55 protein-coding genes and 7 tRNA genes (1 of these 62 only partly in view) are annotated in these 56,748 nt (G+C 54.2%); 41 read left to right on the top strand and 21 right to left on the bottom strand.

From position 1 onward, the window contains the following. Window positions 1-230 precede the first annotated feature (230 nt). A complete protein-coding gene (locus FCN45_RS05830) occupies window positions 231-1,514 on the top strand; it encodes a citrate synthase (RefSeq protein ID WP_008107361.1) in 1,284 nt (427 codons plus the stop codon). A 36-nt stretch (window positions 1,515-1,550) separates the two neighbouring features. On the opposite strand, the gene nei is transcribed toward FCN45_RS05830, so the two are convergent. The 11 genes from nei to FCN45_RS05775 form a co-directional block, all read right to left on the bottom strand. Then, window positions 1,551-2,339 (bottom strand): endonuclease VIII, encoded by a 789-nt coding sequence (gene nei, locus FCN45_RS05825; RefSeq protein WP_137385381.1) that lies wholly within the window; start codon window positions 2,337-2,339, stop codon window positions 1,551-1,553. A gap of 11 nt (window positions 2,340-2,350) precedes the next feature. Beyond that, the gene (gene pcp, locus FCN45_RS05820) at window positions 2,351-2,998 is read right to left on the bottom strand and encodes a pyroglutamyl-peptidase I (RefSeq protein WP_101763220.1); all 648 of its coding nucleotides are present in this window, start codon (window positions 2,996-2,998) and stop codon (window positions 2,351-2,353) included. Window positions 2,999-3,005: 7 nt separating this feature from the next. After that, window positions 3,006-4,022 (bottom strand): DUF979 domain-containing protein, encoded by a 1,017-nt coding sequence (locus tag FCN45_RS05815; RefSeq protein WP_101763221.1) that lies wholly within the window; start codon window positions 4,020-4,022, stop codon window positions 3,006-3,008. After that, entirely contained in the window at window positions 4,022-4,750 is a 729-nt protein-coding gene (locus FCN45_RS05810) for a DUF969 domain-containing protein (RefSeq protein WP_137385379.1), read from the bottom strand. The genes FCN45_RS05815 and FCN45_RS05810 overlap by 1 nt, the downstream gene beginning before the upstream one ends. Window positions 4,751-4,809: 59 nt before the next feature. Next, window positions 4,810-5,547: a 5-oxoprolinase subunit PxpA gene (pxpA, locus tag FCN45_RS05805; RefSeq protein WP_110865737.1), complete on the bottom strand. Its 738-nt coding sequence runs from the start codon at window positions 5,545-5,547 to the stop codon at window positions 4,810-4,812. Beyond that, entirely contained in the window at window positions 5,537-6,469 is a 933-nt protein-coding gene (gene pxpC, locus FCN45_RS05800; protein WP_101763224.1) for a 5-oxoprolinase subunit PxpC, read from the bottom strand. The genes pxpA and pxpC overlap by 11 nt, the downstream gene beginning before the upstream one ends. Next, window positions 6,463-7,119, bottom strand: coding sequence for a 5-oxoprolinase subunit PxpB (gene pxpB, locus FCN45_RS05795; RefSeq protein ID WP_137385378.1), 657 nt, complete (start codon window positions 7,117-7,119; stop codon window positions 6,463-6,465). The genes pxpC and pxpB overlap by 7 nt, the downstream gene beginning before the upstream one ends. Window positions 7,120-7,293: 174 nt before the next feature. Further along, the gene (locus FCN45_RS05790) at window positions 7,294-8,037 is read right to left on the bottom strand and encodes a type 2 GTP cyclohydrolase I (RefSeq protein ID WP_137385377.1); all 744 of its coding nucleotides are present in this window, start codon (window positions 8,035-8,037) and stop codon (window positions 7,294-7,296) included. A gap of 18 nt (window positions 8,038-8,055) precedes the next feature. Next, the gene (gene phrB, locus FCN45_RS05785) at window positions 8,056-9,483 is read right to left on the bottom strand and encodes a deoxyribodipyrimidine photo-lyase (RefSeq protein ID WP_137385376.1); all 1,428 of its coding nucleotides are present in this window, start codon (window positions 9,481-9,483) and stop codon (window positions 8,056-8,058) included. A gap of 12 nt (window positions 9,484-9,495) precedes the next feature. Then, window positions 9,496-10,452, bottom strand: coding sequence for a 2-thiouracil desulfurase family protein (locus FCN45_RS05780; RefSeq protein WP_101763228.1), 957 nt, complete (start codon window positions 10,450-10,452; stop codon window positions 9,496-9,498). 151 nt (window positions 10,453-10,603) lie between these two features. Continuing rightward, entirely contained in the window at window positions 10,604-10,804 is a 201-nt protein-coding gene (locus FCN45_RS05775) for a YbfA family protein (RefSeq protein WP_008107019.1), read from the bottom strand. Window positions 10,805-11,050: 246 nt separating this feature from the next. Here FCN45_RS05775 and kdpE point away from each other — a divergent pair, with 246 nt between their 5' ends. Next, window positions 11,051-11,725 carry a two-component system response regulator KdpE gene (gene kdpE, locus FCN45_RS05770; RefSeq protein WP_137385375.1) on the top strand — a complete coding sequence of 225 codons (675 nt, stop codon included), beginning with the start codon at window positions 11,051-11,053 and terminating at the stop codon, window positions 11,723-11,725. Between the two features lie 39 nt (window positions 11,726-11,764). Here kdpE and pgm read toward each other — a convergent pair whose 3' ends face one another. Both pgm and seqA read right to left on the bottom strand, forming a co-directional pair. After that, the gene (pgm, locus tag FCN45_RS05765; protein WP_137385374.1) at window positions 11,765-13,405 is read right to left on the bottom strand and encodes a phosphoglucomutase (alpha-D-glucose-1,6-bisphosphate-dependent); all 1,641 of its coding nucleotides are present in this window, start codon (window positions 13,403-13,405) and stop codon (window positions 11,765-11,767) included. Between the two features lie 24 nt (window positions 13,406-13,429). Then, window positions 13,430-13,969: a replication initiation negative regulator SeqA gene (seqA, locus tag FCN45_RS05760; RefSeq protein WP_137385373.1), complete on the bottom strand. Its 540-nt coding sequence runs from the start codon at window positions 13,967-13,969 to the stop codon at window positions 13,430-13,432. A 248-nt stretch (window positions 13,970-14,217) separates the two neighbouring features. Between seqA and ybfF the strand changes: the two genes are divergently transcribed. The 4 genes from ybfF (at window position 14,218) to fur (ending at window position 16,897) form a co-directional block, all read left to right on the top strand. Beyond that, window positions 14,218-14,982, top strand: coding sequence for an esterase (gene ybfF / locus FCN45_RS05755; protein WP_110865728.1), 765 nt, complete (start codon window positions 14,218-14,220; stop codon window positions 14,980-14,982). A gap of 167 nt (window positions 14,983-15,149) precedes the next feature. Further along, a complete protein-coding gene (gene ybfE, locus FCN45_RS05750; RefSeq protein WP_007890670.1) occupies window positions 15,150-15,425 on the top strand; it encodes a LexA regulated protein in 276 nt (91 codons plus the stop codon). Between the two features lie 137 nt (window positions 15,426-15,562). Further along, complete coding sequence (fldA, locus tag FCN45_RS05745) at window positions 15,563-16,093, top strand: flavodoxin FldA (protein ID WP_110865727.1); 531 nt, start codon at window positions 15,563-15,565, stop codon at window positions 16,091-16,093. A gap of 354 nt (window positions 16,094-16,447) precedes the next feature. Beyond that, the gene (gene fur, locus FCN45_RS05740) at window positions 16,448-16,897 is read left to right on the top strand and encodes a ferric iron uptake transcriptional regulator (protein ID WP_007890672.1); all 450 of its coding nucleotides are present in this window, start codon (window positions 16,448-16,450) and stop codon (window positions 16,895-16,897) included. 60 nt (window positions 16,898-16,957) lie between these two features. Here fur and FCN45_RS05735 read toward each other — a convergent pair whose 3' ends face one another. From FCN45_RS05735 to nagE, 3 genes are all read right to left on the bottom strand, one after another. Beyond that, the gene (locus FCN45_RS05735) at window positions 16,958-17,353 is read right to left on the bottom strand and encodes a hypothetical protein (RefSeq protein ID WP_101763235.1); all 396 of its coding nucleotides are present in this window, start codon (window positions 17,351-17,353) and stop codon (window positions 16,958-16,960) included. A 236-nt stretch (window positions 17,354-17,589) separates the two neighbouring features. Continuing rightward, a complete protein-coding gene (gene glnS, locus FCN45_RS05730; RefSeq protein ID WP_137385372.1) occupies window positions 17,590-19,257 on the bottom strand; it encodes a glutamine--tRNA ligase in 1,668 nt (555 codons plus the stop codon). A 152-nt stretch (window positions 19,258-19,409) separates the two neighbouring features. Further along, window positions 19,410-21,437, bottom strand: coding sequence for an N-acetylglucosamine-specific PTS transporter subunit IIBC (gene nagE, locus FCN45_RS05725; protein ID WP_137386855.1), 2,028 nt, complete (start codon window positions 21,435-21,437; stop codon window positions 19,410-19,412). Between the two features lie 341 nt (window positions 21,438-21,778). On the opposite strand from nagE, the gene nagB reads away from it, so the two are divergent. The 12 genes from nagB (at window position 21,779) to FCN45_RS05665 (ending at window position 28,672) form a co-directional block, all read left to right on the top strand. Beyond that, window positions 21,779-22,579 carry a glucosamine-6-phosphate deaminase gene (gene nagB, locus FCN45_RS05720; protein WP_110865725.1) on the top strand — a complete coding sequence of 267 codons (801 nt, stop codon included), beginning with the start codon at window positions 21,779-21,781 and terminating at the stop codon, window positions 22,577-22,579. Window positions 22,580-22,640: 61 nt separating this feature from the next. Further along, a complete protein-coding gene (gene nagA / locus FCN45_RS05715; RefSeq protein ID WP_137385371.1) occupies window positions 22,641-23,789 on the top strand; it encodes an N-acetylglucosamine-6-phosphate deacetylase in 1,149 nt (382 codons plus the stop codon). A 7-nt stretch (window positions 23,790-23,796) separates the two neighbouring features. Further along, window positions 23,797-25,017 (top strand): N-acetylglucosamine repressor, encoded by a 1,221-nt coding sequence (locus FCN45_RS05710; protein ID WP_137385370.1) that lies wholly within the window; start codon window positions 23,797-23,799, stop codon window positions 25,015-25,017. 41 nt (window positions 25,018-25,058) lie between these two features. Next, complete coding sequence (locus tag FCN45_RS05705; protein WP_036649098.1) at window positions 25,059-25,811, top strand: HAD-IIA family hydrolase; 753 nt, start codon at window positions 25,059-25,061, stop codon at window positions 25,809-25,811. Between the two features lie 317 nt (window positions 25,812-26,128). Continuing rightward, complete coding sequence (asnB, locus tag FCN45_RS05700; protein ID WP_008107047.1) at window positions 26,129-27,796, top strand: asparagine synthase B; 1,668 nt, start codon at window positions 26,129-26,131, stop codon at window positions 27,794-27,796. Window positions 27,797-28,011: 215 nt separating this feature from the next. Then, window positions 28,012-28,088: transfer RNA gene (locus FCN45_RS05695), tRNA-Met, on the top strand. Window positions 28,089-28,095: 7 nt separating this feature from the next. Further along, window positions 28,096-28,180: transfer RNA gene (locus tag FCN45_RS05690), tRNA-Leu, on the top strand. A 21-nt stretch (window positions 28,181-28,201) separates the two neighbouring features. Continuing rightward, a tRNA-Gln gene (locus tag FCN45_RS05685) sits at window positions 28,202-28,276 on the top strand. 34 nt (window positions 28,277-28,310) lie between these two features. Next, window positions 28,311-28,385, top strand: a tRNA-Gln gene (locus FCN45_RS05680). A 26-nt stretch (window positions 28,386-28,411) separates the two neighbouring features. After that, window positions 28,412-28,488, top strand: a tRNA-Met gene (locus tag FCN45_RS05675). A 6-nt stretch (window positions 28,489-28,494) separates the two neighbouring features. Further along, window positions 28,495-28,569 (top strand) — tRNA-Gln (locus FCN45_RS05670). A gap of 28 nt (window positions 28,570-28,597) precedes the next feature. Next, window positions 28,598-28,672 (top strand) — tRNA-Gln (locus FCN45_RS05665). Between the two features lie 105 nt (window positions 28,673-28,777). Here FCN45_RS05665 and ubiF read toward each other — a convergent pair. Further along, window positions 28,778-29,950: a 3-demethoxyubiquinol 3-hydroxylase gene (gene ubiF, locus FCN45_RS05660; protein WP_137385369.1), complete on the bottom strand. Its 1,173-nt coding sequence runs from the start codon at window positions 29,948-29,950 to the stop codon at window positions 28,778-28,780. A 169-nt stretch (window positions 29,951-30,119) separates the two neighbouring features. Between ubiF and miaB the strand changes: the two genes are divergently transcribed. The 9 genes from miaB to FCN45_RS05615 all read left to right on the top strand — a co-directional run bounded on the left by miaB (window position 30,120) and on the right by FCN45_RS05615 (window position 39,426). Next, entirely contained in the window at window positions 30,120-31,544 is a 1,425-nt protein-coding gene (gene miaB / locus FCN45_RS05655; RefSeq protein WP_101763242.1) for a tRNA (N6-isopentenyl adenosine(37)-C2)-methylthiotransferase MiaB, read from the top strand. Between the two features lie 207 nt (window positions 31,545-31,751). Next, a complete protein-coding gene (locus FCN45_RS05650) occupies window positions 31,752-32,825 on the top strand; it encodes a PhoH family protein (protein ID WP_137385368.1) in 1,074 nt (357 codons plus the stop codon). Further along, the gene (ybeY, locus tag FCN45_RS05645; protein ID WP_137385367.1) at window positions 32,822-33,295 is read left to right on the top strand and encodes an rRNA maturation RNase YbeY; all 474 of its coding nucleotides are present in this window, start codon (window positions 32,822-32,824) and stop codon (window positions 33,293-33,295) included. The genes FCN45_RS05650 and ybeY overlap by 4 nt, the downstream gene beginning before the upstream one ends. A gap of 82 nt (window positions 33,296-33,377) precedes the next feature. Further along, complete coding sequence (gene corC, locus FCN45_RS05640) at window positions 33,378-34,259, top strand: CNNM family magnesium/cobalt transport protein CorC (protein WP_137385366.1); 882 nt, start codon at window positions 33,378-33,380, stop codon at window positions 34,257-34,259. Between the two features lie 4 nt (window positions 34,260-34,263). Next, on the top strand, window positions 34,264-35,790 hold the full coding sequence (lnt, locus tag FCN45_RS05635; protein ID WP_137385365.1) for an apolipoprotein N-acyltransferase: 1,527 nt from the start codon (window positions 34,264-34,266) through the stop codon (window positions 35,788-35,790). A 437-nt stretch (window positions 35,791-36,227) separates the two neighbouring features. After that, entirely contained in the window at window positions 36,228-37,121 is an 894-nt protein-coding gene (locus FCN45_RS05630) for a glutamate/aspartate ABC transporter substrate-binding protein (protein WP_101763246.1), read from the top strand. Between the two features lie 161 nt (window positions 37,122-37,282). Next, a complete protein-coding gene (locus tag FCN45_RS05625; protein WP_137385364.1) occupies window positions 37,283-38,023 on the top strand; it encodes an amino acid ABC transporter permease in 741 nt (246 codons plus the stop codon). Continuing rightward, a complete protein-coding gene (gene gltK, locus FCN45_RS05620; protein WP_101763247.1) occupies window positions 38,023-38,700 on the top strand; it encodes a glutamate/aspartate ABC transporter permease GltK in 678 nt (225 codons plus the stop codon). The genes FCN45_RS05625 and gltK overlap by 1 nt, the downstream gene beginning before the upstream one ends. Beyond that, window positions 38,701-39,426 carry an amino acid ABC transporter ATP-binding protein gene (locus FCN45_RS05615; protein WP_008103661.1) on the top strand — a complete coding sequence of 242 codons (726 nt, stop codon included), beginning with the start codon at window positions 38,701-38,703 and terminating at the stop codon, window positions 39,424-39,426. It abuts the gene before it with no gap. An 84-nt stretch (window positions 39,427-39,510) separates the two neighbouring features. Here FCN45_RS05615 and FCN45_RS05610 read toward each other — a convergent pair whose 3' ends face one another. Then, the gene (locus FCN45_RS05610; protein ID WP_007890691.1) at window positions 39,511-39,993 is read right to left on the bottom strand and encodes a zinc ribbon-containing protein; all 483 of its coding nucleotides are present in this window, start codon (window positions 39,991-39,993) and stop codon (window positions 39,511-39,513) included. Between the two features lie 222 nt (window positions 39,994-40,215). On the opposite strand from FCN45_RS05610, the gene leuS reads away from it, so the two are divergent. The 14 genes from leuS (at window position 40,216) to FCN45_RS05540 (ending at window position 54,850) form a co-directional block, all read left to right on the top strand. Then, window positions 40,216-42,798 carry a leucine--tRNA ligase gene (gene leuS / locus FCN45_RS05605; RefSeq protein ID WP_137385363.1) on the top strand — a complete coding sequence of 861 codons (2,583 nt, stop codon included), beginning with the start codon at window positions 40,216-40,218 and terminating at the stop codon, window positions 42,796-42,798. Between the two features lie 14 nt (window positions 42,799-42,812). Further along, window positions 42,813-43,412, top strand: coding sequence for an LPS assembly lipoprotein LptE (gene lptE, locus FCN45_RS05600; protein WP_110865718.1), 600 nt, complete (start codon window positions 42,813-42,815; stop codon window positions 43,410-43,412). Beyond that, window positions 43,409-44,440, top strand: coding sequence for a DNA polymerase III subunit delta (holA, locus tag FCN45_RS05595; protein WP_137385362.1), 1,032 nt, complete (start codon window positions 43,409-43,411; stop codon window positions 44,438-44,440). Before lptE ends, holA begins: the two co-directional genes overlap by 4 nt. After that, the gene (nadD, locus tag FCN45_RS05590) at window positions 44,433-45,077 is read left to right on the top strand and encodes a nicotinate-nucleotide adenylyltransferase (RefSeq protein WP_137385361.1); all 645 of its coding nucleotides are present in this window, start codon (window positions 44,433-44,435) and stop codon (window positions 45,075-45,077) included. Before holA ends, nadD begins: the two co-directional genes overlap by 8 nt. A 91-nt stretch (window positions 45,078-45,168) precedes the next feature. After that, window positions 45,169-45,486: a ribosome silencing factor gene (gene rsfS / locus FCN45_RS05585; protein WP_008103673.1), complete on the top strand. Its 318-nt coding sequence runs from the start codon at window positions 45,169-45,171 to the stop codon at window positions 45,484-45,486. 3 nt (window positions 45,487-45,489) lie between these two features. Further along, window positions 45,490-45,960, top strand: a complete 471-nt coding sequence (gene rlmH / locus FCN45_RS05580; RefSeq protein WP_008103678.1) for a 23S rRNA (pseudouridine(1915)-N(3))-methyltransferase RlmH — start codon at window positions 45,490-45,492, stop codon at window positions 45,958-45,960. Between the two features lie 33 nt (window positions 45,961-45,993). Further along, entirely contained in the window at window positions 45,994-47,898 is a 1,905-nt protein-coding gene (gene mrdA / locus FCN45_RS05575; RefSeq protein WP_101763251.1) for a peptidoglycan DD-transpeptidase MrdA, read from the top strand. Window positions 47,899-47,906: 8 nt separating this feature from the next. Next, complete coding sequence (mrdB, locus tag FCN45_RS05570; RefSeq protein WP_101763316.1) at window positions 47,907-49,019, top strand: peptidoglycan glycosyltransferase MrdB; 1,113 nt, start codon at window positions 47,907-47,909, stop codon at window positions 49,017-49,019. Between the two features lie 10 nt (window positions 49,020-49,029). Next, the gene (gene rlpA / locus FCN45_RS05565) at window positions 49,030-50,124 is read left to right on the top strand and encodes an endolytic peptidoglycan transglycosylase RlpA (protein WP_137385360.1); all 1,095 of its coding nucleotides are present in this window, start codon (window positions 49,030-49,032) and stop codon (window positions 50,122-50,124) included. Window positions 50,125-50,241: 117 nt separating this feature from the next. Next, complete coding sequence (gene dacA, locus FCN45_RS05560) at window positions 50,242-51,453, top strand: D-alanyl-D-alanine carboxypeptidase DacA (RefSeq protein ID WP_101763253.1); 1,212 nt, start codon at window positions 50,242-50,244, stop codon at window positions 51,451-51,453. A 96-nt stretch (window positions 51,454-51,549) separates the two neighbouring features. Then, complete coding sequence (gene ybeD / locus FCN45_RS05555; RefSeq protein WP_008103691.1) at window positions 51,550-51,813, top strand: DUF493 family protein YbeD; 264 nt, start codon at window positions 51,550-51,552, stop codon at window positions 51,811-51,813. 69 nt (window positions 51,814-51,882) lie between these two features. After that, window positions 51,883-52,533, top strand: a complete 651-nt coding sequence (gene lipB, locus FCN45_RS05550) for a lipoyl(octanoyl) transferase LipB (protein ID WP_101763254.1) — start codon at window positions 51,883-51,885, stop codon at window positions 52,531-52,533. 176 nt (window positions 52,534-52,709) lie between these two features. Further along, window positions 52,710-53,675, top strand: a complete 966-nt coding sequence (lipA, locus tag FCN45_RS05545; protein ID WP_101763255.1) for a lipoyl synthase — start codon at window positions 52,710-52,712, stop codon at window positions 53,673-53,675. Between the two features lie 146 nt (window positions 53,676-53,821). Beyond that, complete coding sequence (locus FCN45_RS05540) at window positions 53,822-54,850, top strand: hypothetical protein (RefSeq protein ID WP_137385359.1); 1,029 nt, start codon at window positions 53,822-53,824, stop codon at window positions 54,848-54,850. An 88-nt stretch (window positions 54,851-54,938) separates the two neighbouring features. Here FCN45_RS05540 and tatE read toward each other — a convergent pair whose 3' ends face one another. From tatE to FCN45_RS05525, 3 genes are all read right to left on the bottom strand, one after another. Then, window positions 54,939-55,142: a twin-arginine translocase subunit TatE gene (gene tatE, locus FCN45_RS05535; RefSeq protein WP_064740541.1), complete on the bottom strand. Its 204-nt coding sequence runs from the start codon at window positions 55,140-55,142 to the stop codon at window positions 54,939-54,941. A 98-nt stretch (window positions 55,143-55,240) separates the two neighbouring features. Further along, window positions 55,241-56,011 (bottom strand): amino acid ABC transporter ATP-binding protein, encoded by a 771-nt coding sequence (locus FCN45_RS05530; RefSeq protein WP_137385358.1) that lies wholly within the window; start codon window positions 56,009-56,011, stop codon window positions 55,241-55,243. Continuing rightward, a protein-coding gene (locus tag FCN45_RS05525; protein WP_101763258.1) for an amino acid ABC transporter permease crosses the window boundary here: on the bottom strand, window positions 56,008-56,748 show its 3' portion. 219 nt of this gene lie beyond the right edge of the window; the window shows 741 of its 960 coding nt (coding positions 220-960); its start codon lies off the right edge, out of view; the stop codon is at window positions 56,008-56,010. The genes FCN45_RS05530 and FCN45_RS05525 overlap by 4 nt, the downstream gene beginning before the upstream one ends.

Raw genomic sequence — 56,748 nt, 5'->3', positions numbered from 1 at the left:
TCAGGTTATTGGTTACCAAGAAGTTATGTCGTGACAGGTACTTTAACATCCTCGATGTGCAGCATGTCATGCCCCGATGCCACCGAATGGCCCAGCTCAGCATTCACTCTGTAACCCTGCACGACCAACGTTACCGCAGAGTGATGCTGTGAAGATTGTGGTTTTACGTAACAACATGGCTATTCTGGTGTCTAAGATCCTTACCTTAAAGGCGCTATGGAGACGAAATAATGACAGATAAAAAAGTGACGCTAACCCTACAAGATAATACTTCTGTTGAACTGGACGTGATGCAAGGCACGCTGGGACAAGATGTTGTTGATGTCCGCGCCCTTGGCTCACAAGGCCTGTTCACCTTCGATCCCGGCTTCACCTCTACGGCGTCCTGCGAATCTAAAATCACCTTTATCGATGGTGACGAAGGTATTCTGTTACACCGCGGTTTCCCGATTGATCAGCTGGCAACCCACTCTAACTATCTTGAAGTGTGTTACATCCTGTTAAATGGCGAAGCCCCGACCCAAGCCCAGTTTGAAGAGTTCCGCACCACCGTTACCCGCCACACCATGATTCACGAGCAAATCACCCGACTGTTCCACGGCTTCCGCCGCGATTCGCATCCAATGGCAGTAATGTGTGGTGTGACCGGTGCGCTGGCAGCGTTTTATCACGACTCTTTAGACGTCAACATTGAGCGTCACCGTGAAATCGCTGCGTTCCGCCTGCTGTCGAAAATGCCGACCATGGCAGCGATGTGCTACAAGTACTCGATTGGCCAGCCGTTTGTCTATCCGCGCAACGACCTCTCTTATGCCGGTAACTTCCTGCACATGATGTTCGCCACGCCATGCGAAGAGTACAAAGTGAATCCAGTGCTGGAACGCGCGATGGACCGTATTCTGATTCTGCACGCCGACCATGAGCAGAACGCTTCTACCTCTACCGTGCGTACCGCAGGCTCTTCAGGCGCGAACCCGTTTGCCTGTATCGCCGCCGGTATCGCTTCTCTGTGGGGACCGGCGCACGGCGGTGCCAACGAAGCGACACTGCGCATGCTGGAAGAGATCAGCACCGTTGATCACATCCCTGAGTTTGTTAAACGTGCGAAAGATAAGAACGATTCGTTCCGTCTGATGGGCTTCGGCCACCGCGTGTACAAAAACTACGATCCACGTGCCACCGTGATGCGCGATACCTGTCACGAAGTGCTGAACGAACTGGGCATGAAAGATGATCTGCTGGAAGTGGCGATGGAGCTGGAACACATCGCGCTGAACGACCCGTACTTCATCGAGCGTAAACTCTATCCAAACGTCGATTTCTATTCCGGCATCATTCTGAAAGCGATGGGCATTCCGTCTTCCATGTTTACCGTTATCTTCGCCATGGCGCGCACCGTGGGCTGGATTGCACACTGGAAAGAGATGCACGACGAAGGCATGAAAATCGCCCGTCCGCGTCAGCTTTATACCGGTTACACCGAGCGTCCATTCACCTCGGCGCTGGATAAATAAGAGAAAGGCGGCCATCTGGCCGCCTTTTTTATAGCGCTACAACTGGCAACCCGGGCACCAGTAAAACGGCCGCGATGACAGCACGCCCTTCTCAACCACCGCGCCGCACCGCCGACACTTTTTACCCTGCCGATGAAACACCTCGAAGCGAAACGCTGCTTCTTCATGATACTTCTTCATGCTGCCACGCATCTCGTATGACAAACGCGGCACCGCCAGCATCGCCTCACTTAACGCCGTCAGCTGCTGTTCGCTGAGGTCCTGCGCCCGATGCGACGCCAGCAATCCGGCATGCCACAAAATCTCCACGCGCAGATAATTGCCGAGGCCGGCTAAAAAGGCCTGATCAAGCAGCAAGCCGCTGAACTGGCGACGACGAAAGCGCGGCGACAGCAAACGCTCGCGCACCTGTTCCACCGTTAAGCTGGCATCCAGCACATCCGGGCCCACGCGCTGCAAAAACGGATGCGCGGCTAAGGTATCAGCGTTGAGCAGCTCAATATCCGAGGCACTATACAGCAAAATGGTTTTATCCGCCGTTGCGAGCCGAACGCGCAGCTGGCGCGTGGTATTCGGCTGCGTACCGGTTGGCACTACGCGCCACACGCCGTACAGCTGATTGTGGCTGTAGAGCGTCAAACCGTTGGAGAAGTGGGTGAGCAGCGCTTTACCGCGCGTTTCGAAGGCGTTGATGGTGGCATCCATCAGCGCCGGTTCGTAGGTTTTCAGCTGTGGAAAGGCAAACCACACATCGGTGAGGGGTTTGCCGACCATTGCCTCTGCCAGCTGATCCGCCGCGCGGCGGATCTCCGGTCCCTCAGGCATAACGACTCCTTTTAATGCGTAGCGCCACCGACGACGCGGATATCATTTTCGGTACTCAGGATCACCTGCAGCGAGGTTTCCAGCGCCTGAATCACGCTTGCAGTCGCCATGCTGGCCACGCCGGGATGGTGCACCGCTTGTTCCGGCATATACGGGATATGAACAAAACCGCCGCGCGCCTTGCTGTTGGTGGTGTGGATCCAGTGCAGCAGGCTGTACATCACGTGGTTACAGGTGAAGGTGCCGGCGGTTTGCGATACCGAGGCCGGCACACCCACTTCACGCAGCGCGGCAACCATCGCTTTGATCGGCAGCGTGGAGAAATAAGCCGCCGGGCCATCCGCCTCGATGGGCTGATCGATCGGTTGCTGTTGGTTGTTATCCGGTATGCGCGCGTCATCCACGTTGATCGCAACGCGTTCAACGGTAATATCGGCGCGGCCGCCGGCTTGCCCGACGCACAACACGCGGTCGGGTTGAATCTCCTCCAGCGCGCGCGTCAGCACTTCACCGCAAGTGGCAAATACCACCGGCAGCTGGCGTACCACAATGCGTGCACCGGCGATCTCTTTGCCGTCGAAGGTGCGCACCGCTTCCCACGAAGGGTTGATGTTTTCGCCACCAAAAGGCTCAAACGCCGTCATTAACACCGTTTTCATTGCAACCTCACAAGAACATCAGGAAGTAGAGCAGGAAAATATTCACTACCAACAGTAGCACACCGGTTGGCACCTGAGCCTTGATCACCGCGTTGCGGTCCGGCAGCTCCAGCAGGCGCGCCGGCACGATGTTGAAGTTGGCCGCCATTGGCGTCATCAACGTGCCGCAATAGCCGGAGAACATCCCAATCGCCGCCATTACCGCCGGATTGCCGCCGTGCTGCAGCACCAGAATCGGAATACCGATGCCGGCGGTGACAATCGGGAAGGCAGCAAACGCATTGCCCATCACCATGGTCAGCAATGCCATGCCACCCGCATATACCGCGACGGCAATCAGGCGATTATCTACCGCCAGATACTGTTCGGTGAGATGCGAAATTGCCGTGCCGACACCGGCGCTGGTGAACAGCAGGCCAAGCGTGGCCAGAATCTGCGGCAGAATAAACGCCCAACCGACCGCATCCAGCAGGCGACGGGTTTCCTGCATCGACTGCAGCGGCTTTTCATGGGTGATTTTCAATGCAATCAGCCAGCCCAGCAGGCAGCCAATCATCATGGAGAACAGCGTCACCAGCGTGGCGTGATTGCCGGGACCAAACACCGTGTCCTGCAAACCGGGAATATGGTTAAACGCCAGCACGCCAATCACCGTCACCAGTGGAATCGCCAGCGCTGGCAGGAACAGTTTGTTGTGCAGACGTTTAGCACTTTCCTGTTTCTGCTCATCGCTGCGCTGATGATAACGCCCCAGACGCACGCCGCCGAAACCGGCAATCAGTGCCATCAACACCACGGCCACACCCACGCCGATATGCAACCCGCGGCGGCCCAGCTCCGCATCGCCCGCCCATTGTCCCATCAGCTGATAAGCACCGTCGCCAATCAGAAAAATCAGGCCATACAGTGCCCAGAACAGACCGGTGGTAAAACGGCGCGGGTTAGCGCTGTCACGCCATGAAAGCACGGCAACCACCAGCAGGATTACCCCTGCCAGCCACATCAAATATTGTTGCTGGAACATCACTTCGCTCCTTTGGCGTTCAGCGCCTGCTGGTTTAACGCGCCCAATTCACGCGACAGCTGGCGATCGAGACGCACCAGACGAGCTGAATGAATGAGGAAAGCACAGAGCGCGGTAGGAATGCCCCACAGCGCGATATGCAGCGGTTCGGTGCTGATACCGGCAGATTCCTGCATAAAGTTATGCATGAAGATAATCGCGCCAAAGGCAACGAAGATATCCTCGCCAAAGAACAGACCGACGTTATCGGTCGCTGCAGACATGGCGCGCAGACGATGGCGCACCTCTGGCGGGACATCACCGTAGCGGTTTTCTGTGGCACCTTCGGCCATCGGCGCCAGCAGCGGACGCACCATCTGCGGATGGCCGCCCAGGCTGGTTAAGCCCAGCGCGGCGGTGGCTTCACGCACAAACAGGTAGACGATCAGCAAGCGGCCGGCGGTGGCGGTTTTGATCTGCGCGATCCAGCTTTGCGCCCGCTCTTTCAGGCCATGACGCTCCAGCAAACCGATAACAGCCAGCGGCAGCAGCAGAATCAGCGGCAGATTACGCGTATTGAGGAAGCCAGAGCCGAGCTTTTCCAGAATGTCTGCCAGCGGCAGATGCGCTGCCAGCCCGGTGACGAAGCCCGCCACAATCACCACCAGCACCGGGTTAAAGCGCAGCACAAAACCCAGAATGATGGCGGCAATGCCCAGCAGCGGCCAGAGGTTTACCACGTTATCCATGTTGTTCCCTTATGTGAAAAGACAAAGCCCGGCGTGATACCGGGCAATGAGTAAAAACGTTATGCGCTGGTGACCGCAATCTGACTGGTCGCAAATGCCGCGCGCAGCGTGCGGGCGAACTGCAGCGCATGTGCGCCATCACCGTGTAAACAGACGGTTTCGGCGTTAACCTTGACCCATTCTCCGCTGATGCTCTGCACCTGACGCTGCTGCACCATCGCCAGCGTTTGCGCCAGCGCCTGATCGGCATCTTCAATCATCGCTTGCGGCTGGCTGCGTGGCACTAACGCCCCGCTCGCCAGATAGCCGCGATCCGCAAACACCTCTTCGCGGGTGCGCAGACCATGATGCGCCGCCGCCGCAATCGACGCGCTGCCCGCCAATCCGACCAGAATCAATCCGCTATCCACGGCTTTTACCGCGCGCGCGATGGCATCCGCCAGTTGCGGATCGCCCGCCGCCTGGTTGTACAGCATGCCGTGCGGCTTGACGTGTACCAGCCGTTCGCCTTCGCTCTCGGCAATGCTCTTCAGCGCACCAATCTGGTAGATCATCTGCGCATACACCGTTTCCGGCGGCAGCTGCATGGCGGTGCGGCCAAAGTTTTCCCGATCGGGGAAACTCGGATGTGCGCCAATCGCCACGCCCGACGCTTTCGCCCAGCGCACCGATTGCAGCATGGTTTGCGCGTCACCGGCGTGGAAGCCGCAGGCGATATTGGCTGAACTCACCAGCGTCAGCAGCTCCCGATCGCTGGTGCTGCCTTCGCCGAGATCGGCGTTAAGATCAATCTTCATGGGCCAATCCCCAGGCTATTTGGTCGAAGGAACGCTGTTGATGCTGTTTGGCGTGTATCGCGTCTTCCAGCGTGCAGTGGATAAAGTGAATCGGTTCGCCGAGACGAATTTGCGCCAGATGATAGAGATCGGCTTCGATGATGCAGGCAATGCGCGGATAGCCGCCGGTAGTTTGTGCATCCGCCATCAACACAATCGGTTGACCATTGGGCGGCACCTGTACCACGCCAGGCACTAAACCGTGCGACAGCAAATCGCGCGTCGCATCGCGATGCAGTTGACGTCCCTGCAGGCGATAACCCATGCGGTTACTTTGCGGACTGAGCTTCCACGGGCTGCGCCAGAAACCCTGCTGCGCCTCACGCGAGAACTCGTTATATTCCGGGCCCGCTAAGGCGCGGATGCGGTTGCCCCACAGCAGTTGACGCACGCCAGCTTTATCTTTGAAGTCGCGCGTCGGTTTACCCAACGGCAGCTCGTCGCCATCCTGCAGTTTACGTCCCTGCCAGCCGCCAAACGCTGCCTTGAGATCGGTACTGACCGAACCGAGCATGTCCGGCACGGCAAAACCACCGTTGACCGCCAGATAACTGCGCATGCCGCGCGTTGGCGTTGCCAGCGTCAGCACCTGCCCTTTTTTCACCGGCAGACGCCAGCCGGTCCAGACCGGTTTGCCATCCAGATCGGCATTGCAGCCCGCGCCCGTCAATGCAAACCAGCCATCACGGGTAAACTGCGTTTTAAATTGTCCCAGCACGATTTCCAGCACCGCGCTCTGCTCGGGGTTACCCACCAGCATATTGGCGGTGCGCATTGCCGGTTGATCGAGCGCGCCGCCCACGCTGATGCCATATTGGCGGAAGCCGGTGCGGCCGTGGTCTTGCAGCGAGGTCATCATGCCCGCGCGGAGAATTTTCAACATACGCCCTCCTGCTGCGGCACAAAACGCACGCGATCACCGGGGCGTAACAGTGTCGGTGGATGCTGAAGCGGGTCGAACAGGCTGAGCGGCGTATGGCCAATCAGTTGCCAGCCGCCGGGCGCGGCTAAGGGATAGATGCCGGTTTGGCTGCCGCCGATGCCCACCGAGCCGCTCGGCACCAGCACGCGCGGTTCAGCGCGGCGCGGCGTGTGTAAACGCTCATCCAGGCCACCGAGATAAGGGAAACCAGGCTGGAAGCCGATGAAATAGACCACGTAATCGATGCTGCTGTGCAGTTCTACCGCTTGCCTGGGCGTCATGTTGGCGCGATCCGCCACCTCCTGCAGATCCGGCCCGCCTGCGCCGCCGTACACAACTGGAATCTCGACGCGGCGCGATTCCGGCAGCTGCGCTTCGCTCTCTTCCCACCAACGCTGCAAACGCTCAATCGCGTCCAATGCATTGCGTTGCGGATCGCGCAGCAGCAACGTCAGGTTGTTCATGCCAGGAATCACTTCCTCAACCTGCTCGTTTTGCTGCAGTCGCTGACACAATCCCCAGATGCGCTGCTGGCTGGTCAACGAAACCGGTGGCTCCAGTTCCAGCACCACCGCGCGCTCACCTAGCAGATAACAACGTGCTCGTTGCAAAAACAACCTCCTGGTAAAAGTCTTACATGTCGCAGAACGAAAGTTGCAGGATCGCCATTCATAGCGACCGAACTTCTCGTTTATGCGTAAAAGCCATAAGTTATGCGAAAGTGACAGAGATGTGTCAACAGATTTGCGCCCTTAACGCAGGTTAAGGGCGTGAGAGGGAAGAAATCAGGCCGGATTGTCGATGTCGATAAAGGTCACATCAAGGCCATGATGGGCAGCTAACCATTCGCCCAGCGCCTTGATGCCGCCGCGTTCGGTCGCGTGGTGTCCGGCGGCAAAGAAGTGCAAACCTTGTTCGCGCGCGCTGTGGATGGTTTGCTCGGAGACTTCGCCGGTAATAAAGGCATCGACGCCAAAGGCTGCCGCGCTATCGATAAAGCCCTGACCGCCGCCGCTGCACCAGGCAACGCGCTTGATCAATGCCGGCGCGTTATCACCACAGTGCAGCGGTGTGCGACCTAAACGTTGGGCAATTTTTTCCGCCAGCGCCGCGCCACTCAGTGGTTGTGCCAGCTCGCCCCACGGCACCAGTGGCTGAATCTCGCCTTTCACTGCAATATCAAACAGACGCGCCAGCTGCGCGTTATTACCCAACTCGGGATGCGCATCCAGCGGCAGATGCCAGCCATACAAATTGATATCATTGGCCAGCAGCGTGCGCAGACGCTGGCGCTTCATGCCTTTAATCACCGGCGCTTCGCTTTTCCAGAAGTAACCGTGATGCACCAGCACCGCGTCGACGTTGCGCTTCACCGCCTCGTCCAGCAGCGCCTGACACGCGGTTACGCCAGTGATGATGGTTTTCACCTCGGCGCGCCCTTCCACCTGCAAACCGTTCGGCGCGTAATCGCTGAAGGCGCTGTTATTCAGCTGCTGGTTAACGATCTGTTCTAACTCGACATTATTCATTACGGCTCCCTGACCGCCTTAAGCCGCGCTGCGAGCGCGCTCAAAGGCGTCTAGTGTCTTTTTACGTGCGTCCTTATGTTCCACGATTGGCGCGGGATAATCGAGTTTGTTGTTATTTTTCTGCGCCCACACTTGCGGCTGATGGATATCGCTGTCGGGCACGTCGCTGAGTTCCGGCAGCCACTGACGAATAAACTCGCCCTGTTTATCGAAGCGCTCGCCCTGCGTGGTGGGATTGAAGATACGAAAATAGGGCGCGGCATCGGTGCCAGTTGACGCGGCCCACTGCCAGCCGCCATTGTTGGCGGCCAGATCGCCATCGATCAGCTGCTGCATGAAATAACGCTCGCCTTCACGCCAGTCAATCAACAGATCCTTTACCAGGAAACTGGCGGTAATCATGCGCAAGCGATTATGCATCCAGCCGAGCGTGTTGAGCTGGCGCATCGCCGCATCAACAATCGGATAGCCGGTTTTGCCCTGTTGCCAGGCTGTGAGATGTGCGTCGTTTCGCTGCCAATCCACGTTGCGCGTCCAGTCAACAAACGGCTGATGCTTACACAGCGCCGGAAACGCCACCATCAGATGACGATAGAATTCGCGCCAGATCAGTTCGTTCAGCCAGGTAAAGGCCCTGCCCTCGTTGAGCGCATCGGGATGCTCTTTGAGCACGCGATGAAGACATTGGCGCGGCGACAGCACGCCAGTGGTTAGATAAACCGATAAGCGGCTGGTGCCGTCAATGGCCGGTAAATCACGTTGATCCGGATAATGCTGCACCGCCTGTTTAGCGAAGTGGCGTAGCTGTTTTAACGCCGCCTCTTCTCCCGCCGGGAACAGACTTTCATCAAAGGCTTCACAAGGATAATCAAAAGCGGGAATCTTCTTCTCGATACTGATGGGCGCACCATCACGCGCTTTCGGTGCCTGATGGCACTCCGGTAAGCCCTGATGTAAACGACGAACAAAGGCTTTGCTGAACGGCGTGAACACTTTGAACATGGTGTTGCTGCCGGTTTGCACGCTGCCCGGCGGCAACAGCAAGCTGTCATCGAATCCCTGACATACTACGCCCTGCGCATCCAGACGTTTCTCCGCCTGCGCATCGCGTTCACGCTCGTTGATTTCGTACTGGTAGTTGTAGAACAGCGCATCAACCCGTTGCTGCTGGCAAAATTTCGCCAGATATTCAATCGAAGCGGCAAAGTCATCACACTGATGGAAATGCAGAGGAATGCCGCGTTCGGCCAATGACTTCTGCAACAAACTGAGACTTTGCTGGATGAACGCCGCCTGCTTTGGCGCCATATGGTGTTGCTGCCACTGCTGCGGTGTGGCGATAAACAGCGCAATCACTTTGGCCTGGCTATCGCGGCAGGCAGCGGCCAGCGCCATGTTGTCATTGATGCGCAAATCGTTGCGCAGCCAAACTAAATGGGTGGTCATAAAGCCCCGAAATTATTGGCCGTAGCGCAAACGCAGCGCTTCCGGATAAGGATCAAAATAGCGCTGCTGTGCCAGCCACGGATGCGGGTATTCCGCCATGTAATGTTTCAGCATGGTGATCGGTGCTAACAGCGGCTGTACGCCCTGACGATAACGATCAATCAGTTGCGCCAGCTCCTGACGCTGCGGCGAACTCAACTGCGGACGGAAGTAGCCTTGTACATGCATCAGCACGTTAGTGTGATTGCGTCGTGATGCCTGATGTGACATCAGGTGCATCAGACGACTGCGGTACTCAAAGGCGTAATCCTCCAGCGAATCCCACTGGTCCATCGCCGCGACAAAGCGGCCCATCTCGCGATATTCGTCCTGCGCATGAGATAGCAGCAATAATTTGTAGCGACTATGGAAGGCCATCAGCTTGTGGCGCGATAATCCGCTGCGCCACATTTCGTTGAATTCGTGCAGCGCATAGACGCGTCCGATAAAGTTTTCGCGGATAGCGTCGTCATGCAGACGACCATCCTCTTCCAGCGGCAGCCATGGCATCTCTTTCTGTAAAAATGCGGTAAACATGCCGGTGCCCGCTTTACGATTGTTGTTGGTTTCAGGCTCGTAAACGCGGACACGTTCCAGCCCACAGCTAGGGGATTTGGCACAGAGGATGTAGCCGCACAGATGATGTAGCGACTTCACGCGCTCGGCGGACCAGCGCTGCATCTTTTCCGTCACCTCTTCGCCGCCATCTTTGCTGAAACAGAGATGGATGTTTTCATCGCTCTCTTTTACCAGGCGCAAAGCCGGACGCGGCGTCGGTAAGCCAATCGCCATTTCGGGACATACAGGTTCAAAGCGCACAAATGGCACGAGTTCGTCCGTGGCGAAAGCAAAACGTTTATGGCCACCATCAAATCGGACGTTATCCCCGAGCAGGCAAGCGCTGATACCAACAGGAATTTTCTCGCTCATACTTGTACAACCTCATAAATCTTGTAGAGGTTTTAAGTGTAGCTGAAATGCGCGGAGATAACAGCGGGAACGCGCGGTGGGCGTGAAAATTATCAATAAAAAACCCGGCGCTTCACGTGAAGTCGCCGGGTTAATACTGCGCTAAAATCGCTTACCAGTGAATGCCGGCAGCCGCTTCAGACTGCGCCAGCCAGACGGGTTTCGTACTGGTTTTGCACCACATACGATGCAGGTAACTGTACAAACGTGCGCGATCTGAGCGGAATAACATCACTGGCAACGCCAGCAAACCGATTGCTACCACCAGCACGCGGCGCAGTACGATTTTATACAGTGGATATGCGCGATCCATCTTTAGCCCCCTTGTGGTAAACATTGCGTTGAAATGTGATCTGGTTCAGATATTACCCGTTGTTGTGTAATTTTACTACTCATCCGACCACTATATTTGCGCTTTTTTTCAGCAATTTGTGTGGTGATGAAAGTTAGTTACAAGATTGTGAATTAAACGATAGTTTCAAGTTAAAAACTTCGTGACGGACGCCGGGCCGCTTTATTGCTAAAGTGATGCGTTAACTTTTTTGCCGCTGGAGGCAGCGTGACGACCATCTTGATAGTGGAAGATGAAAAAGAGATTCGCCGTTTCGTGCGCCTTGCGCTGGAGAGCGAAGGCCTGAAGATTGTGGAAGCGGAGCAACTGCAGCGCGGCCTGATTGAAGCGGCGACGCGTAAGCCGGATCTGGTGATCCTCGATCTCGGCTTGCCGGATGGTGATGGCAATGACTTTATCCGTGAAGTACGTCAATGGAGCAGCATGCCGGTGATTGTGCTGTCGGCACGGAGCGATGAGCAGGATAAGATTGATGCGCTGGACGCGGGTGCGGATGATTATCTCACTAAGCCGTTTGGCATTGGTGAACTGCTGGCGCGCGTGCGCGTGGCGCTGCGTCGCCATCAAAGCAACCAGCCAGAACCGGTGGTGAAATTTGGTGAAGTGAGCGTCGATTTGGCGGCGCGCCGTGTACTGCGCAACCAACAGGAAGTGCATCTGACACCGACTGAATTCCGTCTGCTGAGTTTGCTGGTGAACAACGCCGGAAAAGTGCTGACCCAGCGTCAATTACTGAATCAGGTTTGGGGGCCCAATGCGGTGGAACACAGCCATTATTTGCGCATCTATATGGGGCACTTGCGGCAGAAGCTGGAAGCGAATCCCACGCAGCCCAGCCATTTGCTGACCGAAACCGGTATCGGCTATCGATTTATGCCATAAAAAAAGGCCGCTAAGCGGCCTTTTTTCTTCACTGCCCAATCAGGCGTTTTTCAGTACTTCGCTAACAATCTCAACCGCTTCTTTCTCGATTTGCTGACGATGTTCAGCACCCAGGAAGCTTTCGCAGTAGATTTTGTACGCGTCTTCTGTACCTGATGGACGCGCGGCGAACCAGCCGTTTTCCGTCATTACTTTCAGACCGCCGATTGACGCACCGTTACCCGGCGCGGCAGTCAGGCGTGCGGTGATCGGATCACCCGCCAGCGTATCTGCGCTCACCATTTCGGGTGACAGCTTAGACAGCGCGGCTTTCTGTGCAGAAGTCGCCGGAGCCTGCAGACGGTTATAGCTTGGCGCACCAAAGCGTTCGGCCAGCTCGTCATAGTGCTGCTGCGGGTTCTTGCCAGTTACCGCCGTGATTTCAGCAGCCAGCAGGCACAGAATGATGCCGTCTTTATCGGTTGACCAGGCTGAGCCATCGAAACGCAGGAAGGATGCGCCCGCGCTCTCTTCACCGCCGAAACCGAAGCTGCCATCGAACAGACCATCAACGAACCATTTGAAACCAACCGGCACCTCCACCAGCTTACGTCCAATGTCGTTGACCACACGGTCGATCATCGCGCTGGAAACCAGGGTTTTCCCTACAGCAACGTCTTTGCCCCACTGCGGGCGATGCTGGAACAGGTAGTTGATCGCCACCGCCAGATAGTGATTCGGATTCATCAGACCCGCAGGCGTGACGATGCCGTGACGGTCGTAATCAGGATCGTTACCAAAGGCCAGATCGAATTTGTCTTTGTACGCCAGCAAACCGGCCATCGCGCACTCGGATGAGCAGTCCATACGCACCACGCCATCTTTATCCAGATGCATGAAGCGGAAAGTCTGATCGATCGCATCGTTCACGATGGTCAGATCCAGTTTGTAGTGCTCAGCAATGCGCTGCCAGTAAGCAATACCGGAACCGCCTAACGGATCGACGCCAATTTTCAGGCCGGCTTTCTGGATGGCGGCGAAGTCAATCACCTGCGCCAGACCTTCAACGTATGGCTGGATCAGATCCTGCTCAACGATGTGACCGCTCGCCCATGCCTGATCCAGCGGCAGACGTTTCACGTCTTTCAGCTCGCCTTTGATCAGCTGGTTAGCGCGATCTTCCACCACTTTGGTAACGTTGGTATCAGCCGGACCACCGTTTGGCGGATTGTATTTGATACCGCCATCTTCCGGTGGGTTATGCGAAGGCGTGATAACGATGCCGTCCGCCTGCGCGCCGCCGCGTTTGTTGTGCTCAAGAATAGCGTTCGAGATTGCAGGCGTTGGCGTGTAGCCATTGTCCTGCTGAACAATCACGTCCACGCCGTTAGCGGCCAGCACTTCCAGCACCGACAGAATCGCTGGCTCAGACAGCGCATGCGTGTCTTTACCGACGTAGCACGGACCGGTGATGCCATTCTTTTTACGCTCTTCAGCAATCGCCTGCGCGATCGCCAAAATGTGCTGTTCATTGAAGCTTTGGCGTCCCGCGCTGCCGCGGTGGCCTGAAGTGCCAAATTTCACCGCATGATCCGGATTCGCCACATCGGGCTTCAGGACGTAATACTGCGAGGTTAATTGTGCAACGTTAATCAAATCGCTCTGCTGGGCAGGCTGCCCGGCACGGGGGTGATTGGCCATTGGCGCTTCTCCCTGACGCTTCAGTTAAATGGTGCCGCGAACTTTATCTGTCAGTTCCTGTGGGAACTGCATAGCCAGCATGATGTGTTCCACCATGCTGCATTTGCGACCTGTATTGGTATTCGTAATCACCCAGTACGGCGTGCCGGGAACGTGCTTCGGCTTGGTATGGGTGCCATTTTGCAGCAGCGTGTGCTCGTCGCCCGCAAAGTAGACGCGGGTACGGCCCTGCAGCGAGGCAGTAGCTTCAGCAAACGCAGCCGGATCAAGACGATAGAGCGTTGACAGTACCAACATGAAGCGGTTAACCGCCTTATTCTGCTCGGCATATTCATCGGAAAGTAGCAGCTCACGTACCGCACGGACGCGATCCTGAGGACGCGCTTCACGGCTGGCAGGTTGCGCTTCTTTCATTGATGCACCAGCGGCGGGCGCAGCGGGTGCGCTCTGTCCGGCGGTGAACTTCAACATGCGGCGCAAAATATCTGAGGCGCTTTCACCAATGTGCTGCGTGTGGCTGGCAATATAACGGTAGAGTTCTTCGTCAACTTCAATCGTTTTCATCTTTTTCCGTACGATTCTGGCAAATGACAGAACCACGCATTCTTGCAACGTCCTTAGCAAAATCCAGTCGTGCAAAACGTGAGCGGGTTCTAACATAAGGATTATAAAGTTAAATCCGTGGCAGCCGATAGCGTTGGCAACGTTTACGGGCAAAAGTCGGAATATGCCCTAATGCCCACCGGCCTGACTGCTGGACAGGTGAATCCATGATAACCTAAGCCAAGGTCACAACCGTAAGAACTTTAGCCATGATTTTGAACGCCCGTCTGCAAACTGAACAATCTGCCCCCAATGCCACGCCGATTCTATTGATCCATGGTCTTTTTGGCAGCCTTGATAACCTTGGCGTGCTGGCGCGTGGGGTGCGTGATGCACGTCCGACGCTGCAAGTTGACGTGCGCAATCACGGCTTGTCGGCGCGTAGCGATGAGATGAATTATCACGTGATGGCGCAGGACATTGTCGAAACGCTGGATGCGCACCATATCGATCGCGCGGGTGTAATCGGACACTCGATGGGCGGCAAAATCGCCATGGCACTCAGTGCCATCGCGCCGGAGCGTATTGATAAAATGGTAATGATCGATATCGCGCCCGTTGATTACCAAACGCGCCGCCATGACGAAATTTTTGCCGCTATCCGGGCCGTGAGCGCCGCGGGCGTCACGCGCCGCAGCGAAGCCGCTGAAGTAATGCGTCAGCATATTGATGAAGAAGGCGTGATCCAGTTCATCCTCAAATCTTTCGCAGAGGGCGAATGGCGCTTTAATGTGCCGGTGCTGTGGGATAACTACAGCACCATTTCCGGCTGGGAAGAGATTCCTGCGTGGCCGCATCCGGCGCTGTTTATCCGCGGCGGCGACTCGCCTTATCTGGATAATCAGCATCGCGATGCGCTGCTGCGTCAGTTCCCGCAGGCACATGCACATGTGATCAGCGGTGCTGGACACTGGGTGCACGCCGAGAAACCCGATGCGGTGTTACGCGCCGTTCGGCGTTTTTTTAACCTGTAAAAGCAAAAGCTTGCCGCTTGCGCTTTAGGGTTGGCGTCAGGGAAGGCGCTGGAGTATGATGTCGCGCTAAAAATTTGCCACGGATATTTTTTCGCCGTGGTCGGGCCGATAATGTTTTAATCGCGCAGCGCCTTTCCGCCGTTCGCGCCCACTCAGTTTTACAAACCATGGCAAAAGAACAGACAGACCGCACTACGCTTGATCTCTTCGCAGACGAGCGGCGTCCTGGTCGCCCGAAAACCAGCCCGCTGACGCGTGATGAACAGTTACGCATCAACAAACGCAATCAGCTCAAGCGCGATAAAGTGCGTGGGCTGCGTCGTGTTGAGCTGAAGATGTCGAGCGAGGCGGTTGACGCCCTCAGCACGCTGGCCGATCAGCAAAACATCAGTCGCAGCGAATTGATTGAACAAATGCTGCTGGCACAGCTCAAACTGTCGTAACGCGCGAAGACCGCACGCTGGAACACAAAGTCACGGCTTTATACGTTCCGCACTTTTTACCGGTCTGCTATTATTCGCATAACTGTGCAGTCAACTGACTTACTTTCACAATCAGGATTTAAGAGGTTACCTAACCCATGGCAATCGTAGGCATTTTCTTCGGCAGCGATACCGGCAACACTGAAAACATTGCAAAGATGATCCAGAAACAACTGGGTAAAGATGTCGCCGAAGTGCATGACATTGCTAAGAGCACCAAAGAAGATCTCGAAGCGTTCGACATCCTGCTGCTGGGTATCCCAACCTGGTATTACGGCGAAGCGCAGTGTGACTGGGATGATTTCTTCCCGACGCTGGAAGAGATTGATTTCAATGGCAAGCTGGTAGCGCTGTTTGGTTGTGGCGATCAGGAAGATTACGCCGAGTACTTCTGTGATGCGATGGGCACTATTCGTGACATCATTGAGCCGAATGGTGCGGTGATCGTCGGTCACTGGCCAACCGAAGGCTATCACTTCGAAGCCTCTAAAGGCCTGGCCGATGACAAAAACTTCCTTGGTTTGGCCATTGACGAAGACCGTCAGCCGGAATTGACCAACGAACGCGTTGAGAAGTGGGTGAAGCAGATCTTTGATGAGCTGCAGCTGAAAGAGATTATTGAAGCTTAATTCCCTGCTCAGCCCGATGTGCGCACTGCCTCACATCGGGTAACGGAATTTCCTATAAAAATAATAGCTACGGTTTTTTAACTTTTCCCCGCAAATCTGTAGAATACCCGCAATGGTCATCCGCTTATTCCTCTGGCAGTAGAATGAGGCTGAGTGAAATGGAATCCAAAACCCAAGCGTCTTGAAGACGTTAGTGACGATATCCTTACAACCTTTGGTGATTAAGGACGTTGCCTTGGTTTTCATTTCACTGCTTGAGTTCTATAATGAGACGCAAATGAGAATGCGCGTTGACCTAAACATTCAAGGCCCCTGCGCCGCAAGTGATTAGCAAAGTAACAGGACAATATCCGCATGACTGACAACAACTCCGCATTGAAGAAGGCTGGCCTGAAAGTCACGCTACCCAGACTGAAAATTCTGGAAGTGCTTCAGGGACCCGGCCCAGAGTCCCATCACGTCAGTGCGGAAGATTTGTATAAGCGCCTGATTGATATGGGCGAAGAGATTGGTCTGGCAACGGTGTATCGCGTTCTTAACCAGTTTGACGACGCGGGCATCGTAACCCGTCACAACTTCGAAGGCGGTAAATCTGTCTTCGAACTGACTCAGCAGCATCACCACGATCACTTGATCTGCCTGGATTGTGGCAAAGTTATCGAATTCAGCGATGAATCAATCGAAACGCGTCAGCGTGAAATTGCCACTCGCCACGGCATTAAGCTCAGCAACCACAGCCTGTACCTGTACGGTCATTGTGCTCTGGGAGACTGCCGCGAAGACGATACGCTCCACGATAAGTAATTGAGTGTGCTATGCAGTATAAAAAAACCGGCGCTTGAGCCGGTTTTTTTATGCCTGTAATCAGGCGACAAGCGTTTCCTGCAGGTAGCGCCAGCGCGGAATGGCGGTGCTGCAATCCAATACCGCCAGTGAAATGCGGCTCTGATTGATGCCGTTCATCATCTGTAATTCACGATACTGAATCGTCACTTCCTCGCTTTGCTGCGAGATGATGGCGTGCTCACTGGTGGCAATGCGCATGCCTTCACGCTGCCCCTGTAACTGGCGAAACAGCACTTCCATTTCATTGAGGTCCAATCGTTTGCCTTGCGGCGTGACCATTTTGAACTCGGGATGAAAGTGCGATAAAAACAGATCAATGCTGTCGTCACTGCCTTCCGCCTGATTGAAAATACGTTCAATAAGCTGATGTAAAACCACCACGCTATGCCTGGCTTCCTGGGCGAGAGTTGTCATTTTTTTTCCTTAGATAAGCCGCAGAGCACCGTCTGAGAGCGCATAGCCTACCTGAAAAAAAGTTTTTCACACTGCCAAATGGGTTAATTTTTCTAAAGTCAGAATAGTCGCAAATAGGGAATTAATGGCTCGTTGAGGGCGTGCAGCATAAAAGGTCGTATCTGGCCAAATAGAGATAATAAAAAAGGGCGATTGCTCGCCCTTTCATGATCTTATCGTGCTCGCGACTAAAAATATTAATCGCCGATTTTTGCCCAGGTGTCACGCAAACCCACGGTGCGGTTAAACACCAGCCTGGAGGGCTGTGAATAGACGCTATCAGCACAGAAATAGCCTTCGCGTTCGAACTGGTACGGTGCCATCGGATCGGCTGCACGTAAGCCAGGCTCAACGAAGCCCTGTTTGATTTCCAGTGAGTTTGGGTTGATGGTGGTGAGGAAATCCTCAGCCGCGCCCGGATTTGGCACACTGAACAGACGATCGTACAGGCGGAATTCCGCTGGCAGCGCGTGGATTGCAGAAACCCAATGGATAACGCCTTTCACTTTACGGCCATCGGCCGGATCTTTGCTCAGCGTATCAACGTCACAAGTGCAATAAATGCAGGTGATATTGCCTTCATCATCCTTCGCCACACGTTCGGCACGGATCACGTAAGCATTACGCAGACGCACTTCTTTACCCAGCACCAAACGCTTGTACTGCTTGTTGGCTTCTTCACGGAAGTCAGCGCGATCGATCCACACTTCACGGCTGAATGGCACTTCACGCGTGCCCATCTCCGGTTTGTTCGGATGATTCGGCATAGTGATGATCTCATCGTGACCTGCAGGCAGGTTCTCGATCACCACTTTCAACGGATCCATTACCGCCATCGCACGCGGTGCGTTTTCATTGAGATCGTCACGAATGCACGATTCCAGTGAAGCCATCTCCACGATATTGTCCTGTTTGGTCACACCAATACGGCGGCAGAACTCACGGATAGAAGCGGCGCTATAGCCACGACGACGCAGACCCGAAACGGTTAGCATGCGCGGATCGTCCCAGCCTTCTACCACCTTCTCGCTCACCAGCTGAGTCAGTTTACGCTTCGACATCACCGCATATTCCAGATTCAGGCGTGAGAACTCGTACTGACGCGGATGAACCGGAATGGTGATGTTATCCAGCACCCAATCATACAGACGACGGTTATCCTGGAACTCCAACGTGCAGAGAGAGTGCGTAATGCCTTCGATCGCATCCGAAATGCAATGAGTGAAGTCGTACATCGGGTAGATGCACCACTTGCTGCCGGTCTGATGGTGATCGGCAAACTTAATGCGGTACAGCACCGGATCGCGCATCACGATAAAGCTGGACGCCATGTCGATTTTGGCACGCAGACAGGCTTTGCCCTCTTCGAAACCGCCATCGCGCATCTTCTCGAACAGCGCCAGGTTTTCTTCCACGCTGCGATCGCGGTATGGGCTGTTTTTACCCGGCGCCGTCAGTGAACCGCGATACTCACGGATCTCATCCGCCGACAGTTCATCAACGTAAGCCAGACCTTTGTTGATCAGCTCAACCGCATAGTTGAACAGTTGGTCGAAGTAGTCTGAGGAGTAACGAATGTTGCCGCTCCACTCAAAGCCCAGCCATTGCACGTCACGCTTAATGGATTCGACAAACTCCAGATCTTCTTTAACTGGGTTAGTGTCGTCGAAACGCAGATTGCACTGACCTTGATAGTCTTGCGCGATACCAAAGTTCAGGCAGATAGATTTCGCATGGCCAATATGCAGATAACCATTGGGCTCAGGCGGGAAACGGGTATGCACACTGTTGTGCTTACCGCTCGCCAAATCTTCGTCGATGATCTGACGAATAAAATTCGTTGGGCGGGCTTCAGCCTCACTCATCTCAAAATCCTCAAAAACTATAACGGGTGATTTGTACCACGAAGTAACGGAGTATGATCCACAAAGCGCAGGAGGGAAACAACCGTTTGTTGGTCGTTTTAAAACAAAAAAGGCAGGAATCGCTTCCTGCCTTCTGGCTCAATCACAAGGACTTAGCCTTTAACCTCGTACAGCGGGGTTTCGCCTGCAACCACTGAACCGGTTGCCAGTAAATTCAGACCAGCGAAATCATCGCTATTGCTGACCACAACCGGACTGATCATCGAGCGGGCGTTGGCATTGAGGAAGTCCAGATCCATTTCCAGGATTGGCTGACCTGCAGTGACCGTTGCGCCCTCTTCAACCAGACGCGTGAAGCCTTTACCTTCCAGCGCTACTGTATCCAGCCCCATATGTACCACGATCTCGACGCCGTTTTCCGCCTCAAGGCAGAACGCATGGTTGGTGTTGAAGATCTTCACCACAGTTCCGGCGGTTGGCGCAACCACGGTTTTGCCGGTTGGCTTGATGGCCAGACCATCACCGACTGCCTTGCTGGCGAATGCTTCGTCAGGCACATTTTCCAGCGCAACGATGTCACCGGTTACTGGCGCCAGCAGCGTAGCGATCACGGCTTTTTCGCTGTTCAGCACCGCCTGCGGTTTTACTGCAGCAGCAGGAGCAGCCGTTGACGCCGCGGCAGATGCCGCAACCGGACCTTTGCTCAGTACGGTTTTCATCGCTGTTGCAATGCTTTCCGCCTGCGTACCGACAATAACCTGTACGCTCTGCTTGTTCAGACGAATCACACCTGAAGCACCGAGACGTTTAGCGACACCTTCATTAACCTGCGCGGAATCTTTAACGTTCAGACGTAGACGTGTGATACACGCATCGATGTTGGTCAGGTTTTCTGAGCCACCTACCGCCGCAATATAACGACGCGCCAGAGATTCAGTTTGGCTTTCACCGTTGCCGCTGTTATCGACATTGACGTCATAACCATCGGTTTCATCGCCCGCAGAGAGTTCGCGGCCCGGCGTCATCAGGTTGAATTTCTGGATGGTGAAGCGGAATACCACGTAGTAGATAACGAAGAACACCAGACCTTGTGGGATCAGCATCCACCAGTGCACCGCCAGCGGGTTACGCGTTGACAGCACCATATCCACCAGACCCGCACTGAAGCCGAAACCGGCAATCCACTGCATGCTCGCGGCGATGAATACAGAAAGACCGGTCAGTGCCGCGTGAATCACATACAGCACCGGCGCCACGAACATAAAGGAGAATTCCAGCGGTTCAGTGATACCCGTAAAGAAGGCGGCAAAGGCCGCCGCCAGCATAATGCCGCCGACTTTGGCGCGGTTTTCCGGGCGGGCGCAGTGGTAAATTGCCAGCGCTGCACCTGGAAGACCAAACATCATGATTGGGAAGAAGCCCGCCTGATAACGACCGGTGATGCCAGGGATACCTGTACCTTCAGCGATAGACTGCGCGCCGCCAAGAAATTTAGGAATATCGTTGATACCGGCAACATCGAACCAGAATACCGAGTTCAATGCGTGGTGTAAGCCAACAGGAATCAGCAGACGGTTAAAGAAGGCGTAGATGCCCGCACCGACGGAACCCAGCTTCTGAATATGCTCACCAAAACTTACCAGTCCACCGAAAATGATCGGCCAGATATACATCAGAATGAACGCAACCAGGATCATCAGGAACGATACAAGGATCGGCACCAGACGGCGACCGCTAAAGAAGGACAACGCTTTTGGCAGTTCAACATGACTAAAGCGGTTATAGACTTCAGCAGAAAGAATCCCGACAAGAATGCCAACAAACTGGTTATTAATTTTACCGAAGGCAGCGGGAACTTGCTCCACCGGCATCTTCTGAATCATTGCCACCGCTGCCGGAGAACAGAGTGTGGTCACAACAAGAAAGCCGACAAAACCGGTTAACGCTGCAGCGCCGTCTTTATCTTTTGACATACCGTATGCAACACCAATGGCAAACAGCACTGGCATATTGTCGATGATTGCCGAACCGGATTTGATCAACAGTGCTGCCAGCGCATTGCCTGCGCCCCAGCTATCTGGATCGATCCAGTATCCAACGCCCATCAAGATTGCCGCTGCCGGCAGAGTCGCTACCGGCACCATAAGCGCGCGGCCGACCTTTTGCAGATATCCTAGAATACTCACCTTATTCTCCCCCTATGAGACTGGCGTTTTGCCGTGGCGCAGGTTGATTTTATTATCCCGTCGCCCGGTACCTTGATGACACTTTTCACCACGAGGCGCAGTGTAAAGATAAATTAATTCGCCTCGCAAATTAAAACCATTATAACTGTGACTTTAATCACCAAAATGGTGGTTTGATAATGCGAAATGCTAGCCAGCACCACAAACTTATTTTATGATAAAAAATATCGAGTTGCACTTATCCCTGGTGGCTACGCTTAAACGCATTACGCTTAAGGGCAAAACTGTCAGAGAAACGGCAACTCCACATTTCCAATCTTAATTGAGGTGAAGACATGAGACTGATCCCTTTGGCCACACCGACCCAAGTGGGTAAATGGGCTGCACGCCACATTGTTAACCGCATTAATGCGTTTAAGCCTAGCGCAGAGCGTCCCTTCGTGCTGGGTCTGCCAACCGGTGGAACACCGCTGGAAGCTTACAAGCACCTGATCGATATGCACAAAGCGGGCCAGGTTAGTTTCAAGCACGTCGTCACCTTCAACATGGATGAGTACGTTGGCCTGCCAAAAGAGCATCCGGAAAGTTACCACAGTTTCATGTACCGTAACTTTTTCGATCATGTTGATATTCAACAGCAAAATATCAATCTTCTGAATGGTAATGCCGAAGATATTGACGCAGAATGTCGCCAATACGAAGAGAAGATCCGCGCTTACGGCAAAATTAACCTGTTTATGGGCGGCGTGGGTAACGATGGTCACATCGCCTTTAACGAACCGGCTTCTTCCCTCTCCTCACGTACCCGCATCAAAACCCTGACGCACGATACGCGCATTGCAAACTCACGCTTCTTTAATGGTGATGTGGATCAGGTGCCGAAATACGCCCTGACGGTTGGTGTCGGTACGCTGCTGGATGCTGAAGAAGTGATGATTCTGGTTACCGGCCACCTGAAAGCGCAAGCGCTGCAGGCTGCGGTTGAAGGTAACGTCAACCACATGTGGACCATTAGCTGCCTGCAGCTGCATGCCAAATCTGTCGTGGTATGTGACGAGCCAGCCACCATGGAACTGAAAGTGAAAACCGTGAAATATTTCCGCGAAATGGAAGCGGAAAATATGAAAGGTGTGTGAAAACACGTTGTAACAAAACCTGCTGCTTTCAGGCAGCAGGCTTAGCCGGGAGAGAGAAACGATGTACGCATTAGTGAACGGCCGGATTTTTACTGGTCATGAAATTCTGGACAATCATGCAGTTGTGATTGCAGATGGCCTGATTGAGCGCGTGTGTCCGCGTGATGCCCTGGACGCGGCAATTGCACAGCAGGATGTGGCTGGTGCGTTTATCGCTCCTGGTTTTATTGATTTGCAGCTTAACGGCTGCGGCGGCGTGCAGTTCAATGATGACATCAATGCGTTAAGCGTTGAAACGCTGGAGATCATGCAGCGCGCCAACGAGAAATCAGGCTGCACCAGCTATTTGCCAACACTGATTACCAGCACCGATGCGCTGATGAGACGCGCAGTCGAAACCATGCGCGCCTACCTGGCTAAGCATCAGAATCAGGCAATCGGCCTGCATCTGGAAGGTCCGTGGCTGAATAAAGCTAAAAAAGGTACGCACAATCCTGAATTAATTCGCCTGCCGGATGCCGAGCTGGTGGATTTCCTCTGCGCCAATGCCGACGTCATCACTAAAGTCACGCTGGCACCTGAAAATGCGGGCAGCGAGGTGATTCGTCAGCTGCGTGATGCCGGCATCATCGTGTCAGCGGGTCACTCCAACGCGACCTATGAAGAAGCAAAAATTGGCTTCAGCGCGGGCGTCAGCTTTGCTACGCATCTCTACAATGCCATGCCAACCTTCGCTGGACGTGAGCCAGGTCTGATCGGTGCGCTGTTTGATTCGCCTGATGTATACTGCGGCATCATTGCGGATGGTTTACATGTCCATTACGCTAATGTGCGCAATGCAAAACGCATTAAAGGCGACAAACTGGTGTTAGTGACGGATGCCACAGCACCGGCGGGCGCATCGATTGATCAATTTATTTTTGCAGGCAAAACAATATACTATCGCGATGGCCTGTGCGTTGACGAGAACGGTACGCTCAGCGGTTCTGCCTTGACCATGATTGAAGCGGTGCAGAACAGCGTTGAACATTGCGGTATCGCTCTTGATGAAGCGCTGCGTATGGCGACGCTCTATCCAGCGCAGGCGATGGGTGTGGAGAAGCAGTTAGGCACGGTCGAAGCAGGAAAAGTCGCCAACCTGACTGTCTTTACCCGCGATTATCAAATCACTAAGACGTTCGTCAACGGAGACAACGTCCTCAGCGAGTAAGCATTGAATGACCACTGGCGGCCAGTCTCAAATAGGAAATGTTGATCTTGTTAAACAACTCAATAGTGCAGCCGTTTATCGGCTAATCGATCAGCAGGGGCCAATTTCGCGCATTCAGATTGCCGAACACAGTCAGCTTGCGCCCGCCAGTGTCACCAAAATTACCCGCCAGCTCATTGAGCGCGGCCTCATCAAAGAGGTGGAGCAACAAGCCTCCACCGGTGGGCGTCGCGCGATCTCCATCATTACTGAAACCCGTCATTTTCATACTATCGGCGTGCGCTTAGGGCGTAATGACGCGACCTTGACGCTGTTTGATCTGAGCGGGAAATCGCTGGCGCAGGAAGATTATCCGCTGCCCGAGCGCACGCAGGAAACGCTGGAGAACGCGCTGTTCAATGCCATCAGCGCCTTTATGGCCGCGCATCAGCGTAAGATTCATGAACTGATTGCTATCTCGGTGATTCTGCCCGGATTGGTCGATCCCATTAACGGCATCATTCGCTACATGCCGCACATCGCGGTAAGTCATTGGCCGCTGGTTTCCAGCCTGAAAAAACGCTTCAACGTCACCAGCTTTGTTGGTCATGACATCCGTAGCCTGGCGCTGGCCGAGCACTACTTCGGTGCAAGTCGCGATTGCGCAGACTCCATTCTGGTGCGTTTGCATCGCGGCACCGGTGCCGGAATCATCGCCAACGGCCACATTTTCCTCGGCAGTAACGGCAACGTGGGCGAGATTGGCCATATTCAGGTTGATCCGCTGGGTGAACGCTGCCACTGCGGTAACTTTGGCTGCCTGGAAACCATTGCGGCTAATGGCGCGATTGAAAACCGCGTACGTCATCTACTGAATCAAGGGTATCCCAGTTCATTAACGTTAAATGATTGCCTGATGCCGCAGATTTGTCGCGCCGCTAATCATGGCGACGCGCTGGCGTGCGAAGTGATTGAATATGTCGGCCGCTATTTAGGCAAGGCGATTGCTATCGCCATCAACCTGTTCAATCCGCAAAAAGTGGTGTTGGCCGGTGAAATCACTGAAGCCGATAAAGTACTGTTTCCTGCCATTGAAGGGTGTATCAATACGCAGACGCTGCCTGCCTTCCGTAAAAATCTGCCGGTGGTGCGTTCCGAGCTCGATCATCGCTCGGCGATTGGCGCCTTTGCGTTGGCAAAACGCGCAATGCTGAATGGCATTTTGCTGCAACATCTGCTGGAAGAGTAATCACCAGCCTGCTGTCAAGTAGGCCCGACCGGATGCAATCTATGACGATTAAAAGCGTAATCTGTGACATCGACGGCGTGTTGATGCATGACAATACCGCCGTTCCCGGCGCGAACGAATTTCTGCAGCGCATTCTGGCGAAGGATATGCCGTTGGTGGTGTTGACCAACTATCCTTCGCAAACCGCGCTGGATCTGGCGAACCGCTTTGCCAACGCCGGCATTGACGTACCGGATTCGGTGTTTTACACCTCGGCGATGGCCACCGCCGATTTCCTGCGCCGTCAGGAAGGGAAAAAAGCCTACGTAATTGGCGAAGGTGCGCTGATTCATGAGCTGTATAAAGCTGGCTTCACCATCACCGACGTTAATCCAGATTTCGTTATCGTCGGTGAAACGCGCTCTTTCAATTGGGAAATGATGCATAAAGCCGCTTTCTTCGTGGCCAATGGCGCCCGCTTTATCGCCACTAATCCCGATACACATGCACGCGGCTTTGTTCCTGCCTGCGGAGCACTCTGCGCCGGTATCGAAACCATCTCCGGTCGTAAACCGTTTTACGTCGGCAAACCGAGTCCGTACATCATGCGCGCGGCGTTAAACAAAATGCATGCGCATTCGGAAGAGACGGTCATTGTCGGCGATAACCTGCGGACAGACATTCTGGCAGGCTTCCAGGCGGGTCTGGAAACCATTCTGGTGCTGTCTGGCGTTTCCACACTGAGTGATATTGATGCGATGCCTTTCCGCCCGGATTGGATTTACCCATCGGTCGCCGATATCGACCTGTTCTGATTCCAGCCATTACCTCTTCTTATGGCCCTGCTTATGCAGGGCTTTTGTTTTTTCTGTGGTTATGCCTTTCTTTACCGCTCGCCTTATGCCTACAAAACGAACGATAATGCAGTTTTATTAGATGATATCTAAAATAAGCGCTTATTAATTGAATAATATTCAATATTATTTGCCCATCAACATTCTTTTTATCAAAGAATCGCAATTTTGCTTGCACTAACACCGCCATTTAGCGCATTTTCTTATACATTACGCAGCCAAGGCTGCCGGACAAACGTAGAAATAACTTCGCCACAAGGTGAGATCAGGAGTCAGTTATGTGTTCAATTTTTGGTGTGCTGGATCTGAAAAGCGATCCTATTGAGCTGCGCAAGAAAGCGCTGGAATCTTCTCGTCTGATGCGTCACCGCGGCCCGGATTGGTCAGGTGTTTATGCGGATGATAAAGCCATTCTGGTGCATGAGCGTCTGTCGATTGTTGACGTTAACAACGGCGCACAGCCGCTGTATAACGCTGACCACACCCACGTACTGGCTGTTAACGGCGAAATTTACAACCATCAGGCGCTGCGTGCTGAGTTGAGCGATCGTTACGCTTTCCAGACCGGTTCTGACTGTGAAGTGATCCTCGCGCTGTATCAGGAAAAAGGCGTCGACTTCCTCGACGAGCTGCAAGGCATGTTCGCCTTCATTCTGTGGGACAGCGTGAAGCAACAATATCTGATTGGTCGCGACCATATCGGCATTATCCCGCTGTATATGGGCAACGACGAGCACGGCAACCTGTATGTCGCTTCCGAGATGAAAGCGCTGGTGCCGGTGTGCCGCAGCATCAAAGAGTTCCCGCCGGGAAGCTACATGTCGAGCGCCGATGGTGAAATCCGTCGTTACTGGCAGCGTGACTGGATGGAATATTCCGCTGTTGAGCACAACACCACGGATGCCGCCGAGCTGAAACATGCGCTGGAAGAGTCAGTAAAAAGTCACCTGATGTCTGACGTGCCTTACGGCGTGCTGCTGTCTGGCGGTCTGGACTCATCCATCATCTCTGCCGTGACCAAACGCTTTGCAGCAAAACGCGTAGAAGATGCGGATAAGAGCGATGCATGGTGGCCGCAGTTGCACTCCTTCGCGGTTGGCCTGGAAGGTTCTCCAGACCTGAAAGCAGCGAAATCAGTCGCAGAACACCTCGGTACCGTGCACCACGAAATCCATTTCACCGTGCAGGAAGGCCTGGATGCGATCCGTGACGTGATTTACCACATCGAAACCTATGATGTGACCACCATTCGCGCCTCTACGCCGATGTATTTAATGTCGCGTAAGATCAAAGCGATGGGCATCAAAATGGTGTTGTCCGGTGAAGGTGCGGATGAAGTCTTTGGCGGCTACCTCTATTTCCATAAGGCGCCAAACGCCAAAGAATTCCACGAAGAGAACGTACGTAAACTGCTGGCTCTGCACATGTTTGACTGTGCTCGCGCCAACAAAGCGATGTCCGCCTGGGGCGTGGAAGCGCGTGTGCCGTTCCTCGACAAGAAATTCCTCGACGTGGCGATGCGCATCAACCCGGCAGACAAACTGTGCGGCAGCAACGGCAAGATGGAAAAACACATCCTGCGCGAATGTTTCTCTTCTTACCTGCCGGAGAGCGTGGCGTGGCGTCAGAAAGAGCAGTTCTCTGATGGTGTGGGCTACAGCTGGATCGATACGCTGAAAGAAGTGGCGGCGAAGCAAATCACCGACCAACAGCTGTCGACTGCGCACTTCCGCTTCCCGTACAACACGCCGAACTCGAAAGAAGCGTACCTGTATCGCGAAATCTTTGAGGAATTGTTCCCAATCGCCAGCGCCGCAGAGTGTGTGCCAGGCGGTCCGTCGGTGGCCTGTTCTTCGGCTAAAGCGATCGAGTGGGATGAAGCCTTTAAATCCATGGATGACCCTTCTGGTCGTGCCGTTGGTGTGCATCAGTCCGCGTATAAATAAGGTTTTTACTCAACAAGATATGGGGCTCATTCGAGCCCCTTTTTTATGCAATCTATCGTACAGCCTGTGAAATTAGCCGAATAAATCACCAGCCTGGTTACAAGCCAGACAAACAGGCGTTTTAAGGCGAAAAACGGCAAAAAAATTGTTGACGCTACAAGACTCAATACGCATAATGCGCCCCGCAACGCCGATGAAGGTTACGCGAAAAAGATGGCTACGTAGCTCAGCTGGTTAGAGCACATCACTCATAATGATGGGGTCACAGGTTCAAATCCCGTCGTAGCCACCATCTTTTTGCGGGAGTGGCGAAATTGGTAGACGCACTAGATTTAGGTTCTAGCGCCGCAAGGTGTGCGAGTTCAAGTCTCGCCTCCCGCACCATTTCAGTCTTCGGCAGCCGGATGGGGTATCGCCAAGCGGTAAGGCACTGGTTTTTGATACCAGCATTCCCAGGTTCGAATCCTGGTACCCCAGCCAATCCGGATTATGTTGTGGATACAAAGTCGACGAATGGGATATCGCCAAGCGGTAAGGCACCGGTTTTTGATACCGGCATTCCCTGGTTCGAATCCAGGTATCCCAGCCATCGTCGGACGCAGTAAGCAGTACAAAGGCTACGTAGCTCAGCTGGTTAGAGCACATCACTCATAATGATGGGGTCACAGGTTCAAATCCCGTCGTAGCCACCAAATTATTGGGGTGTCGCCAAGCGGTAAGGCTCTGGTTTCTGATACCAGCATTCCGGGGTTCGAATCCCTGCACCCCAGCCATAAAAAGACAATTTGATCAAACACCTATTGGGGTGTCGCCAAGCGGTAAGGCACTGGTTTCTGATACCAGCATTCCGGGGTTCGAATCCCTGCACCCCAGCCAAATTGCACAATAAAGCCCGCTTATGCGGGCTTTATTGTTTTCTGCGTTTGGCAAAGTATGGCGAGCAAACTTTCGATCAGGAGCGCATCAATACGCTCCCTACAATCACAAACCTAATGCGTAACGCAGCACCTTGCGTTTCAAGGCTCCGGCATTCTCCGCCGCAATCAGCGCCAGGTTTCGCGCAAAACGCAGCGGCGGCAGTTTATTGCTAAACGCGAAGTAGAACAGATCCATACCGCCCTGCATCAGTAAATTATCTTTGTAACGCTGACGATGATAACGCTGCAGCACAGCATCCGATGACCAGAGCTCCGCCTGGTTGCGCGCCTCGACCAGCGTCGTGATCAACGCATCCACATCCCTATAGCCCAAATTAACGCCCTGCCCGGCCAGCGGATTGATGGTGTGCGCCGCATCCCCCACCAGCGCCAATCCCGGCATCACATAACGCGTAGCATGACGTCGCACCAGCGGGAAAGAGGCCGCAGTCTTGACCTGAATACGGCCAACGCGTGCCGGGAAGTGAGCATAAATCTCTTTCTCCAGTTGCGGGAGCGGCAAACTTTGCAGCTGACGAATTCGTGCTGGCGCGTCGTACCACACCAGCGAAGCACGACGATCAAACAGCGGCAGGAAAGCGCGCGGCCCTTGCGGCGTAAACTGCTGCCAGGTGGCATCGCCCGCCTCCTGCTCGCACTCCACGCTTATCAGCATGCAGGATTGCGCATAGTTCCAGCCGCGCACGCCAATGCCCGCTAACTGACGCACACGCGAGTTGGCACCATCTGCGCCGACCACTAAACGCGCATCCAGCGTTTGGCCGTTATCGAGTTGCACCTGCCAGCCAGCGCTGTGCGGCTGCAAACCCTGCAAGCTCGCCGGGCAGATCAGTGTGATGCCCTCTTGCTGCATTTTTTCCCACAGCGCACGCTGCAGCACGCTGTTTTCCACCATAAAGCCCAGCTCGGGCAACCCAAGCGACGCCGCATCAAACTTCACATGCGCGTTTTGCCACTCCCAGGTTTCCAGCTGGCGATAGGGCGCACTGCGCATTGCCTGCACACGTTGCCAGACATCCAGTTGCTTCAGCAGCGCAACCGACGACGCACCGATGGCGGAGATACGCACATCTGGCTCGCTGCAGGCATCAAAGCTTGCCGGTTCCGCCCGTTCAATGACCGCTACGCGAAACTGCTGCTGCGCCAGGCCACACGCCAGCGCCGCACCAACCATGCCACCGCCCACGATCACCACATCAAAATGTGAATCCTGCATCGACTCTAATCCTTCTTTTTGCCGTGAAACCTTCCAGCATCACGTTGATAGCTAAAGTGTACCGGAAATTAGCAGCGCGATGCGATGCAGATGCGTGAAGCCTGGTAACAACAGCGTCGAAGCATTACAATACGCGCCCTGCACTTCGCTTGAATCAATGGCTAGTTCGATGACCAAAAAACTGCACATCAAAACCTGGGGCTGTCAGATGAATGAATACGATTCATCGAAGATGGCCGATCTGCTGAACAGCACGCACGGCTACACCCTTACCGAGGAAGCTGAAGAGGCGGACGTTCTGCTGCTCAACACCTGCTCCATCCGTGAAAAGGCGCAGGAGAAGGTTTTTGCTCTGTTAGGCCGTTGGAAAAAGCTGAAAGCGAGCAATCCCGATCTGATCATCGGCGTGGGTGGCTGCGTGGCCTCACAAGAAGGTGAACGTCTGCGCCAGCGCGCCAGTTACGTCGATATCGTCTTTGGCCCGCAGACCTTACATCGTCTGCCGGAGATGATTAACACCGTGCGCGGCAGTAAAAGCCCGGTTGTTGACATCAGCTTCCCTGAAATTGAGAAGTTTGATCGCCTGCCAGAACCGCGCGCCGATGGCCCAACCGCCTTTGTGTCGATCATGGAAGGTTGCAACAAATATTGTACTTTCTGCGTGGTGCCTTACACGCGCGGCGAGGAAGTCAGCCGTCCGAGCGACGATATTCTGCTGGAAATCGCCCAGCTTGCCGCTCAGGGCGTACGTGAAGTCAACCTGCTGGGCCAGAACGTCAACGCCTATCGCGGCGCCACCTTTGATGGCGATATCTGCACCTTTGCTGAGTTGCTGCGCTTAGTGGCGGCGATCGACGGCATTGACCGTATTCGCTTCACCACCAGCCATCCTATTGAATTTACCGATGACATCATCGAGGTTTACCGCGATACGCCCGAGCTGGCGAGCTTCCTGCATCTGCCGGTTCAGAGCGGATCAGATCGCATCCTGACGCTGATGAAGCGCGCGCACACCGCACTCGAGTACAAAGCGATTATCCGCAAGCTGAAAGCCGCACGTCCGGATATCCAGCTGAGCTCTGATTTCATCATCGGTTTCCCCGGCGAAACGCAGCAGGATTTTGAGCAGACCATGAAGCTGGTCGGTGAAGTGAATTTCGATGTCAGCTTCAGCTTTATCTACTCCATGCGCCCAGGCACGCCGGCGGCCGATCTGCCCGACGATGTGACAGAAGAGGAGAAAAAGCAGCGTCTTTTCATCCTGCAGGACCGCATCAATCAGCAGGTGATGGCGTGGAGCCGCCGCATGCTGGGCACCACGCAGCGCGTGCTGGTGGAAGGCATTTCGCGTAAGAATGTGATGGAACTGACCGGCCGCACCGATAATAACCGCGTGGTGAACTTCGAAGCACCGGTTGAAATGATCGGTAAGTTTGTTGATGTCGAAATTGTCGATGTCTATGCCAGCTCCCTGCGCGGCGTGCTGGTGCGCACCGAAGATCAAATGGCGCTCCGTGTGGCCGAAAGCCCGGCATCGGTGATTGCGCGTACCCGCAAAGAGAACGACATCGGCGTCGGACTGTTCCAGCCTTGAAACCTCGAACGTTGAGCGACAGCGCACAAAGCGCTGTCGCCTGTTTCATCCCCAGGCCCTTGCTTTCCACAAGTGCTGCCCAAATATCGACTCTGAAGCTTGCGCCAGTGCGCAGCGCCATAAATAATTTCATAAAGATGTGGAGAGATTGCTCTTCGACATCCGGCACACCTTTTCAACTGGCCCTGAGTGACCTTAAGGATTCATTTGAATATCGAAACGCGTGAAATCGCCCTTGAACCGGCAGATAACCAACGACTGATGAGCTTGTGCGGTCCGATGGATGACAATGTGAAACAGCTGGAGCGCCGTTTGGGCCTTGAAATCAAACGCCGTGACAACCAATTCACGCTTACCGGCCGCTCGCTGTGTGTGGACGCTGCCGTCAATATCCTGCGCACGCTGTATGTTGATACCGCCCCAATGCGCGGTCAGATCAAAGATATCGAACCGGACCAGATTCACCTGGCAATCAAAGAGAGCGGCGTTCTGGAACAAAGCGCTGAGAGCGTGCCGGAATTCGGCAAAGCGGTGAACATCAAAACCAAGCGTGGCGTAATCAAACCGCGTACGCCTAACCAGGCGCAATACATCGCCAATATCTTCTCGCACGACATTACCTTTGGTATCGGCCCGGCCGGTACCGGTAAAACCTATCTGGCGGTCGCTGCCGCAGTGGATGCGCTGGAGCGTCAGGAGATTCGCCGTATTCTGCTGACGCGTCCGGCGGTTGAAGCGGGTGAGAAACTCGGCTTCCTGCCCGGCGATCTCAGCCAGAAGGTCGATCCCTACCTGCGCCCGCTGTACGACGCGCTGTTCGAAATGCTCGGCTTTGAGCGCGTAGAGAAACTGATTGAGCGCAACGTGATTGAAGTGGCTCCGCTGGCCTACATGCGTGGACGCACGCTGAACGACGCCTTTGTGATTCTCGATGAGAGCCAGAACACCACTATCGAACAGATGAAGATGTTCCTGACGCGTATCGGCTTCAATTCCAAAGCGGTCATTACCGGCGACATCACGCAGATTGACTTGCCGCGCAGCACCAAATCCGGCCTGCGCCACGCCATTGAAGTGCTGGCAGAAGTCGATGAGATTAGCTTTAACTTTTTCCACAGCGAAGACGTGGTGCGTCATCCGGTTGTCGCACGCATCGTGAATGCTTATGAAGCCTGGGAAACCGCCGACCAGAAACGCCGTGATCAACAGGCAGAAGAGCGCAAACGCGAAGCTATCGCGGCTCAGCTTGCCAACCAAACCAGCCCGCAGGAGCGTTCATGAGCGCGGTGATTCTTGATTTACAACTGGCCTGCGCCGATGAAAACCATCTGCCAGCGGAGAGTGATTTTCAACGCTGGCTGGAAGCGGCGGTAATGCCGTTTCAACCGGAAAGCGAAGTCACGATTCGTCTGGTGGATGAAGCCGAGAGTAATGAGCTTAATCTGACTTATCGCGGCAAAGATAAGCCGACCAACGTGCTGTCATTCCCGTTTGAAGCACCGCCGGGAATTGAACTGCCACTGCTCGGCGATCTGATTATTTGCCGTCAGGTTGTCGAGCAAGAGGCTGCTGAACAAGGCAAAACCGTCGAAGCCCACTGGGCGCATATGGTGGTGCACGGTACTCTGCATCTGCTGGGTTACGACCATATCGAAGATGAAGAAGCCGAAGAGATGGAGGCGCTGGAGACCGAGATAATGCTTGCTCTTGGTTATCCTGATCCGTACATTTCGGAGAAAGAAGACGCCTGAGCCGCTGGTTCAGGTTATTGCGCTGCTGGCGCGGATGCCAGCAGCCCCAATCCCTCATTAGAGAGAACGAAATAAAAACGCCATGAGCGACGACCATTCTCAAAACAGCGACGCACCCAGTAGTAAAAAGGGATTTTTCTCCCTGTTAATCAACCAACTGTTTCACGGTGAACCCAAAAACCGTGATGAACTGCTGGGGTTAATCCGCGATTCTGAGCAAAAAGAGCTGATTGATCAGGACACCCGCGACATGCTCGAAGGGGTGCTGGACATTGCCGAACAGCGCGTGCGCGACATTATGATCCCTCGCTCGCAAATGATCACCCTGAAACGCAACCAAACGCTGGAAGAGTGCCTTGCGGTGATTATTGAATCCGCCCACTCACGCTTCCCGGTGATCAGCGAAGACAAAGACCACGTCGAAGGCATTTTGATGGCCAAAGACCTGCTGCCGTTTATGGCCAGCGCGTCTGAGCCGTTCAGCATGGAAAAAGTGCTGCGCACCGCCGTGGTGGTTCCTGAAAGCAAGCGCGTTGATCGCATGCTGAAGGAGTTCCGCTCGCAGCGTTATCACATGGCGATTGTCATTGACGAATTTGGTGGCGTCTCTGGTCTGGTGACCATTGAAGATATTCTTGAGCTGATTGTTGGCGAAATTGAAGATGAGTATGACGATGAAGAAGATCGTGATATCCGCCAGCTCAATCGTTACACCTATACCATGCGCGCCTTAACGCCAATTGAAGATTTTAATGAGGTCTTTGGCACCGATTTCAGCGATGACGAAGTCGATACCATTGGCGGATTGGTCATGCAGGGATTCGGCCACCTTCCCGCTCGCGGCGAAAGTATTGTCATTGATGGCTATCAGTTCAAAGTCGCCATGGCTGACAGCCGCCGTATCATCCAGGTGCATGTAAAAATTCCGGAAGACTCAACACAACCGCAACTGGAAGACGAATAACGTTATGGCTTTAGCCTCTCTTTACTCGCAGCAGCGGGTTCGCCTGCTGCTGGCGTTAATTACGGGTGCCATTGGCACCCTTTCCTTTTCCCCCTACGATTTCTGGCCTGCGGCGATAATTTCGCTGTTTGGTCTGCAACTGTTGCTGCTGGAACGTCGCACTGCGCAGGCTGCGGCAATCGGCTTCGTTTGGGGCTTTGGACTGTTTGGCAGCGGCATCAATTGGGTTTACGTCAGCATCGCCACCTTTGGCGGCATGCCCGGCCCGGTAAACATCTTGCTGGTGATTCTGCTGGCGGCTTATCTATCGCTTTATCCGATGCTGTTTGCCATCCTGCTCAACCGTTTCTGGCCGCGCGCCACAATCTGGCGATTGGCTTTAGCGGCACCCGCGCTGTGGCAGATTAGCGAATTCCTGCGCGGTTGGGTGCTCACCGGCTTTCCGTGGCTGCAGTTTGGCTACAGCCAGATTGACGGTCCGCTAAAAGGCCTCGCGCCGCTGGCCGGTGTGGAAGCCATTACCTTCCTGTTGATGGTGATCGCCGGCTTGCTGGTGCACGCGCTGCATCATCGTACCGTGAAAAGCTTGATAGCCGCCGCGCTCCTGCTGTTACTGCCGTGGCCGCTGCGCATGATGCAGTGGTATCAGCCGCTGCCGGAACGCAGCGTTGATGTTGCGATGGTGCAAGGCAATATTCCGCAGTCGATGAAGTGGGATCCGCAGCAACTGCTGAACACGCTGCGCGTTTACACCTCCTATAGCCAGCCTTTTATCGGCAAAGCACCGATCATTATCTGGCCCGAATCAGCGATTACCGATCTGGAAAGCAACCAGCAGCCGTTCCTGCGGGCGCTGGATGCTGACCTGCGCGCGCGCGGCAGCTCACTGATTACCGGTATCGTGGATTCTCGCGTGGAAGGCGATAATCGCTATCACGACTACAACTCGGTGATTGTGCTGGGTGGCGAGCAGCCGTACAGCTATCAAAGCCAGAACCGCTATCAGAAGAATCATCTGGTACCATTTGGTGAGTTTGTGCCGCTGGAAGCGTTGCTGCGTCCGCTGGCGCCGTTCTTCGACTTGCCGATGTCCTCCTTCAGCCGTGGCGCCTATGTCCAGCCGCAGCTGAAAGTAGCGGGTTATAACCTGACCAGCGCTATCTGCTATGAGATCGTGCTGGGCGAACAAGTGCGCGCCAACTTCCGCCCCGATACCAACTTCCTGCTGACCGTCTCCAACGATGCCTGGTTCGGTCACTCCATCGGGCCGTGGCAGCATTTCCAGATGGCGCGCATGCGTGCGCTGGAGCTGGGACGTCCGTTACTGCGCTCCACCAATAACGGTGTCACAGCGGTAGTGAATGCCAACGGTGAAGTGGAGAAGGAGCTGCCGCAGTTCACGCGGGATGTATTGGAAGCCAAAGTCACGCCAACCACGGGTGAAACGCCGTATGCGAAAGCGGGCATCTGGCCAGTGTGGCTAGTGACGTTGATTAGCATCGTGGTGGCCATTCTGCGCCGTCGCCATTAGTTCAGGCAGCTATGCAAACAGGCGAAGTGAATACTTCGCCTTTTTTATGCGCTGTTTTCTCTTCCTTCCGTGGTGCTTTCCCCGATTCTCTGCTGGCTTTTTACACTTCTTCATCGTGCTGGCACGATCATTGCTATTTATTTCAGTGATTTTCGTAAACATCGGCTTTTGTCAGCGTAGTGCAACCTTTACGCACTAATTTATGGCAATGATGCGCACTCTATTAGCGCATCGGGGAATTTTTGCCTTTTATTGGTGCGGAGCGGCTCGCAAAAAAGAAACTTTTTTGTTTCATTGCGTTAACAATTCGCTATGTTAATCACTATCCTGCGTGCGGTTGCGCTATGGGATAACAAAAAAAGCAGCACGAAATACACACAACATCACAATCTGCGCAGTTTATGTTCTGCGCGACATCCATACGAAGGAGTTGGAACATGCAGATACGCAAAGTGGCATTATCTCTTTTGCTGTTGGGAGCAGCAGCGGGAGCGGCCCAGGCGGAAGATCTCACCGGTACCCTGAAAAAAATCAATGATAGCGGCGTGATCGTCGTTGGGCATCGTGAATCATCAGTTCCCTTTTCTTACTATGACAACCAGCAAAAAGTGGTTGGCTATTCACAGGATTATTCAAACGCCATCATCGCGGCTATTAAAGCCAAACTGAATAAGCCTGATTTGCAGATCAAAATGCTGCCGATTACTTCGCAGAACCGTATTCCTCTGTTGCAGAACGGAACTTACGATTTTGAGTGCGGTTCTACCACCAACAACCTGGAGCGCCAGAAGCAAGCGGCATTCTCTGACACCGTGTTCATCATCGGTACGCGTCTACTGGTGAAAAAAGGCGGCGACATCAAAGATTTCCCTGATCTGAAGGGTAAAACCGTTGTCGTGACCTCCGGTACCACTTCAGAAGTTCTGCTGCACAAACTGAACGACGAGCAAAAAATGGATATGCGCATCATCAGCGCGAAAGATCATGGCGATTCTTTCCGTACGCTGGAAACCGGTCGTGCTGTGGCCTTCATGATGGATGACGCGCTGCTGGCAGGTGAACGTGCCAAAGCCAAGAAGCCAGACAACTGGGACATCGTGGGTACACCGCAGTCGAAAGAAGCTTACGGCTGCATGCTGCGTAATCAGGATCCACAGTTCAAACAGCTGATGGATGAAACCATTGCTAAAGCGCAAACCTCTGGCGAAGCCTCAAAATGGTTTGAAACCTGGTTCAAAAAACCGATTCCACCGAAGAATCTGAACCTGAACTTCGAACTCTCAAGCGATATGCAGGCCCTGTTCAAAGCACCGAACGACAAAGCACTCTGAATTAACAACGACAACAAGGGCAGCCCCGCAGCCCTCTCGATTGCTGAACATGCGGTGCGGACAGACAGACTGTAACAGGCCGTTCCCCTGAAGCAGGATGCAAGACACCGCTCAACAATCTTATGGGTAGCCTCGCTACCCTTTTTTTACCGGAGCTCGTTATGGGTATCGATTGGAACTGGGGCATTTTTCTTGAACAGGCCCCGTTCGGCAATACGACTTACCTCGGCTGGCTGTGGTCCGGTTTTCAGGTCACCATTACGGTGTCCTGCTGCGCCTGGATTATCGCCTTCCTGGTAGGTTCCTTATTTGGCATTCTGCGTACCGTGCCCAACCGCCTGTTGGCGGCAATTGGCACCTGCTACGTGGAGCTATTCCGTAATATCCCGCTGATTGTGCAGTTCTTCTTCTGGTATCTGGTTGCGCCAGAACTGGTGGGCGAAAAGCTGGGCATGTGGTTTAAGTCGGAATTGGATCCCAATATTCAGTTCTTCATCTCCTCGACGATTTGCCTTGGTTTGTTCACCGCAGCGCGCGTCTGTGAACAGGTACGCGCGGCGATTCAGTCGCTGCCACGCGGTCAGAAAAATGCCGGCCTGGCGATGGGCCTGACGCTGCCGCAAACTTATCGCTATGTGCTGCTGCCGAATGCCTATCGCGTGATTGTGCCGCCGATGACGTCGGAAATGCTTAATCTGGTGAAGAACTCGGCGATCGCCTCAACCATCGGACTGGTGGATATGGCGGCGCAGGCCGGCAAGCTGCTGGATTACTCCGCGCATGCCTATGAATCCTTTACCGCCATCACTCTGGCGTACGTCGGCATTAACCTGGTCATCATGCTGATTATGAGTGTGGTAGAACGCAAAATTCGCCTGCCTGGCAATATGGGAGGCAAATAATGTACGAGTTTGACTGGAGTTCAATTGTTCCCAGCCTGCCTTACTTGTGGAATGGGTTGATCATTACCTTCAAGATCACCGCGATTGCCGTGGTGTTTGGCATTATCTGGGGCACGATTTTGGCGGTGATGCGCTTGTCGCCGATTGCGCCGATACGCTGGTTTGCCAAGCTGTACGTCAACCTGTTCCGCTCCGTACCCTTGGTGATGGTGCTGCTGTGGTTCTATTTGGTGGTGCCCGCCTTCCTGCAACAGGTGCTGGGCTTATCGCCTAAATCAGATATCCGCCTGATTTCTGCCATGGTGGCATTTGCGCTCTTTGAGGCCGCGTACTACTCGGAAATCATCCGCGCCGGTATTCAGAGCATCTCACGCGGGCAGTCCAATGCCGCGCTGGCGCTCGGCATGACGCACTGGCAATCGATGAAACTGATCGTATTGCCGCAGGCGTTCCGCGCCATGGTGCCGCTGCTGCTGACGCAGGGCATCGTGCTGTTCCAGGATACCTCGCTGGTGTATGTACTGAGCCTGGCCGATTTCTTCCGCACCGCTTCAACCATAGGTGAGCGTGACGGAACCCAGGTTGAAATGATTTTGTTTGCTGGTCTGGTCTACTTTGTGATCAGCCTGAGCGCTTCGCTGTTGGTTACCTATCTGAAAAGAAAGAGGACGGTTTAAATGATTAGCCTGAAAAATGTTTCAAAGTGGTATGGGCACTTTCAGGTGCTGACCGACTGCTCCACCGAAGTGAAAAAAGGTGAAGTGGTAGTGGTCTGCGGTCCGTCTGGCTCAGGTAAATCAACGCTGATTAAAACCGTGAACGGCCTGGAGCCGATTCAAAAGGGCAGCATTCAGGTGACCGGCACCGAAGTGAACAACAAAAAAACCAACCTCGCTCAATTGCGTAGCAAAGTGGGCATGGTGTTCCAGCATTTCGAGCTGTTCCCTCATCTCAGCATCATCGAGAACCTGACGCTGGCGCAGGTCAAAGTGCTGAAGCGTGATAAAGCGGCCTCGCGTGAGAAAGCGCAGGGCTTGCTAAAACGCGTTGGGCTCTCTGCGCACGCGGATAAGTTTCCTGGCCAGCTTTCCGGCGGCCAGCAGCAGCGCGTAGCAATCGCGCGTGCGTTGTGCATGGATCCGGTGGCGATGCTGTTTGATGAGCCGACGTCAGCGCTTGATCCTGAAATGATCAACGAAGTGTTAGACGTGATGGTTGAGCTGGCGAATGAAGGCATGACCATGATGGTGGTAACGCATGAAATGGGCTTTGCGCGCAAAGTCGCTAACCGCGTGATCTTTATGGATGAAGGGAAAATTATTGAAGACACCAATAAGGATGACTTCTTTAACAATCCGCAATCCGATCGTGCGAAAGACTTCCTGGCGAAGATCCTGCACTGATTAGCGCAATAAATCGCGCCGCTACGATAAGTGCTCGTACCCGTAGCGGCGCGATTCATCGCGCGGGGTTATTCATTCATAAAATCAGGGTTCAAACGGCTGGCGCTGGAACTGATCGTGCCCGCACTCCGGGCAGCGCGTTAAGCTCTCTGGCGTATAAATCGCCCGCGTGAAGCCGCACTTCTCACAGACTAAATTCCCCAGCCCCACCACTTCACCGCTCTGGTAGACGCCGTGATGGCGCAAATCCTGAAACACTTCACGCCACTCGAGCTGACTTTTATCGGTGATATCCGCCAGCTCTTTCCACAGGCTTTCACGAATCACGCGCAAAAACACTGAATCGCCGACCACATCAGAAGACTCCTGATAGCTCAGCGCAAACTCGTGTAAATCGCGCCGCACGGCGCGCATCACTTCATTGACCTCGGCGGGTGACAACGTTTTTTTCGCCAGCAAACTTTGCCGCGCCTCGGCCACCAACGCATCAACATCGCGCTCGCCATGATCCAATCGTTGGGATAATGCTTCAATCGTTGCACGGTATTCCTGCGCCACGTTATTCATTTTATTCTCCTTTCCGCTGCGGATACTGCTATTAAGTTTAGCGGTTTTGTCACAATTGCATCGGCAGCAACCTAAGAAATCACAAAAGGGTGAAAGCGGCGGCGCATTCGGCAGAAATCCGGCCGGCGAGGGCGTGAAAAGTTGTTGATGCGCAGCCTTATGGGTATGCTATGCGGATCTAAAAGTATGCTTAGCGATTTTCACAAAGGACCACAGGCAGCCATGCAAGAGCAATACCGCCCGGAAGAGATAGAATCCCGCGTCCAACAACACTGGGACGAAAACGAAACCTTTAAAGTGACCGAGCAGGAAGGCAAAGAGAAATATTATTGCCTTTCGATGCTGCCCTATCCTTCTGGCCGCCTGCACATGGGGCACGTGCGTAATTACACCATTGGCGATGTGATTGCGCGTTACCAGCGTATGCTCGGCAAAAACGTTCTGCAGCCAATTGGCTGGGATGCGTTTGGTCTGCCAGCCGAAGGCGCTGCGGTGAAAAACAACACCGCGCCGGCGCCGTGGACGTACGACAACATCGCTTACATGAAGAACCAGCTGAAATTACTGGGTTTTGGCTATGACTGGAGCCGCGAACTGGCGACCTGCCAGCCAGAATACTATCGCTGGGAACAGTGGTTCTTCACTAAGCTGTATGAAAAAGACATGGTCTATAAAAAGACCTCGGCGGTGAACTGGTGCCCGAACGATCAGACCGTGCTGGCCAACGAACAGGTTATCGACGGCTGCTGCTGGCGCTGTGATACCAAAGTTGAGCGCAAAGAGATCCCACAGTGGTTCGTCAAAATCACCGCCTATGCGGAAGAGCTGCTCAACGATCTCGATAAGCTGGAAGATTGGCCGGAGCAGGTCAAAACCATGCAGCGCAACTGGATTGGCCGCTCTGAAGGCGTGGAAATCACCTTTGACGTTGCCAACAGCGCTGAGAAGCTGACCGTTTACACCACCCGTCCAGACACCTTTATGGGTGCAACTTATGTGGCGGTTGCCGCAGGTCACCCACTGGCGCAGCAAGCAGCTGCCACTAATCCTGCGCTGGCTGAATTTATCGACGAATGCCGTACCACCAAAGTCGCCGAAGCCGACATGGCAACGATGGAGAAGAAAGGCGTGGCCACCGGCCTGTTCGCTATCCATCCGCTGACCGGTGAAGAAATTCCGGTGTGGGTCGCTAACTTCGTGCTGATGGAATACGGCACCGGCGCGGTAATGGCTGTTCCAGGCCACGATCAGCGTGACTGGGAGTTCGCTACCAAGTACAACCTGAACATTAAGCCGGTGATCCTGAATCTCGACGGTTCTGAACCGGACCTGAGTGCTGCCGCGATGACCGAAAAAGGCGCGCTGTTCAACTCGGGTGAATACAACGGTCTGGATCATCAGGCGGGCTTTAACGCCATCGCCGATGCGCTGGCTGCCAAAGGCGTGGGCGTGCGTAAAGTCAATTACCGTCTGCGCGACTGGGGCGTTTCCCGTCAACGTTACTGGGGCGCGCCAATTCCAATGGTGACGTTGGAAGATGGCACCGTGATGCCAACGCCAGAAGATCAGTTGCCGGTCATCCTGCCAGAAGACGTGGTGATGGATGGTATCACCAGCCCAATCAAAGCCGATCCTGAGTGGGCCAAAACCACCGTTAATGGCCAGCCTGCGCTGCGTGAAACCGACACCTTTGACACCTTTATGGAGTCATCCTGGTACTACGCGCGTTATACCTGCGCCAACTACCATGAAGGCATGCTGGATCCGGCGGCGGCAAACTACTGGTTGCCGGTCGATCAGTATGTTGGCGGTATCGAACACGCCATCATGCACCTGATGTATTTCCGCTTCTATCACAAGCTGCTGCGTGATGCTGGCCTGGTGAACTCTGATGAGCCGGCCAAACGCCTGCTGTGTCAGGGCATGGTGCTGGCTGATGCGTTCTACTACCTCGGCGTGAACGGCGAGCGTAACTGGGTTTCTCCGGTTGACGTGACCGTAGAACGCGACGAGAAAGGCCGCATTATCAAAGCCACCGACAACGAAGGTCGTGAAGTGATTTACGCCGGCATGAGCAAAATGTCGAAGTCGAAAAACAACGGCATCGATCCCCAGCTGATGGTTGAGCGTTACGGTGCAGATACCGTTCGTCTGTTCATGATGTTTGCTTCGCCAGCAGAGATGACGCTGGAGTGGCAGGAATCGGGTGTTGAAGGTGCTAACCGTTTCCTGAAGCGCGTATGGAAACTGGCTTACGAGCACATTGCGAAAGGCGCGACCGTGGCACTGGACGTCAATAACCTGAATGACGACCAGAAAGCGCTGCGTCGCGATCTGCACAAAACCATCGCCAAAGTGGCCGATGATGTGGGGCGTCGTCAGACGTTCAACACCGCCATCGCTGCCATTATGGAGCTGATGAACAAACTGATCCGTGCCCCGCAGGAGAGCGAGCAAGATCGCGCGCTGCTGCAGGAAGCGCTGGTCGCGGTGACGCGTCTGCTCTATCCATTCACCCCGCACGCCAGCTATGTATTGTGGCAAGCGCTGGGCGGCGAAGGCAGCATCGACGAAGCCAGCTGGCCGGTAGCCGATGAAGCGGCCATGGTGGAAGATTCGCTGCTGGTGGTGGTGCAGGTGAATGGCAAAGTGCGCGGCAAGATTACCGTTGCGCCGGATGCCACGCAGGAGCAGGTGCAGGCGCGTGCTGCGCAGGAGCATTTGGTGGCGAAATATCTGGATGGCGTCACCATTCGTAAAGTGATTTATGTCCCTGGCAAACTGCTTAACCTGGTCGTAGGTTAAGTTCAGGAGGAACTGTGCGACAACTGATTATCAGGCTGTTTGTCCTGCTTGCGGTAGTGATTACCGCAGGCTGTGGTTTCCACCCGCGCGGCACCACCTCGGTGCCGAGTGAGATGAAAACCCTTATCGTCCAGAGCGGCGATCCCTATGGCCCACTGGCACGTGCCGTGCGCCAGCAGCTGCGCATCAACAATGTCACCATCATTGAAGACAGCAAAGCGGCCAGCGCCAAATACCCAACGCTGCGTCTGGGTGCTGAAGGCCAGGGACGTGATACCGCATCGGTGTTTATCAGCGGTACCACCGCGGAATACTCGCTGGTAATGACGGTCACCGCACAGGTTCTGCTGCCGGGTAAAGGTATCTACCCGATCAGCACCACCGTGTATCGTTCTTTCTTCGACAACCCGAACGCCGCACTGGCGAAGGATGCCGAGCAGGATATGATTGTGCAGGAGATGCGTCAGCGCGCGTCCGAGCAGTTAGTACGTAAACTGCTGACCGTGCATGCCGCGCAGGAAAGCAACAAAGATACTTTGCCGCAGCCTGAGACGATTGCACCGGGACAGAACTCACCGGAAGTGTCCTCTTCGTCAGCTACCAGTCTGCAATGATCAGGATTTATCCTGAACAACTGAGCGCGCAGCTTCGAGAGGTGCTGCGCGCCTGTTATTTTCTCACCGGTAATGAACCTCTGCTGATTCAGGAAAGCGCGGATGCAATCCGTGCTACCGCCAGCGCACAGGGATTTGAAGAGCACTTCAGCGTTACCATTGATGCGCAAACCGATTGGGATGCGATCTTCGTTAGCTGTCAATCGCTCAGCCTGTTTACCCAACGCCAAACCCTGACGCTGCAACTGCCCGAAAACGGCCCCAATGCCGCTATCGCCGAGCAGTTAGTGAAACTCTCCACGCTGCTGCACAGCGATATTTTGCTGGTGCTGCGCCTGGCGAAACTGACCAAAGCGCAGGAGAACAGCGCCTGGTTCAAAGCGCTGAGTACGCAGGCGGTAATGGTTCCGTGCCAGACGCCTGAACAGACACAGCTGCCGCGCTGGGTGGCGAGTCGCGCCAAAACGATGAAACTCAGCGTAGATGATGCGGCGATCCAGCTGCTTTGCTACTGCTACGAAGGGAATCTGCTGGCGCTGTCGCAGGCGCTGGAACGCTTATCGCTGCTGTGGCCGGATGGCAAATTAACGCTGCCGCGCGTGGAAGCCGCCGTCAACGATGCTGCGCACTTTACCCCGTTCCATTGGGTGGATGCATTGCTGGCAGGGAAAAGTAAACGCGCCCTGCACATCCTGCATCAGCTGGAAAAAGAGGACAGCGAAGCGGTGATTCTACTGCGCACGCTGCAACGCGATTTACTCACGCTGCTGCACCTGCAGCGGAATCAGGCGAAACAAGCGCTGCGCACGCTGATGGATCAGCAACGTATCTGGCAAAACCGTCGCGCGCTGTTTACTGAAGCCTTGCAGCGCCTTGATGCTCAGCGTTTACAGCGCGCGGTGCATTTGCTGGCAGAGCTGGAACTCAGCATGAAGCAGGATTACGGACAAAACCTGTGGCCGCAGCTGGAAACGCTGTCGCTGCTGCTGTGTCACCGCGATTTCCCACTGAGCTTTACCGATGTCTAAACTCTACGCCCTGTTTGGCGGCACCTTCGATCCGATTCACTACGGCCATTTGCGCCCGGTAGAAGCGCTGGCACAGCAAGTGGGATTAAAAAAGGTCACGCTGCTGCCGAACAACGTGCCGCCGCATCGCCCGCAGCCGGAAGCCAGTGCGCAACAGCGCGTTGAGATGCTGCGCTGTGCTATTGCCGATCGCCCACTGTTTGATATCGATACGCGCGAACTGGCGCGTGCAACGCCGTCCTGGACGGTCGCCACGCTGGAAGCACTGCGTGCGGAACGCGGCCCAGAACAGCCCCTCGGGTTTATCATTGGTCAGGATTCTCTGCTAACGTTAGCCAAATGGCATCGCTGGCAGGATATATTGTCGCTGTGTCATTTGCTGGTGTGTAAGCGTCCAGGTTACGCCACGCAGATGGAGACGCCAGAGATGCAGCAGTGGCTTGATAAGCATCTCGCCGATGATGTGCAGCAACTCCATCACGCACCGGCGGGACATATCTGGCTGGCGGATACGCCGCTGTTCGACATTTCCGCCACCGAAATCCGTCAGCGCCGCCATGCGGGCATCTCCTGCGCGGATTTACTGCCAGATGCAGTGATCGGTTACATCGATAGCGTTGGCTTATATCGCAGCTAAAGGCAGCATGCTATACTGCGCCGCTTCATTTTCGGCTACCTTTCTCGCATCGTTAGCCCGTCCGTAATCACCTGTTTTTAAGGGGAACCTTTTGCAAGGTAAAGCACTCCAAGAGTTCGTTATTGATAAGATTGATGATCTCAAAGGCCAGGACATCATTGCTATTGATGTTCAGGGCAAATCCAGCATCACCGATTGCATGATCATTTGCACCGGCACTTCAACACGTCACGTCGCTTCTATCGCCGATCATGTGGTGCAGGAATCGCGCACTGCGGGCCTTAAGCCGCTGGGTGTAGACAGTAAAACCGCCTCCGATTGGGTGGTCGTTGACCTGGGTGACGTGATTGTGCACGTGATGGAAGCAGAGAGCCGCCAGCTGTACGAGCTGGAAAAACTCTGGAGCTAAGACGTGAAACTGCAGCTTGTGGCCGTCGGCACCAAAATGCCCGACTGGGTTCAGACCGGTTTCATGGAGTATCTGCGCCGCTTCCCGAAAGATATGCCGTTTGAACTGATCGAAGTAACTGCCGGCAAACGCGGCAAGAACGCTGACATCAAACGCATTCTGGAAAAAGAAGGTGAAGCGATGCTGGCCGCCGTGGGTAAAGGCAATCGTATTGTCACGCTGGATATCCCCGGACAGCCGTGGGAAACCCCACAGCTGGCGCAGCAGCTTGAACGCTGGAAACTGGATGGCCGCGATGTCAGCCTGTTAATCGGCGGTCCGGAAGGACTGGCGCCTGCGTGCAAAGCCGCTGCTGAACAAAGCTGGTCACTGTCAGCGCTCACGTTGCCACATCCGCTGGTGCGTGTGCTGGTAGCGGAAAGCCTGTATCGTGCGTGGAGCATCACCACGAATCATCCTTATCATCGTGAATAAACGCCTGACAACCCCAGACAATAAATGTAGCGGATGAAATTACAGAGCAACGCCTTTCGCGATTACACTGCCGAACAGAAACTTTTTGTCCGCCGAGCATTGGTGGCTTTTGTTGGCATTCTGCTGCTCTCCAGCATTCTGGTGGTCAACATGTACCACCTGCAAATTCTGCGCTTTGACGACTACAGCACCCGTTCAAATGAAAACCGCATTAAGCTGGTGCCGGTGGCACCGAGCCGCGGCATTATTTTCGATCGTACCGGCGTCCCGCTGGCAGTAAACCGCACGATTTATCAGGCCGAACTGATGCCGGAAAAGGTCGACAACCTGAAGCAGACCTTACAGGATCTGCGTCCGGTACTGGATCTGACCGACGACGATCTCGATGCATTTGACAAAGAGCGCAAACGCTCGCGCCGCTTTACCTCGATTCCGGTCAAAATCGGTTTAAACGAAGTGCAAGTGGCGCGTTTCGCCGTCAATCAATACCGTTTTCCTGGCGTGGAAGTAAAAGGCTATCAGCGCCGCTACTATCCGTACGGCCAGACGCTGACGCACGTAGTGGGCTACGTCTCCAAAATCAACGATCGCGACGTCACGCGCCTCGATCAGGAAGGAAAATGGCCGAACTATGCGGCTACACATGATATCGGCAAGCTCGGCATCGAAAATTATTACGAAGATGTGCTGCACGGTAAAACCGGTTATGAAGAGGTTGAAGTTAACAACCGTGGCCGCGTTATTCGTCAGCTGCACGAGCAATCTCCGCAGGCTGGACGCGATATCTACCTGACGGTTGACCTCAAACTGCAGCAGTACATCGAAACCTTGTTGACCGGCAGCCGCGCGGCAGTGGTGGTGAGCGATCCACGCACCGGCGAAATTCTTGCACTGGTTTCTACCCCCAGCTACGACCCGAACCTGTTTGTCGACGGTATCTCGAGCAAAGATTATAAAGCGCTGTTAAGCGACGAAAACCGCCCGCTGTATAACCGTGCGCTGCAGGCCTCCTATCCCCCAGCGTCAACGGTGAAACCTTACGTTGCCGTGTCGGCGCTGAGCGCAGGCGTGATCAACCGCAATACCAGCCTGTTCGATCCCGGCTGGTGGCAACTGCCCGGCTCGGAAAAGCGCTATCGTGACTGGAAAAAATGGGGCCACGGTCGCCTGAACGTCACTAAATCGCTGGAAGAATCGGCGGATACCTTCTTCTATCAGGTTGCCTACGATATGGGCATCGATCGCCTGTCAGAGTGGATGACCAAGTTTGGTTACGGCCATCGCACCGGCATTGATCTGCCGCAGGAGAGCGCGGGCAACATGCCCACGCGTGAATGGAAGCTGAAGCGCTTTAAGAAGCCGTGGTATCAAGGTGACACCATTCCGGTGGGTATCGGCCAGGGCTACTGGACCGCGACGCCCATTCAGATGAACAAAGCGATGATGATTCTGATCAATGACGGTGTGATCAAAGTGCCGCACTTACTGCGCGCCACGCGTGAAGGCCAGGTCATGGTGCCCTATCGCCAGGTTCCGGATGCACCGATTGGCGATATTCATTCAGGTTACTGGGAAATTGCCAAAGACGGCATGTATGGCGTCGCCAACCGCGCTAACGGTACCGCACACAAGAGCTTTGCCGATGCGCCCTACAAAATCGCTGCCAAATCCGGTACCGCGCAGGTTTACGGACTGAAAGAAAATGAAGTCTATAACGCGCACAAGATTGCCGAACGTCTGCGTGACCATAAATTAATGACTGCCTATGCGCCTTACGATAAACCGCGCGTGGCCGTCACCATGATTCTGGAAAACGGCGGCGCAGGCCCGGCTGTCGGCACCGTGATGCGCCAGATTCTCGACCACATTATGTTAGGCGACAACAATACCGTGCTGCCAGAAGCCGCACCGACACCGCCCGGCTACGAAGGTGAATGACAATGTCCATGAACGATAGTCCGCAGAAAAGATCGATCTGGACGCGCATCCATATCGACCCCCTGTTTATGCTGATCATTCTCAGCTTGCTGACCTACAGCGCCATCGTCATCTGGAGCGCCAGCGGACAGGATCCAGGCATGACCGAGCGTAAGTTCGGGCAAATTGCCATGGGCATCATCGTTATGCTGGTGCTGGCGCAGGTGCCGCCGCGCGTCTATGAAAGCTGGGCGCCCTATCTCTATATTGTCTGCGTGATATTGCTGATAGCGGTGGACGCGTTTGGTCACATCAGTAAAGGCGCACAGCGCTGGCTCGATCTTGGTTTTGTGCGTTTTCAGCCCTCGGAGATTGCCAAGATTGCCGTGCCGCTGATGGTGGCGCGCTTTATTAACCGCGATGTCTGCCCGCCGACGCTGAAAAACACCGGCATCGCGTTGATTCTGATTTTCATGCCGACGCTGCTGGTGGCGGCACAACCCGATCTCGGCACCTCGATTCTGATCGCCGCTTCCGGCCTGTTTGTACTGTTCTTATCCGGCATGAGCTGGAAGCTGATTGGTATCGCGGTATTGCTGGTTGCCGCCTTTATCCCGATTTTGTGGTTCTTCCTGATGCACGATTACCAGCGCGCCCGCGTGATGATGCTGCTGGACCCGGAAAGCGATCCGCTCGGCGCCGGTTATCACATCATTCAGTCGAAGATTGCTATCGGTTCCGGTGGCCTGCGCGGCAAAGGCTGGCTGCACGGTACCCAATCGCAGCTGGAATTCCTGCCTGAACGCCATACCGACTTTATTTTTGCCGTTTTAGCGGAAGAACTTGGTCTGGTTGGCGTGTTGTTACTGCTGGTACTCTATTTGCTGCTGATCATGCGCGGACTGATTATCGCGGCGCGCGCGCAAACCACCTTTGGTCGCGTGATGGCGGGCGGTTTGATGCTGATTTTATTCGTTTATGTTTTCGTTAACATTGGCATGGTAAGTGGTATCTTACCGGTGGTTGGCGTACCGCTGCCGCTGGTGAGCTACGGCGGATCGGCATTGATTGTGTTAATGGCTGGATTTGGCATCGTGATGTCGATCCATACTCATCGAAAAATGTTATCTAAAAGCGTTTAAGAGGCTGCACATGCGTAAGGACTGGCTTGGGGTTGCACTGGCATCATTGGTACTGGCTGCCTGTTCCACACCGGAACCGCAAAATAATACTGCGCCACCGCAACCGGCCTATCACGGCCCGGTAGTGGAAATTCCTGGCGTGGAACCACGTTATGAACCGATCAATCCATCCACCAGCCAGGATTACAGCGTCAACGGTAAAAACTACCGCGTGATCAAAGATCCCTCGAACTACAGCGAAGTGGGTTTAGCCACCTGGTACGGTGACGAAGCGCAGGGGAATCGCACCGCTATCGGTGAATCTTACGATCCGGAAGGCATGACTGCCGCGCATCCAACGCTGCCGCTGCCGAGCTATGTGCGTGTCACTAACCTCGCCAACGGCCGCCAAATTGTGGTACGCGTCAACGATCGTGGCCCTTACACGCCAGGCCGCATTATCGACTTGTCGCGTGCGGCGGGCGATCGCCTGAATATCTCTAACAACACCCGCGTGCGCGTTGATTACATTAAAGTGGCGCCGGATGGTTCCGTTTCCGGTCCCGGCACCATCGGTACCACCGTCGCCAAACAGAGTTATGCCCTGCCCGCGCGTCCCGATCTCGGCGGCGGCATGGTGATGATGGGCGGCAGCGCCAATGCTGCGCCAGCGCCTGCACCGCAGGATGTGCGCGCTGTCGATAACAGCACCTTGCAAAGCAGTGACAGCATGGGTGCGCCCGTCCAGAGCAGTGGTTTTCTCGGCGCACCACAGCCGTTAGCTACGGGCGTGCTGGAAGGCAACGAGCCGGTTGCCGCCCCAGCCCCAGCAACGTCTTCGGCGCCAGCCGCTGCCGCCGCACCAGCTACCAGCCAGAATGCCCATGCCGGCAGCGGTTATGTGGTTCAGGTCGGCGCGATTAACGATCCGGCGCGTGCACGTCAGCTGGCCGAAAGCCTGGGTAAACGCTTTGGCGTGCCGGGCGCGGTTGAAGCCAATGGCAACGTCTATCGCATTCAGTTAGGTGGCTATAAAAGCCGTGCCGAAGCCGCTGCCTTGCAGCAGCGTCTGAACACTGAAGCGCAAATGAGCTCATTTATTACCACTGCCCGTCCATCGATGTAACGGACAGTGACATTTCCTGCTGAAACTGATTTGCAAAGCAAGATGTCGCCCGATCGGACGTTTGCTATAGTTAGGCACTTTTTTCACTCTAAACCCACGGATGTTGTAGTCCTGAACATGAATACGCTGAAACCTTCTCGTTTTCTGAAACGCCTGACAGTGGGATCACTGGTCGCCCTTTCTCTCAGCCATGCCGCATTTGCGGACGATGTTAATCTTAAGACTATGATTCCGGGTGTACCGGACATTGATGCTGAAGCTTATGTGCTGATCGACTATAACTCCGGCAAAGTGCTGGCCGAAAAGAACGCGGATGCACGCCGCGATCCGGCAAGCCTGACCAAGATGATGACCAGCTACGTGATTGGTCAGGCGGTCAAAGCGGGAAAAATCCATAACGATGACATCGTGACCGTGGGTAAAGATGCCTGGGCAACCGGTAATCCGGTATTCAAAGGTTCATCACTGATGTTCCTCAAGCCTGGCGATCGTGTGCCGGTTTCTCAGCTGACGCGCGGTATCGTGCTGCAATCAGGTAACGACGCTTGTGTAGCGATGGCGGATTACGTTGCTGGCAGCCAGGACGCATTCGTCAACCTGATGAACAACTACGTTGGCGCGCTGGGTCTGAAAAACACCCACTTCCAGACCGTGCACGGTTTGGATGCCGAAGGCCAATACAGCTCGCCGCGCGATATGGCGTTGATCGGCCAGGCGCTGATCCGTGACGTACCCGATGAGTACGCGGTTTACCGTGAAAAAGATTTCACCTTTAATAACATCAAGCAGACCAACCGTAACGGTTTGCTGTGGGATACCAGCCTGAACGTCGATGGCATTAAAACCGGCCACACAGACGCAGCGGGTTACAACCTGGTCGCCTCGGCAACAGAAGGCCAGATGCGTTTGATCTCCGCGGTGATGGGCGGTCGTACCTTTAAAGGCCGTGAAACCGAGAGCAAGAAGTTGCTGACGTGGGGCTTCCGCTTCTTTGAAACCGTCGCACCGCTGAAAGCGGGCAAAGAGTTTGCCTCTGAGCCTGTGTGGTTCGGTGACAGCGATCGTGTCCAGCTGGGCGTGGAGAAAGATGCCTATCTGACCATTCCGCGTGGCCGCATGAAAGATCTCAAAGCCAGCTATGTGCTGAACAACACTGAACTGCATGCGCCGCTGCAGAAAAATCAGGTAGTGGGCAGCATCAACTTCCAGCTCGACGGCAAAACGGTGGAACAGCGTCCGCTGGTGGTGCTGAATGAAGTGAAAGAAGGTGGTTTCTTCGGCCGCATCATCGATTACATCAAACTGATGTTCCACCACTGGTTCGGCTAAGGCGCGCTTGAAAAAACGCCAATTTGCCCCCAATTAAGTTACTATCTTTGCTCCCGCCTTGGCGGGAGCCTGTTTTTTAAGCACCGGAGTCAATGTATGAAAACCAAATTGAATGAACTGCTCGAATTCCCTACGCCTTTCACTTACAAAGTGATGGGTTTGGCGCAACCGGAGCTGGTTGATCAAGTGGTTGAAGTGGTGCAGCGCCACGCGCCAGGCGATTACAAACCGGACGTTAAGCCAAGCAGCAAAGGCAACTATCACTCTGTTTCCATTACCATCATCGCCACCCACATTGAGCAGGTTGAAACCCTGTATGAAGAGCTGGGCAACATCGAAATCGTGCGCATGGTGCTGTAATTCTGGCGCTGGCAAAGTCCGCTTTGCCAGCGTTATACTCTGCCTTCCACTCTTTACCGGATCTCTGCTTTGTCAGCTAATACGCTTCTTGTTCGTCAACTCGGCCAGCGCGATTGGCAACCCATCTCCGATGCCATGCATCACTTTACCGATCAACGCGACAGCAGCACTGCCGATGAAATCTGGCTGGTGGAACATCATCCGGTGTTTACTCAGGGTCAGGCAGGGAAAGCTGAACATCTGCTGATGCCGGGCGATATTCCGGTGGTACAAAGCGATCGCGGCGGCCAGGTAACCTATCACGGCCCCGGCCAACAGGTGATGTATGTGCTGATTGACGTGAAACGTCGCAAGATGGGCGTGCGCGAGTTAGTGACGGCGTTAGAAGAAACGGTGATCGCCACGCTGGCCGACTATGACATCAGCGCGCGGGCGCGACCGGATGCGCCGGGCGTGTACGTTGGCGATGACAAGATTTGTTCGCTGGGGCTGCGTATTCGTAAAGGCTGCTCGTTTCACGGCCTGGCACTGAATGTGGCGATGGATTTAGCGCCGTTCCTGCGCATCAATCCGTGCGGATATGCCGGGATGCAAATGACGCAGCTTAGCCAGCTGCAGCCGGGCGTCACGCCGGCAGATGTGCAGCCGCGTCTGGTGCAGCATTTCGCCCGTTTAACCGGATTTACCCAACTGGAATGGCAAAGTGATGCCGCGGTCTGACCTTGACTGTACGTGCCTATTTACAAAATTGTAACTTTTGCACCGGCGAATCGGCTGCTTATGGGTAGACGAGATGATATAATTTTTGCCATATTTTCAAAAAAAGTTGAAAGCCTGGTTCTCAGTTTGAGTGAGGAAGCTTTCAAATCGCAATCCCGACCGGAACCTGCAGATTTATGAGTAAACCAATTCAGATGGAACGTGGCGTCAAGTATCGCGATGCCGACAAAATGGCGCTGATCCCGGTGAAAACCGTGATGGTTGAGCGTGAAGAAATTCTGCGTAAGCCGGAATGGATGAAGATCAAACTGCCTGCGGACTCCAGCCGCATTCAGGGCATCAAGGCCGCGATGCGTAAAAACGGTCTGCACTCGGTGTGTGAAGAAGCCTCCTGCCCTAACCTCGCAGAGTGTTTCAACCACGGTACCGCGACCTTTATGATCCTCGGCGCGATCTGTACCCGTCGCTGCCCATTCTGCGACGTGGCGCACGGCCGTCCGAATATGCCTGACGCTAACGAACCGCTGAAACTGGCACAAACCATCGCCGATATGGCGCTGCGTTATGTGGTCATCACTTCAGTGGACCGCGATGACCTGCGCGACGGCGGTGCCCAGCACTTTGCTGACTGCATCAGCGCGATTCGCGAAAAAAGCCCAACCATCAAAATTGAAACATTGGTGCCGGACTTCCGTGGTCGTATGGATCGCGCGCTGGAAATCCTCACCGCGACGCCACCGGATGTGTTTAACCACAATCTGGAAAACGTGCCGCGCGTGTACCGTCAGGTCCGTCCTGGCGCCAACTACGATTGGTCACTGAAATTGCTGGAGCGTTTCAAAGAAGCGCATCCGGATATCCCGACTAAATCGGGTTTGATGGTCGGTCTGGGCGAAACCAATGCTGAAATCATTGAAGTGATGCGCGATCTGCGTCGCCACGGCGTCACCATGCTGACGCTGGGACAGTATTTGCAGCCGAGCCGTCACCACTTGCCGGTGCAGCGCTACGTTAGCCCGGCCGAGTTTGACGAAATGAAAGAAGAAGCAATGGCGATGGGCTTCACCCATGCCGCCTGCGGCCCGTTTGTGCGCTCTTCTTATCATGCTGATATGCAGGCCAAAGGTCTGGAAGTTAAGTAATATGCTTCGCGATTGCGCTCTTACCAGGGCGCAATCGCAAATATCTCCTTAAAAATCTTAATTCCTGTCTCAAATCTGTCGCTTTAATCGCTGAGGCCATAAGAGCCTATTTCTCTTTTCTCAGTGTTTATTTTGAAGGTCAGATAATGCAAACATCCTCTCACTTAAAGGGGCTCGATTTTCTCCGGGAACCCGATTTGTCAGGTCAATTACCCGATGTGCGGCTTAACAGTGCATCCGGAGAGAGTTTGGATGCGCTTAAAGCGCGTACCACGCCCATAGATAACACCAATCCCTATACTTCATCTCACGCCTCATGTGCCAATGCATTTATCGCTACCGCTATCAGTATTGAGCATCGATACGATGAAATTCATTTAGAGTTGCCACTAAAGGGTCATGAAACTGTCGCTGTAATGCCCGAAGAGGTGCGACACATCATGCCTTATGCTGAAGACATCGCTTTTCAAACTTCCCAGGAGAATGTACTCCCTGTGATTAATGAAGAGCCTGAACCTGAATGGAATTTTGATTTGCTGGAAGCGAAATTCAATGCTCCTCAGCCACAACTGTGGCAACCGGCTATCGGCATGCACCACGAGAGTGTGGAAATTGCCACGCTACCTGAACGCGAGAGTGCCAAACCTCAACTTTTAGTACAGGTACAGTCAAAGGTTATCACTGAAAATGAGGTCATTATTGATGATCTGAATGAGGATGAAGGGTCTTTCAGCGGTAATGCGCCAGTTGGTACGACGTTATACTTTTATCTTGATGATGTGTGGGTCGGCAGCTCTGAAATTGATAGCCAAGGCCGCTGGCAGTTTGAACTGCCCACCGAGATTTCTGTCGCTCAGCATGTTTTTAGTGCAGTCCCCATTAATCCGCAAGGCGTAATGGGTGGCAAAATTGATTATCCGTTTTTGACTAAGCCTAAAATTGGCGAAATCATTATGCCAATTGATGAGAGTGAATCAGACAAAATTGAAATAGCACTCATTGATGTTATTACAGCCGAGGAAGAAGAAACAATATCGTTGATACCCTTAATTTTAACTGATGATATGTTGCAGGGCTGGCATGCCCAGGATGGGTTGAGCGACTTTGATGGCTTATATGGCTCAACAATATTTGATGTGGATGAGCAGGAAATCATTTACGCCAATTGGCACTAAGACGCAAAAAACAAAAACCAGGCTGGCGACAGTCTGGTTTTTTATCAACGTAATAAATATTTACACTTATTGACGTTCGGCGCAGAGATTACTCTTTGTGGCTGACACGTTCAGCAGGCACTTCTTCAGCGCTGCTTTTGGATGCGCCGGATTCATCATCTTTCATGGCTTTTTTGAAGCCTTTGATTGCGGAACCCAGATCGCCACCCAGTGAACGTAACTTATTGGTGCCAAAAAGCAGTACGATGAGCGCACCGATGATCAGCAGTTTGGCAATACTGATACCTTCCATAATTTACCTTTCAACCAATGTGAAAAACGGACCTGACTATTAACGCGCAGTTTATAAACCGCCTCAACTGCAATCTGTAACAGAGTGAGACCGCCTGCTCAGATAAAGCGGCTGAGAAATGCCTGCGTGCGCGGATGTTGCGGGTTACCAATCACCTGCTCCGGACTGCCCTGCTCCACTACCACGCCGCCATCCATAAACACCACGCGATCGGCCGCCTCACGCGCGAAACCAATTTCATGGGTCACGACAATCATGGTTAGCCCTTGATCGGCTAAGGTGCGCATGGTGGCCAGCACTTCGCCGACTAACTCCGGATCGAGTGCCGAAGTGGGTTCATCGAACAGCATCAGCACCGGTTTAATCGCCAGCGCACGCGCAATCGCCACGCGCTGCTGCTGACCACCGGACAAATGACGCGGCCAGGCGTCGGCTTTGTCACTCAATCCCACGGTCGCCAGCAGTTCACGCGCATGCTTGAGTGCATCCTGCCGTGTAAACTTGTGCACACCTATCGGCGCTTCAATGATGTTTTGCAGCACCGTCATGTGCGGATAGAGGTTGAACTGCTGAAACACCATGCCGATTTTCTGGCGCTGATGAGCAATTTTACGCGCCGACAGACGATGCAAAATACCGCGCTTCAGTTCATAACCGATCTGATCGTCACCGACCACAATCGAACCGGCATTCATGTCTTCCAGATGGTTAATACAGCGTAAAAAGGTGGATTTACCCGAACCTGATGGCCCGAGAATCACCACCACTTCACCGGGAAACACATCGAGATCGATGCCTTTCAGCACTTCATTATCGCCATAACTCTTCTGCACATTACGCGCACGCACCAGTGGCTGAACTTCACTCATACATCCTCCTTCAGACGGTGCGCGACGGCAGGCGCAGCTTCGTTAGCAGCAACGCGACGTTTATTCACCACCGTGCGGGTGGTGCCACGGGCGTAGTAACGCTCGATGGCGGACTGGCCAAGGTTAAGAATTGAGGTGATAAGCAGATACCAGATCACTGCGACCATCAGCATCGGGATAATTTCAAAGGTGCGGTTATAAACGGCCTGCACCGAGTACAACAGATCGCCCATAGCGATCACACTTACCAGCGAGGTCGCTTTGATCATGCTGATCAACTGGTTGCCGGTAGGCGGAATAATTGAACGCATCGCCTGTGGAATGATCACGCGGCGCAGCGCACGACTGCGGCTCATGCCAAACGCCTGCGTGGTTTCGACCTGACCGTTATCCACTGACAGCAGGCCGGCGCGAATGATCTCGGCCATATAAGCCGCTTCATTGAGCGCCAGTCCGGCAATGGCTGCGGTCAGTGGCGTGATCAGATCGTTGGTGTTCCAGCTGGCAAAAGTGATATCCGTCCACGGAAGAGTGATTGCGATGGTGGGAAACAGCGTCGACAGGTTGTACCAAAAGATCAGCTGTACCAGCAGCGGCGTACCCCGGAAAAACCAGATGTAGAGCGACGATAAGCCGCTCAGCAATTTGTTTTCCGAGAGACGCCACACGCCCAGCAACAACCCGAGCAGCGTGCCGAGAATCATCGACACCACCGTCAAGCCGAGCGTGACCTGCAG

The sequence above is a fragment of the Pantoea sp. SO10 genome, assembly GCF_005281435.1.
Taxonomy (GTDB): Bacteria; Pseudomonadota; Gammaproteobacteria; order Enterobacterales; family Enterobacteriaceae; genus Pantoea; species Pantoea leporis.
The sequence above is the reverse complement of the archived record's forward strand: the minus strand, read 5'-3'. Positions and strand labels throughout refer to the sequence as shown.

What these genes read in the sequence shown, in the direction of transcription:
- FCN45_RS05810 (WP_137385379.1), bottom strand. Translation starts at nt 4,750, where the DNA reads ATGGATAACGTGGTAAACCTCTGGCCGCTGCTGGGCATTGCCGCCATC.
- nadD (WP_137385361.1), top strand. Translation starts at nt 44,433, where the DNA reads ATGTCTAAACTCTACGCCCTGTTTGGCGGCACCTTCGATCCGATTCAC.
- FCN45_RS05705 (WP_036649098.1), top strand. Translation starts at nt 25,059, where the DNA reads ATGACGATTAAAAGCGTAATCTGTGACATCGACGGCGTGTTGATGCAT.
- FCN45_RS05530 (WP_137385358.1), bottom strand. Translation starts at nt 56,011, where the DNA reads ATGAGTGAAGTTCAGCCACTGGTGCGTGCGCGTAATGTGCAGAAGAGT.
- FCN45_RS05610 (WP_007890691.1), bottom strand. Translation starts at nt 39,993, where the DNA reads ATGAATAACGTGGCGCAGGAATACCGTGCAACGATTGAAGCATTATCC.
- nei (WP_137385381.1), bottom strand. Translation starts at nt 2,339, where the DNA reads ATGCCTGAGGGACCGGAGATCCGCCGCGCGGCGGATCAGCTGGCAGAG.
- pcp (WP_101763220.1), bottom strand. Translation starts at nt 2,998, where the DNA reads ATGAAAACGGTGTTAATGACGGCGTTTGAGCCTTTTGGTGGCGAAAAC.
- corC (WP_137385366.1), top strand. Translation starts at nt 33,378, where the DNA reads ATGAGCGACGACCATTCTCAAAACAGCGACGCACCCAGTAGTAAAAAG.
- FCN45_RS05775 (WP_008107019.1), bottom strand. Translation starts at nt 10,804, where the DNA reads ATGGATCGCGCATATCCACTGTATAAAATCGTACTGCGCCGCGTGCTG.
- tatE (WP_064740541.1), bottom strand. Translation starts at nt 55,142, where the DNA reads ATGGAAGGTATCAGTATTGCCAAACTGCTGATCATCGGTGCGCTCATC.
- FCN45_RS05830 (WP_008107361.1), top strand. Translation starts at nt 231, where the DNA reads ATGACAGATAAAAAAGTGACGCTAACCCTACAAGATAATACTTCTGTT.
- FCN45_RS05780 (WP_101763228.1), bottom strand. Translation starts at nt 10,452, where the DNA reads ATGAGCGAGAAAATTCCTGTTGGTATCAGCGCTTGCCTGCTCGGGGAT.
- ybeY (WP_137385367.1), top strand. Translation starts at nt 32,822, where the DNA reads ATGAGCGCGGTGATTCTTGATTTACAACTGGCCTGCGCCGATGAAAAC.
- asnB (WP_008107047.1), top strand. Translation starts at nt 26,129, where the DNA reads ATGTGTTCAATTTTTGGTGTGCTGGATCTGAAAAGCGATCCTATTGAG.
- ubiF (WP_137385369.1), bottom strand. Translation starts at nt 29,950, where the DNA reads ATGCAGGATTCACATTTTGATGTGGTGATCGTGGGCGGTGGCATGGTT.
- nagB (WP_110865725.1), top strand. Translation starts at nt 21,779, where the DNA reads ATGAGACTGATCCCTTTGGCCACACCGACCCAAGTGGGTAAATGGGCT.
- ybfF (WP_110865728.1), top strand. Translation starts at nt 14,218, where the DNA reads ATGATTTTGAACGCCCGTCTGCAAACTGAACAATCTGCCCCCAATGCC.
- pxpC (WP_101763224.1), bottom strand. Translation starts at nt 6,469, where the DNA reads ATGTTGAAAATTCTCCGCGCGGGCATGATGACCTCGCTGCAAGACCAC.
- miaB (WP_101763242.1), top strand. Translation starts at nt 30,120, where the DNA reads ATGACCAAAAAACTGCACATCAAAACCTGGGGCTGTCAGATGAATGAA.
- ybfE (WP_007890670.1), top strand. Translation starts at nt 15,150, where the DNA reads ATGGCAAAAGAACAGACAGACCGCACTACGCTTGATCTCTTCGCAGAC.
- seqA (WP_137385373.1), bottom strand. Translation starts at nt 13,969, where the DNA reads ATGAAAACGATTGAAGTTGACGAAGAACTCTACCGTTATATTGCCAGC.
- glnS (WP_137385372.1), bottom strand. Translation starts at nt 19,257, where the DNA reads ATGAGTGAGGCTGAAGCCCGCCCAACGAATTTTATTCGTCAGATCATC.
- FCN45_RS05735 (WP_101763235.1), bottom strand. Translation starts at nt 17,353, where the DNA reads ATGACAACTCTCGCCCAGGAAGCCAGGCATAGCGTGGTGGTTTTACAT.
- FCN45_RS05630 (WP_101763246.1), top strand. Translation starts at nt 36,228, where the DNA reads ATGCAGATACGCAAAGTGGCATTATCTCTTTTGCTGTTGGGAGCAGCA.
- lnt (WP_137385365.1), top strand. Translation starts at nt 34,264, where the DNA reads ATGGCTTTAGCCTCTCTTTACTCGCAGCAGCGGGTTCGCCTGCTGCTG.
- FCN45_RS05625 (WP_137385364.1), top strand. Translation starts at nt 37,283, where the DNA reads ATGGGTATCGATTGGAACTGGGGCATTTTTCTTGAACAGGCCCCGTTC.
- leuS (WP_137385363.1), top strand. Translation starts at nt 40,216, where the DNA reads ATGCAAGAGCAATACCGCCCGGAAGAGATAGAATCCCGCGTCCAACAA.
- pgm (WP_137385374.1), bottom strand. Translation starts at nt 13,405, where the DNA reads ATGGCCAATCACCCCCGTGCCGGGCAGCCTGCCCAGCAGAGCGATTTG.
- pxpA (WP_110865737.1), bottom strand. Translation starts at nt 5,547, where the DNA reads ATGAAGATTGATCTTAACGCCGATCTCGGCGAAGGCAGCACCAGCGAT.
- holA (WP_137385362.1), top strand. Translation starts at nt 43,409, where the DNA reads ATGATCAGGATTTATCCTGAACAACTGAGCGCGCAGCTTCGAGAGGTG.
- phrB (WP_137385376.1), bottom strand. Translation starts at nt 9,483, where the DNA reads ATGACCACCCATTTAGTTTGGCTGCGCAACGATTTGCGCATCAATGAC.
- ybeD (WP_008103691.1), top strand. Translation starts at nt 51,550, where the DNA reads ATGAAAACCAAATTGAATGAACTGCTCGAATTCCCTACGCCTTTCACT.
- mrdB (WP_101763316.1), top strand. Translation starts at nt 47,907, where the DNA reads ATGAACGATAGTCCGCAGAAAAGATCGATCTGGACGCGCATCCATATC.
- FCN45_RS05790 (WP_137385377.1), bottom strand. Translation starts at nt 8,037, where the DNA reads ATGAATAATGTCGAGTTAGAACAGATCGTTAACCAGCAGCTGAATAAC.
- rlpA (WP_137385360.1), top strand. Translation starts at nt 49,030, where the DNA reads ATGCGTAAGGACTGGCTTGGGGTTGCACTGGCATCATTGGTACTGGCT.
- gltK (WP_101763247.1), top strand. Translation starts at nt 38,023, where the DNA reads ATGTACGAGTTTGACTGGAGTTCAATTGTTCCCAGCCTGCCTTACTTG.
- mrdA (WP_101763251.1), top strand. Translation starts at nt 45,994, where the DNA reads ATGAAATTACAGAGCAACGCCTTTCGCGATTACACTGCCGAACAGAAA.
- FCN45_RS05615 (WP_008103661.1), top strand. Translation starts at nt 38,701, where the DNA reads ATGATTAGCCTGAAAAATGTTTCAAAGTGGTATGGGCACTTTCAGGTG.
- fldA (WP_110865727.1), top strand. Translation starts at nt 15,563, where the DNA reads ATGGCAATCGTAGGCATTTTCTTCGGCAGCGATACCGGCAACACTGAA.
- FCN45_RS05710 (WP_137385370.1), top strand. Translation starts at nt 23,797, where the DNA reads ATGACCACTGGCGGCCAGTCTCAAATAGGAAATGTTGATCTTGTTAAA.
- lipA (WP_101763255.1), top strand. Translation starts at nt 52,710, where the DNA reads ATGAGTAAACCAATTCAGATGGAACGTGGCGTCAAGTATCGCGATGCC.
- nagA (WP_137385371.1), top strand. Translation starts at nt 22,641, where the DNA reads ATGTACGCATTAGTGAACGGCCGGATTTTTACTGGTCATGAAATTCTG.
- FCN45_RS05540 (WP_137385359.1), top strand. Translation starts at nt 53,822, where the DNA reads ATGCAAACATCCTCTCACTTAAAGGGGCTCGATTTTCTCCGGGAACCC.
- fur (WP_007890672.1), top strand. Translation starts at nt 16,448, where the DNA reads ATGACTGACAACAACTCCGCATTGAAGAAGGCTGGCCTGAAAGTCACG.
- FCN45_RS05815 (WP_101763221.1), bottom strand. Translation starts at nt 4,022, where the DNA reads ATGTTCCAGCAACAATATTTGATGTGGCTGGCAGGGGTAATCCTGCTG.
- dacA (WP_101763253.1), top strand. Translation starts at nt 50,242, where the DNA reads ATGAATACGCTGAAACCTTCTCGTTTTCTGAAACGCCTGACAGTGGGA.